Origin of the sequence: Candidatus Hepatobacter penaei (assembly GCF_000742475.1) — a bacterium.
Lineage (GTDB): Bacteria > Pseudomonadota > Alphaproteobacteria > Holosporales > Hepatobacteraceae > Hepatobacter > Hepatobacter penaei.
Window position 1 is genome coordinate 1 of sequence record NZ_JQAJ01000005.1, and the last position, 52814, is coordinate 52814.

Consider the following 52814-nt stretch of genomic DNA (forward strand, 5'->3'; position numbering starts at 1 on the left):
CTAAGAACCTGTTTTTAGATACATCTTCCCCTTCCTGCCGCTGAATCTACCATGGGCTCTTAGAAAAACCTGAGCCATAGGACCACATCTTTCCTTCTCATTCTGAGCACTGTGAAAGGCAATTGAGGGATATGTGGATAACTCGGTGGACAATGCAATCCCATCTAGTCCCATTGACTCCCATAAAATCCCATGATAGTCTTAGAAACATAGGGTCACTTTTGTTTTGAGTTTGTGTGGATGGATAAAAACGACAGGAAACAAACGGTGGAAAAAACGCTTGATACCTTCCCGGCAGAAAAGGCGGCCCCCCAGGCACCGGCGCCTCAAGATGTCATTCAAGACACACACAGCAGCGTGAGCCTTGTGCCAGAAGACGAACCCTTTTGGAAACAGTTTTTGAAAGGACGCATGAAGTGAGCGGCCTCTTTCTGTCCTTAACTGACACCTCCCTTACTTCCTCCCCTTTGTCCTTATTACTTTTCTTGCGCATTCATCACGTCTTTCTTTTGGAGCAAAGGGGTGGCTTATGAGCTTGTTCCTATCCACGTTTGTGAACAAGATTGATAAAAAGGGCCGCGTGAGTGTGCCGGCCCCTTTCCGCACTCTGCTAAGCCGCAGTGAAACACGAGGGTTTGTGGCCTTTCGATCCCTGGTGCATACCGCTATTGAGGGATTTGCCTCAGAAAAGATGGAGGACCTAGCAACGCGCGTGGATGCTTTTCAGCTTTTTTCTGAAGAGCAAACGGATCTCACCGCCAGCATTTTTGCTGATGCCCATGTGCTCACCTTTGACAGCGAGGGGCGCGTGATGCTGACAGAAGCCTTGAGAAGCCACGCAGAGATTGACACAGAGGTGGCCTTTGTGGGGCGCGGTCCCACGTTTCAAATGTGGAATCCCAAACGTTTTGATACCTATCAACAACAGGCGCGAGAGCGCCTTAAGGTGTCCAGACCCACCCTCTCTCCCTCATCAAAAGTGGGGGCTGCATGACACACGCCCACACCCCTGTCATGAAAAAAGAAGTGATGGAAAAATTATCACCGCTAAGCGGGATGTTTCTCGATGCGACCTTCGGCCGGGGGGGCTATACTCAAGGTATTCTTGAGAGTAAACACGCAACCGTCGTTGCCTTAGATCGCGATCAAACGGCCATTGACTATGGACGCACCCATTTTCATCAAGCCCTCGAAACCGGTCGTCTTTGCCTGCACCATGCACGCTTTAGCACCCTCTCCACCTATGTGCACCACGAAAGCCTCGATGGCGCTGTGTTTGATTTGGGGTTGTCCTCTCCCCAGGTGGATGAGGCGAAGCGCGGGTTTTCCTTTAGCAAACAGGGCCCGCTTGACATGGATATGGGCCTTAGCCAAAAAAAGGCATCCGATCTGCTCAACACGGGTTCAGAAAAAGAGATTGCGCGCATTCTCTTTCAGTTTGGCGAAGAACGCCGATCACGCCAGATTGCCCGCAAGATTGTTGATAAAAGACGCACCCACCCTTTTCAACACACACAAGATGTGACTTCCCTTTTTGAAGGTGTTCCTCACAAACCAGGCACCATACACCCCGCTACCCGCACGTTTCAAGCCTTGCGCCTGTGGGTGAACGAAGAGCTTGAAGAATTGACCGCTGCCCTGACCCACATAACCCATGCCCTCCGGCCGGGTGGACGTTTTGTGTGCGTATCGTTTCACTCTCTTGAAGATCGCCTTGTGAAACAGTTTTTAAAACCCCTCCAGCCTACACAACCTTCACGGCATGTGCCTCAAAGCCTCGAAAGGCCGGTCAGCCCCTTTCGTGTCCCGCCCCGCCAACCTCAACGACCTCAGCCCGAAGAAATAGCCCACAACCCACGGGCACGATCGGCCAAACTGCGGTGGGCAATTCGGGAGATGAGATCATGACAAAAAAAATGATCTTCGGCATCGGCAACCTTCTGCTTACCGGGCTATTGGTGATGTACTTCAAATATTATGTGGCCAGCCTACGCCACCATGTAAGCCAACAACAAGCCCATCTCACCGAACTTCAGGGCCGCATGCAGCTCCTTTCTCTTGAATGGGCGCACCTGAATGCCCCTGAGCGCCTCGACCACCTTTCCAAACAATTTCTAAAGTTTTCTGCCATAACGCCTGAACAAATGAAAGGGGCTTTCTAGCTGAGAAAGGAGTGAATGTGAGGAGTATATCGAGACCAGAACTTGATTGCCACAGCCGCACCTATGGTATGTTGTGGGTGTTTTCGTGCCTTTTTGTGTTAGCCGGTGTGCGTTTGTGCCTGTTGACCAGCAAAAACACATGGTTTTCCGACCACAGCATGCCGCACACACCCCCAGCCCTGGCTTCGTTTTTTGACCGGAACGGGGTACTCATTGCTGGCAGCCTTCAAACCTATTCCATTTATGCCAATCCTCAAAAAACGCCTCATAAGGCAGAGGTTGTTAAAAAAATGACAGCGTGTTTCCCCGACCTTGACGGAAATCAACTCACAAAACGCCTCATATCAAACAAGGGGTTTGTGTGGATCAAACGGCACATCACCCCAGCGCAAAAAGCAGCCTTTCTCAAAATGGGGTTGCCGGGGCTTTTTCTTCAGAAGGATGTAAAACGCATCTATCCACAAAAGAACCTTTTTTCTCATATTGTGGGCATCACAGATATCGATGGACGAGGCCTGTCAGGTCTTGAAAAAACATTTTCTATGCACAGCCAAGATGTGTATACCTCTCTTGACAGCCGCGTTCAATATGCGATGAAAGCCGGGCTGGCTCAAGCGATTCAGCATTTTCAGGCCGAGGCAGGCAATGCGATTTTGCTGGATATCAAAAATGGTGAAATCTTGGGCATGGTGTCGCTTCCGGATTTTGACCCTAACAAACCGCAACAAGCCACACCCCAACAGTTTTTTAATCGCAACACCATGGGCGTGTATGAATTTGGGTCTGTGTTTAAAATACACAACGTCGCCATGGCTCTTGAGCATAAGTCCACATATCTTCACACCCTTTATGATGCGTCCACGCCGCTGCGCATGGGCAGGTTTGCGATTCGCGATTTCAGGGGCAAGGGCGGCAAACTCACGCTCCAAGAAGCCTTTCTTCGTTCCTCCAATATTGCGAATGCTAAGATTGCTCTTCATGCGGGGATTCAACAACAAAAACGTTTTTTTGAGAAAATGTCTTTTTTTCAACGTCTCCCCCTGGAGCTTCCTGAAGTGGCACACCCCATGGTGCCCGCGGTGTGGAGAGAGTCAACATTGGCCACAGCCTCTTATGGATATGGCATATCGATCACCCCGCTTCACTTGGTAAAAAGTGTGGCCTCCATTGTCTCTGGCTTTCACTGTGTCCCTACGCTAAGGAAGGTGGACACACCCCTCTCGCGCCCACGCGTTATCAAACCCAGAACTGTGCAGTTTATGCGCACAGCGCTAAGAGAATCTGTGCATCAAGGTCATGCTAAAAAAACCCATGTCCAAGGCTATGCCCTTGGCGCTAAAACAGGCACCGCCAACTTGTTGAGTGCCACCGGCCAATACCGAAAAGGAGAAAATCTTGTATCGTGTGTGGGCGCTTTTCCCATTCATAACCCGCGCTATGTTTTGCTTGTCACCCTCGAACACCCCAAGCCCTCGGCAGAAACCTACGGCTATACCACCGCTGGCTGGACAGCGGCCCCTGCCTTTAAGAACATCTTCCTTTCCCTCACGACAATCTTGGGCTTTTCACCCCATGCTTAGAATAAATAATTGACAAGAAGGCGAAGGTGGAGATGAATAGACAAAGGTAGAGGATTGAAAAGAATAGAATTGACCTCATGACGACGCTGACCACAGAACTACTCTTCCGCACCTTGCGTCCTTCTTGTTTTTTCAAAGGACAAACGACCAACTTCCACGGCATTACTGACCACTCATCACAAGCGGGTCCGGGCATTGTTTTTTTTGCTCTTCCCAGCAAACAACGAGGGCCAGAGGGGTTTATTGACCTGGCACTTCACAAAGGGGTCACCGCCATCGTGGCCCCCGAAGCGGTGGTGATAAAAAAACAAACCATTTTTTCTCACATCACCTTTTTTGGCGTGAAGGACATTCGTCTGGCGTTGGCTGAAACAGCCCACCTTCTCTTCCCTAAAACCCCTGATTTTATGGCAGGCATTACCGGCACCAATGGGAAGACGTCTATTGCCAATTTCACCCACCAACTCTGGCAGAGTTTAGGGAAAAAATCCATCAGCTTGGGCACCCTGGGTCTTAAGGGTATGGACTATTTCCCCCTATCACCTACGCACACAACCCCTGAACCTTTAGACCTTTATCCACTTCTTGATGAAGCCGCAGGACACGGGATCACGCACTGCGCCCTTGAGGCCTCAAGCCATGGCATTCATCAACGCAGACTGGATGGGATCAAATTTAACGTCGGTGTGTTCAGCAACTTTTCTCAAGATCACCTGGATTATCACCTCAATCTGAGAACCTATTGGCTGGCCAAGGTGCGACTTTTTAAAGAGCTCATTGCCCACCAAGGAACAGCGATCTCTAACGTTGACCTCCCCCACGCTTATGACCTGGCCGAGGCTTGTCGAAAAAACAGCCTGACTCACTGGACCTATGGCATTGATGATGGAGACGTGAAGGTGAACAAAATCACCTGCCTGCCTGAGGGACAAAAAGTTGAAGCCACCTTTTTAGGCCAACCCCTCACGTTCTCGTTCCCCCTTATTGGCCGCTTTCAGTTGGAAAATCTGATTGCCTCTTTGCTCATTGTGCATGCCTCGGGCGTCCCTCTGAAAGAGCTGATCCCCCACACCCCCAACATCACACCTGTGGAGGGAAGGCTTGAGTATGTGGGAACCACGCCTTCAGGTGGATCTATTTATATTGACTATGCCCACACCCCAGGGGCTTTGGAGACGGCACTGAAAGATTTGCGTGCCCATACAAAAAAATCTCTTTTTGTGGTGTTTGGATGCGGCGGGGACAGAGATCAAAGCAAACGCAGCCAGATGGGCCACATTGCTCATACCCTGGCAGATCAGGTGATCATCACAGATGACAACCCTCGACAAGAAAACCCTGATCATATAAGAAATGACATCTTAAAAGGGGCCCCCGATGCTCACAGCATCCCAGGGCGCGATGAAGCCATTTCTGTGGCCATAGATAAACTGAAGGAAGGCGATGTCTTGGTGATTGCAGGCAAGGGACATGAGCGGTTTCAGGTGGTGGGCACACGTTCTCTTCCCTTTAATGACAAGCATGCGGCCTTAAGGAAACTGAAACAGCTTAAAGCCTCTTAACCCTATGAACGCAGCAACCTTGTCCCCCCAAAACCCCTCATCTCAACCTCTTTTTACCTGGTCGGCGTTAGCCTCTCTCTTATCCACCCACGTCCCTGAAGGCTTGGCACCATGCATGGGGTTTTCGATTGATACGCGCACATTGCAGCCCAACGACCTGTTTATTGCCATCAAGGGACCTCATTTTGATGGTCATGATTTTCTTGATGACGCCTTTGCAAAAGGCGCCTGTGCCGCTCTGGTGGCCTCATCATGGCCTCACCATCACCCCCAAGGCCTTGTGGTCCATAATCCCCTCACCGCCCTTGAACACATCGCCCACGCGGCACGCCAGCGGGCCACGGACACTACCTTTATTGGCATTACCGGCAGCGTGGGGAAAACCAGCACGAAAGAAGGGTTAGCCTGGGTCTTAAAAGATCGCGGCGTGTTTGCTTCACGCAAAAGCTTCAACAACCACATCGGCGTCCCCCTTACGCTGGCCAATCTGCCGCCACACACCCCGCAAGCTGTATTTGAGTTGGGCATGAGCCATGCAGGGGAAATACGCGCCTTAGGCACTCTCGTCAAACCCCATGTGGGCCTTATCACCGCCATTGGCCCCAGTCACCTTGAACATTTTTCTTCCCTTCAGGGCATTGCGCTGGCAAAGGCTGAGCTTTTGGAAACACTCATCCCACCCGGCATCGCCGTGCTGAATCGGGATGACGACTTTTTTCCGTTGTTAGAAAATATCTGTCACCAGCAAGGTGTGGGCACCCTTATCACCTTTGGTGAGCATGCCCAGGCTGATGTGCGTCTTCATGAATGGCATGCGCAAAAGAACGGCACGTCATTTTCCTGCCTCTATTTTGGCCACCCCCATCATGGCCAGATCCCCCACACAGGCAAACACTGGGTTATGGGCGCCTTGTCTATTTTGGCTGTCACCCATGCCTTGGGTCTCGACCCAAACGAGGTCCTCGCCCATCTCATGACATGGCCGTGTTATCAAGGTCGCGGTCAAACCCACACGATCACTTTCCACGGCAAAACCATCACGGTTATTGACGATACATATAATGCCAACCCCCTGTCTATGAAGGCCGCACTTGAAGCCTTGGCCTTAAGGCCCAAACCCTCAGGACGGCGCGTGATTGTGTTGGCTGATATGAAAGAGTTGGGAGACACAGCGCCCTTAGCGCACAAAAACTTAAGCCCCCTCATTCAGGCGTGCAGCGTGGATGTGGTGATGACGGTTGGCCCTTTGATGGTGTACCTGCATCGCGCCTTGCCGCCCACCCTTGAAACGCATCATGTTTCTGATTGGATTCAGGCGTGGCCTTTGTTAACATCTTTGTTAACACATGGTGACATGATTCTGCTCAAAGGGTCACGATCCATGGAATTGGACAAAGTTGTGGATCGTTTGCTTTCTGCGGCGGCTGGGCCAACGTGACATTGATTGTGGATTTTGATCATGCTTTATGCTCTGTTTAATGCGCTTGCTACCCACCAAGGCATCTCCCTGTTTGGGTATATCACCTTTCGCACGATTCTTGCATTTTTGACCTCTTTTGTGGTCAGTTTTTTGCTCGGACCTGTGGTGATTCGCATGCTCAAAACCTATCAAACGCGGGGGCAACCCATTCGATCTGATGGACCGCAAACACATATTACTCAAAAAAAAGGCACCCCCACCATGGGCGGCCTCTTGATTCTCTTAGGGTTTTCTTCTGCAGCCCTTCTGTGGGGCAATTGGAGCAATCCGCCTACATGGTGGTTGTTTTTTGTAACGCTGGCCTTTGGCCTATCGGGGCTTATTGATGACGCTCTTAAACTTGCTCACTTTAATCACTATGGCCTTAAACCCCTCCATAAAACTCTGGTACAGGTGGCTTTTTCGCTTGTGGCTGTGGGATGGTTGTGGATGATTTTTCCTGCGCACCTAAAAGACACACTGCACTTCCCCTTCTTTAAGGATGCCCTGTGGCATTTGTCTTTCTTATTTCCTGTATTTTCCATGCTGGTGCTGATTGGCAGCGCCAATGCTGTGAACCTCACAGACGGGCTTGATGGGCTTGCCACGGGGCCTGTGGTGATATGTACCACGGTGCTGTCTATTATTGTTTATTGCGTGGGGCATAAAGAGTTTGCGTCCTATCTGCACATTCCTTATGTGCCTGGTGTGGGCGAAGCGGCTGTGTTGGGCGGCGCTCTCATTGGCGCGTGCTTAGGCTTTTTGTGGTATAACGCCCCCCCGGCCATGATTTTCATGGGGGATACCGGCTCCATGGCCATGGGCGGTTTTTTAGGGGGGCTTGCGCTCTTAGCCAAGCATGAGCTGATTTATGCCTTCATTGGGGGCATTTTTGTGCTTGAAACCCTGTCGGTGATTGTGCAGGTACTCTATTTTAAACACACGCGCAAACGCATTTTTCTGATGGCGCCCATTCACCATCACTTTGAAGCCAAGGGGTGGTCCGAGTCATCTGTGGTCTTTCGTTTTTGGATTATTTCTATTATCCTCGGCGTTTTGGGTCTTGCCACGCTGAAGTTGCGTTAATCTTTTCCCATGGCTATGCACACGCTATCTCCTGCCAAGCCTGACCCCCTTGATTTTTTGAAAGATCAACGGGTGCTGGTGGTGGGCATGGGGCTTTCAGGGCTGGCCACAGCCAAAGTCATACAAAAAAGTGGCGCCCACGTCACCGTGACAGATGATCGTCACACAAGCGGTGAAGGGTTTGCCTATCAGCCGCCCGATCAGATTGACCCGAAGGGTTTTGATCTTATCCTCTTAAGCCCCGGCATTGCCCACAAAGGCCCCCACCCTCATCCATTGGTGGTAAAAGCGCTCAAAGCTGGTACCCCGCTGTCATCTGATGTGGATCTTTTTTTTCAAACACACCCCCCCGTCACCACCATTGGCATTTCAGGCACCAATGGTAAATCAAGCACCACCTCGCTGATTCACTGTGCTCTTTCTGCCTTGGGGCAACACAGTGTGATGGCCGGCAACATTGGCGTGCCCATTTTGACGGTCCTGCCCCTTGAAGGCAAAGATGTATGTGTAATTGAGCTGTCTTCCTATCAGCTGGAAACTGTACCCCATCTTTCGCTTGATCTGGCGATTTTATTGGCCATCACGCCCGACCACCTGGCGCGGCACGGCACCCTTGAAGCTTATGCGGCACAAAAACGCACCCTCTTCAACATCGGGTCTGCAGAAGGCCGATGCCTTTATGATGCTCATGACCCATGGCAAGCCCCCTTTGTGCGTGACGCCCCTCACCCACATCGTTTTATCCCCTATGCCCATGGCACACCCTTGAAGGCAGGGTTTTTTCTCATCAAAGACACCCTTCATGACACCTATCACACCCCACATACCACAGTGAAAGCCTCCTTTCCACACATGGCGGAAGCCACGCTTCTCACCTCTTTTGCGGCACTCAGGTTATTGGGGCATGATGCTCATGCCATCATCAAGGCCATAAAGACCTGGCCTGGCCTGGCCCATCGTTATGAGCGCGTTATCCCCTCTCAACACCCTGCCGCAAACATCACCTTCATTAATGATAGCAAGGCCACAAACGTGGAGGCAGCGGCGTTTGCCCTCAAAAAAAGCCAAGGCCAACCTGTGTTTTGGATTGTGGGTGGGCGCCTTAAAGATCAGGCAGATCTGACTCCGTGGATCCCTTACTTACCCTTCGTGACAGAGGCCTTTCCCATGGGCGAGTCAGCGGCGACTGTGGCCCAGTTTCTTGCCGATCACCATGTCCACCACATCCCCTGTTCGACCCTTGCCGCCGCTTATCAAGAGGCCGTGGCTGCCGCTGCCCGGTGGGTCCAAAGCAATCCCGGCAAACAGGTGCCCTTGGTTCTTCTCTCTCCAGGGGGTGCCAGTTTTGATGCTTTCCCCCATTTTGAAGCGCGCGGCGATCACTTCAAAGCCCTGATCCAAAGTGACAAGACGATAAAAACGCTTTAGACTTGCGTCTGGAGCTATGATACAGAAAGGCCGCGCCCTTGCTTGATTTTTCTTCTGCACGCACCAACCGCACGTTTTGGGGAGAATGGTTATGGACCATCGATCTGGCCACACTCTTTACCGTGTGCTTGTTGATGGGGCTTGGCATTCTTTTTATGATGGCGGCAAGCCCGAGCATTGCCTCACACTATGGGTATGAAACGTTTTTCTATCTCAAAAAACACGTGATCTTTGTGTTGGTGGGATTTGTAACGCTGCTTGTGAGCTCACATCTTTCGGTACACCATATGCGTCGCCTGGCCTTTGTGGGGTTTGGCCTGATGCTCTGTTTATTGTGGATGACCCTTTTTTGGGGAACACCCGTCAAAGGAGCCAAGCGCTGGATCAAGGTGGCGGGGTTTCCGTGTCAGCCTTCCGAATTTTTGCGACCATGCCTGTTGGTCGTCACCGCATGGCTGCTGAGTGAGGGCAAACGGTTAGCCGGCCAATTTTCAGGCATGGCCTGGGCGTTTGCCTGCCTCTTCATCAGTTTAGCCCCGCTGACTCTCCAACCTGACATTGGCATGACGTGTGTGCTTTTGGGCTCTTTTCTAACGCAAGTTTTTCTTGCGGGCCTTGCGTGGCGTTTCTTGTTTTTAGGGGCGGGCGTGTTTGCCCTGTCTGGTGTGGGGCTTTTCTTTCTCTTTCCCCATGTGCGCCACAGGATTGAGATTTTTCTTGGTCACAATAAAGGCGACCCTTTTGGGGATCAATTTCAAATCATCAAATCCATCCAATCCTTTCAGTCAGGCGGTTTATGGGGCATTGGGCCAGGAGAAGGACGCATTAAAGGGCATCTTCCTGACGCGCACACAGACTTTATTTTTTCTGTCACAGGTGAAGAATTTGGAGGGCTTTTTTGCCTTGCGCTTATGGTGCTTTATGGGTTTTTGATTCTCAGACACCTTTATTGGACCCTGTCTCAACACAGCTTATTTGTGATCTTAGGCGTTGCAGGTCTTATTACGAATCTGGGGCTTCAAGCCTGTGTGCACTTCTTGTCCACCTTAGGGGTCATTCCCACCAAGGGGGTGCCCTTGCCTTTTATGAGTTATGGGGGGTCATCGATGATGGGTGCTGCCATCACCATAGGCTTTTTGTTGGTTTTTACGAGAAAACGACTTTTTTCTTAAAGGCTTGAGACCGTCATGTTTTCAATCAACAGCGAAGGCGCGTTGAGCGAGCCACGCATCTCAAGATCATTGGCCGGCGTCAGGGAGGCAAACATGTCTTGCAAACGCCCCACAATGGTTACCTGATCCACAGGATAGGCCACCTCACCGCCCTCAATCCAAAGACCCGAGGCTCCCACGCTATAATCCCCGGTCAACAGATTGACCCCGCCCCCGCTTTCCATAATCTCGGTGACCAGCAGGCCGTTGTGCATCTCTTGCATCAGGGCTTGAGGCGACTTGTCTCCCGCCAGCACATTGACATGGTGCGCCGCAATGCCGGGCGGCCCACCGGCAGGCCAGGTGGCATGAGCCGTTGACGGCAAGTCCAACTTATGGGCAAAGCGCATATTCAAAAGCCAGGTCTCAAGCACGCCGTCTTGCACCAGTGGTGTTTTATGGGTGGGCAAGCCTTCCCCATCAAAAAGGCATGCACCAAAACCATAGGGCACATGAGGGTCGTCGACAATATGCACGCCTTTGGCAAAAACTTGCGTGCCACGGGCTTTTTGAAGGAAACTCATCCCCTCACACACCTTGCCGCCATGGATCGCCGCCAGCAAATGCCGCACAAGCATCGGGGCAATCTTATTCTCAAAAAGTACAGGATAATGGCCTGTCACCGCGCGCTTTGGGTTTTGTTTGCGCAACACGCGATGAGCTGCTTTGTTGGCCACGGCGGTTTCATCTTCAAGGTCATCAAGATTCATGGCAGCTGCGCCATACCCATCCACCTGCCGTGCACCCTCAGCGCCCGCCAACAACGCCACACTTACCCCATAGGTTGACGCACGATGCTGGCCATAAAAACCACCCCCTGTCACTAGAGTGGTCACGCTGTGGCCGTATCCGGCACTAGCGCCATCAGATCCATTGATACCGTCATGATCCAGAGCCGCACGCTCTAATGTTTCTGCGCGGCGTACAAGCTCATCCATCTCTAAGGTTCGCGTATCCACAGGCAGGGTATGGTTGCCTTGAAACCACATATCCGGAGATGAGCGCACAAGAAACCTATCCTCCGGCACAGAAGCAGCCATAGAAAACGCACGCGTCAAGAGGGCCTCAACATCATCCAGGCGGCTGGTGGTCACCACAGCCGATTTTTGCCCCACAATCACCCGTATAGATATATGCTCGTCTGAGGAAAACGTGGCGTCTTCAAGCACACCCAAACGCACCTTGGCTTCGGCATCTGTTTCGACCCGATGCACCAGGTCACAATCTGAAGCCCCTTTGGCACGTATTTTCTGCGCCAGGGACGTGAGCCTATCTTTAATATCCATACCGGCACTTTAAAGCCTTGTGCCCCTGTGCACAACCCCTGTCAGCACCCTCATGATACACAACCTATCCAAAGACAAAACGCAACCCAAAGCCCTGTCCACGGATTGGCAAAAAAAACACGCAAGCAACTTTGTGGCTCACGAATATCCAGATTCCATTGCTGCCACCCAAGATGCCCAGCCGCAAGCCCAAGGCCCAAAAAATAGGGCCATCCCCACTGTTCAGACCACCCAAGGGCCACCAAACATACCATCATCCCCACAAGGCAACACACAAAAAAGATGCCGGGATGATCTCCCCACAAAAGAGAGGTGGATTTCACCCCCACCTTGCTGTCATCAACGCGATCTTGATAGCCATACACCGTGTCATAATAAAGCGTCCACAAGATACCCGCCCCATAAAGCAAAAAAGGAGCAAAGGTCACAGATCGAAAATCCGGGTTCACCTGAAACCAGGCCACCCAAATGCCACTTGAAAAAAGAAACCCTAAATAAAGCTGGGGCCAGTATGTAACGCGTTTGAGCCACGGATAGGGAAGCACCAAAAGGGCTGCAAGAAGCCCCCCATAAATGGCCGCCATGCTCAGCTGCACAAGCACCCACAAAGCCAGCACCAGCATCACGCCTGAGGCGCACCCAAGCGCCACCAAAGAAACATCTTTTTGGGCCAGCGGCCTTTGCTGGGTTCGGGTAACATGACAGTCTATGTCTTGATCCACCCAATCATTGTAGGCACACCCCACACTCCGCGTCAGAAACGCCCCCCATAAAAAAAGAAGAAGATCCTGCCACCGTGGTTGTCCACCGCTTGCCACAATCAGCCCCCACAAGCACGGGAGATACAAAAGCATCACACCGCGAGGACGCATAAGGCGAAAAACATCTCCCAATCGCCATAAAGAGTGCTGATTCACGAACATAGGGTCCTTAACGTTAAGAGGCGGTCAGCAAATCATCCACCGTTCTTGCCTTGGCCACCATTGCGCGACGCGTCTTCAAGAAACGCACCGAGCGCATCTGCTTTTTGGGACGACGGCGCTTCGGTTTCACAGGCTTGCCCAACGAAGCTGATTGCAGGAAAGGCCCCTGCTGCCAGTTCGGCATGCGCTTAAGACTCTTTTGATTGAGGTTGGCATGGCGAAACCCCATTTCAAGAAGCGAGACCATCCGCTGATCACGCCACTTTGCGGTTTTGCCGCCAATGACCACGGCCATCAACCTTTTTTGTTTGCGTTTGGCGGAGGTCACCAGATTAAAACCGGCTTTTCTGATATAGCCCGTCTTCAAACCATCCACGCCATGCACGTTGCCCACAAGCTTGTTATGGCTTTTGTGGATCTTGCCACGGAAGGAAAATTTTCTGCGCTTAAAATAGGCATACTCTTTGGGAAAGTGTTTAACCAAAAAAATGCCTAGGCGCGCCATGTCATGCGCTGTGGTCATCTGCTTGGGGTGAAACAAGCCTGTGGCATTATGAAACGACGTACGCTTTAATCCTAAAGACCAAGCTCTGGCCGTCATCAGGCGCGCAAACCTTCTTTCTGATCCACCCACAGCCTCAGCCAGGGCAACAGCAATATCATTGGCAGACCGACACACCAGCGACAAAATGGCTTTTTCCACCGTAATCCAATCTCCCGGTTTTAACCCCAAACTTGAGGGTTCTTGCTGGGCCGCCCACCTGGAGATAGGAATTTTTTGATTCAAGCGCAACTGGCCCCGATGCAACGCATCAAACACCAAATAAAGGGTCATCATCTTGGTGAGCGACGCGGGATAGATCCGTTCTTGCGAGCTGATTTGATGAAGCACACGACCTGTTTGCACATCCACCACAATAGAGGCATATCGAGGGTTGGCGGCATAGGCCGGCCCCAATAACTGCCACATGACGCATAGGCAAACACAAAAATACCGCATCTTCATGACGATCATTTTCCAAGAATGATTGCTTATTCTAGACATCAAAAATCTACAGATCTGTTAACAAGGATGAACGCATACCGACACCCCCTTGTTTGTGTGCTTCTTTTTCTATAGTGTGAATGTTTCGAGAATACAAGAATCATTGTTAAAAAATTAACGATCAGCTTTATGGACTCTTTAAAAAATTTTTTGCCTTTTCTGTCCTCCATGCAGGGCAACGCCAGCCTTTGTTACACAGGAGAAGAAGCCGTCGCTTTGCTGAACACGCTTTATGAAGAAGGCAAGCAAATGTCGGAAGACATGATCCGCGACCTTCAAAAAGGCATTCCTTGCAACGGCAACATTCCCTGTTATCCTTATATTGCCTTTGCCGTAGCACCTAAGGAACTTAACATTGATGCCACCAGAGCCTATGGCATAGCATCAGAGCCAGGTGTGTATGGAACCACAGTCACAAGGCCAGATATTTTTGGTGCTTACTATCAAGAACAAATTAATCTTCTGATCCGCCACCACAAGGCACCCGTCCTTGTGGGAAAAAGCACATGGCCTATCCCACTTCCTTTTTTTCATGAGGCCTCTCTTTCTACGCTTGACCCCGCCACACTGTGGGACATGGCCAATAATGTCCCCTTGCCTGACCTGTCTAAAGTCGACGACAGCATTGCCAACGGCACCTATACCCTTGCTGACAAAAATGTGCCACGACCTCTGGCCCTTTTCACCGCAGAGCGTGTGGATTATTCGCTGCACCGCCTTTATCATTATTGCGGCACAGCACCTGAGCATTTCCAACATTTCATTCTTCTCACCAACTATCAGCGCTATATTGACCACTTTGTAAACCACGCCCTTGAAACACTCGAGAGCGACAGTGACTATACAGCCCTGGTGGAGCCCGGTGATATTATCAGCCGCAACCGCCAAGAGTTTGAAGCCAAACACAAAAACCGACCTCAACACTTGCCACAAATGCCCGCTTATCACCTCAAACGCAAAGACGGAAGTGGCACCACCTTTGTGAATATTGGCGTGGGACCCACCAATGCCAAAAACATCACCGACCATCTTGCCGTGTTAAGACCCCATTGCTGGATCATGTTGGGGCATTGTGCTGGCTTTCGGCGTTCACAACACTTGGGTGATTACGTCCTCGCCCACGGCTATGTCCGGGATGACCACGTTCTTGACCGAGACGTGCCGCTCTGGACACCCATCCCCCCCATCGCGGAAGTTCAGATGGCGCTGCAAGAGGCTGTGGTCAATGTGACAGGCCTTAAAGGCGCTGACATCAAAACGCGCATGCGCACGGGCACCGTGGTCAGTTGTGATGACCGGAATTGGGAAATCAGTGCGAAGGAAACCTTTGCCCGCTATAATCGCACACGAGCCATTGCGCTCGACCTTGAGTCAGCAAGCCTGGCCACCAACGGGTTTCGTTTTCGTGTACCCTACGGAACACTCTTGTGTGTGTCGGATAAACCTCTTCATGGAGAGCTTAAACTCAAAAATATGGCTACGCAGTTTTATAAAGATCGCGTGCATCAACACATGGAAGTGGGGCTTGAAACCATTCGCCTACTCCGCAGCCGTGGATCTGAGATTTTGCACTCACGAAAATTGCGAGGCTTTGATGAGCCACCCTTTAGATGATCCATCTATCAACACTGACGTGCCCTTTCATGCTCGATCAACACACGGATGCATGCCACACAGCTGAAGAAAATAATAAAAAAATGTTTAAAAAACAATATTTTCTTTTTTGATGAGGAGGTTTGTTAAGAACACACCCTTACGATCATACACAGTGTGTTATTTTACACTCACGAAACATTGTTAAGATATGATATGGGTCATGTGGGCGACGATTGTTAAGCCTGATGTTTGTAGTGTGTCTTTGGTGATATGATGGTAAAGATGTTGCGCTTTTTTCGTTTTTCTTTTTTGTGGGCAGGGTTGTTCTGCCTGCCTTTGTGCGCTGCTGAAGTGGCTCCCTTCTTCAACTATGAAGGGCAGAGTGTGATGATCACCGCGGCCCGAGGCATCAACCGCCAAATTTTATCCCTCTTCACGCAAAGCACATTTCCTGGCACATCCTCAAGCACCCTGTTTGCAGGAAGTTATCTCCTGCCCGGCACGGTATGGTCGTTTCCTTTGCGCCATCGTTTTGAGGTAGGCTATCAAGGCAACCGTCATGACGATTATCAAAGCTATACGCATGCCGTTGCGGGGTGGATGCCAGAAGCACTGGTTAACCTCAACCCTGCTTACATCTCTTTTGGCGCAGGCCCCTACCTGAAATCACGCGCCACACCTGTCAGCGGCGGTCGCTTTGCGGTGGTGGCGAACCTGGCCTTTGGGGTGACGTTTCACGCCGTCAATGTGGAGATGTTCTTAAGGCATCATTCCAATGCCTATACAGCTTCACCCAATCACGGCAATGATTTTTTTGGCATTGCCTTATCCTATAATTTCAGCCTGCACAGCCGCAGTTAAGGGCCGCTGGGCCTTACCCTTCTCTCAGAAACCTTGCCTCCAAAAAAATGTGCTCGTGAAAGATATTATAGAAAATTGCCTCTTTTTATTTTAAAAATTGTGTATTCGTGATTAGAATACTCTTATTCATTCACGTTATCCTTTTGTATGCGGGCACGCTTTTTTGTTATTGGCACGTTGTTGTCATTACCCCCCACCTATGTCTGGGCCGATTCTGCTCATGAAGCCTTTTTTGCGAACCACTCTCAGGCGGTCATGATCACAGGCGGCGCACCCGTCAACCGCCGGGCCTTTGATCTGTTTCTGAAAAACGCTCCCACCGAAAACCAACAGCACACCCTCTATGCCGCAGGTTATTATTTTCCTGGCACATTATGGGTATGGCCCATCCGTAATCGCCTAGAAATCAACTATCTCAACCATATCCACGAACGCTATCGCCATTTTGTGGTGGGGTGGGTGCCTGAGCTGCTTTTCAATCTTAAGCCGTGCTATATCGCCTTGGGGGCTGGCCCTGAAATCAAAAGCCGGCCCACACCCGTCAATGGGGGATATTTTTTCGTTGTGGCCAACCTGGCTTTGGGTGTGACGTTTGATCCTGTCACCATTGAAGTGGCGTTGAAGCACTTTTCTAATTTCTACACCTCTGTGCCCAACGACGGCATTGATTTTGTCACCCTCAGCGTTGGGTTTTCATTCTAGGGCCTTTTGGATGATGAAGTGCCCTTAAAGCCCCGTGCCACCACATACATTTCTGACGACTCTTTCCGACTCGATGCTGGCTTCACACAGTGCACATGAGAAAAACACTGTTTAAGTGCCTTAAGATACGCCGGATCGCCCCCGCCTTGAAAAATTTTGGCCACAAAATGTCCCTTGGGGGATAGCACCTTTTGTGCAAAATCCAGCGCCGCTTCGCTTAACGCCATAATGCGCAGGTGATCTGTGGATTTATGCCCTGTGGTGGAAGGCGCCATATCACTCAGTACCACATCTGCCCGACCGCCATAGGGGGCAAGGGCTTGCTCCAGCCACACTAACGCTTCATCTGACAAAAAATCGCCTTGAAAGAACAATGCACCGTCAAGAGGGGTCATCTCGCATAGATCAAGCCCCATCACCACGCCTTGCCGTTGCCCATCGTGAGATGGATCTTGAGAACGCCCGCACTTGTCTGATGCCGCAAGGGCGGGCGCAACATCTTGATCTGATCCACCTGACCCTTGGGTCCTGCCTTCTTTTGTCATAGCCTCGGCGGCTTGGGTTTTCCTCTTGCCGATTGTGGCGGCATCTGTTTTGAGGGGGCGGGGTCGGCCTTTCTTCTCAGCGCGGGACGGCTCTGCTAGACGCGATAGCGCCACTTCGCTCCAGCTGCCCGGTGCGCAGCCCAAATCAACCACCACCTGGCCTGGAACCAACAGCTTATACTTGTCATCCATCTCCATCAGCTTGTACGCCGCGCGTGAGCGAAAGCCCTCACGGGCCGCCCGTTTCACATAAGGGTCTTTGAACTGCCTCCTCAGCCATTGTTGAGAAGACATGGATAATGTCTTACTTTTATGAAAACGCATACCCTGCCCCCATGGATATTGACCTTCTATAACGCACCCCCTTATGATCATCCAAAACGCCCCCAGGTGCAACAATATCATGCCCCCTGCCTTTTCTGACCTTGCCAAAAAACGCGGGCCCAAAAAAACCTCCCCTCCACACAAGAGAAAGCGCAGGCCATCAGAAAAACAAGCTCCCCGCCGCCTACAAGGTCCCGGGTTAGACACAGCTAAGCAAGGCCTGTGGTTGTGGGGCTGGCATACCGTCTGTGCGGCCCTTGCCAACCCACAGCGAGGCAAGCTGGCGCTTTATGTGACAGAAAAGAGAAAAGCCATGCTTATCGACCAAGGTTTTTCTCTTGAGGCTCTGTGCCCTCACCATGTTGTGACGGCAGACACCCTTGATCAACGACTGCCTGGCGAGGCCCTCCATCAAGGCATTGCCCTTCAGGCACAGCCCCTGACCTATCCCTTATTCAAATCATGGCTTCATGATGAAGGGCGCGGCACACTGCTGGCGCTTGACCAGATCTGTGATCCCCAAAACATTGGCGCGCTCGCCCGTAGCACATGCGCACTCGGCGGAAGCGGCCTTATCTTGCCACAACAAGGCGCGCCTGCCCTGGATGGCGCCTTGGCCAAAGCTGCAGCGGGTGCCCTCGAGCATGTACCTGTTTTTTTGGTCACCAACCTTTCCCAATCTCTGCTCGATGCGAAAGAAGCCGGTTTTTGGGTGTCGGCCATTTCAGAAGATGGCCAGAGCCCCGAAGCCTGGACGCCATCAATAAACCATATTCTTGTGCTGGGCGCCGAAGGGAAGGGCCTGAGGCCCTTGGTAAAACAACGCTGTGACCAAAGTGTTTGTTTGCCCACAGCGCCTTCTTTTTCAACCCTCAACGTTTCGGTGGCCGGGGCGTTGGCCCTTTATATGGTCAAAGCGAAACAATCAGGATAGACTGTGCCTATCTATGAGGCACCTTCGGGCACATAGGTGGTCGGTGCCGCCCTTACGTGAAAGGAATGTGAGATGAGCCAAGAAGGTGGCCTTGAGGCCCCCACACGTCACCCCCTGCCCCTGGATGATCCATCGTTTTATGACGAAAAAGCGTTTGAGACTGAGCTGCGGCGCGTGGCAGATGTGTGTCATGGGTGCCGGCGGTGCTTTAACCTGTGCGCCACCTTTCCCAAGCTGTTTGATGCCATTGACGCCTCCAAAACCGGGGAGGTGGATGGCCTGACCCGTGAAGATTTTGAACCCGCCATCGATGCCTGCACCTTGTGCGATATGTGCTTTTTGGTGAAATGCCCCTATGTGCCGCCCCATCCGTTGAATGTGGACTTTCCGCATCTGATGCTACGCGCGCGGGCCATTGCTGCCAAAAAAAAAGGCGTGCCGTTTGTGCAGAACCAACTCACCCAAACAGACCGCAACGGCTGCGTAGGGTGCAAAATCCCATCCGTGGCCAACTGGGCGAGCAAAACTTGCAACACCCTCACTCGCCCCCTGCTGGAAAAAGCGGCAGGCATTGATAAACGGGCCGAGCTGCCTGCCTTTAACCGACGGGCTTTTTCTCAAACACCGCCACCCTATCCCCTCAATGACAAAGCACCGGCCTTGGGTGAGAAGGTGGTGCTTTACAGCACGTGTTTTGTCAATTATCACAATGACGCCATCGGCCAAGCGGCCATGGCTGTCTTGGCCCACAACGGCATTACCCCTGAGGTGGTGTATCCTGAATGCTGCGGCATGCCGCGCTTTGAAATGGGGCTGACCGCTGAGGTGGCCAACAAAGCCTTGCGCATAAGCCAGACGCTGATGCCTTTTGTGGACAAAGGCTATACCGTGGTCTCACTGGTGCCCTCGTGCACGCTGATGATCCGCAATGAATGGCCTTTGATGCACCCAAGCAACCCAGATATTGCGCGCCTGGCTCAACGCACCTTGGACATCACAGCCTATCTTGTGACCTTGGCCAAAACCAAAGGCTTGCCCCCGCTCACCACACCCTTGCAAGACGGTATTTTTCTCCACATCCCGTGCCACAGCCGCGCTCAAAACATGGGCAACAAAGCGGAAGAATTGCTGGCCATGCTGCCCCACACCCCGCTCACCACCATGGCTAAATGTTCAGGTCACGGCGGATCTTGGGGCATGATGAAAGCGCATTTTGAAGACGCCATGCACGTGGGGCGCCCCGTGATGCGCGCCATCCGCAAAAATGCTGCCTCCATTGTTGCCTCTGAGTGCCCCCTGGCGGCGACACATTTGAAGCAAGGGGCGTGCCCAGAATCGTGTTCAGGGTCATGCATGTCACAAGCGTCCCGACCCAAGGACACTTCATCCAAGACAGCCTCACCTAACACAGAACTGACTGCTGAGAAACAGTTTGTCCACCCCATCCAGGTGATGGCGCATGCCTGGGGCCTGATCGACCTGGCGATGAAGGAAGCCTGAGGCTTGATCGGCGCGCGTGCCCTTGGGGACCACCCTCTCTTCACAGCCTCTTTAATTGTCCCTTTCAACACACGCTTCAATGTGCCTCTCTAGATGTCAGGGTCTGAGGCCCCTCGCCCGCCCCACCTTAAGAGGCATCTTTAGATGTACCTTCAGCCTCTTCAGGCGCACCTTCATGCTGAGATTCAGGCGCTTTTTCCTTCTCTTTCCCTGTGTTTGGCGCATCTTCAGCCGATTCTTTGAAGGGGCGCGCAGATGCCTCAAGAGAAAGCGCCACCAGTGCCCCGTTGACCACAGACAGCTCTGGCGTTTGTGCAATCCGTTCCATGTGTGCATCCCAACACGCGCGCATATGCTTTGCCAGCAACCCATACATCCTGCATTGATAGGATGTAAGATTTATTTTTTATTTGTTAACGTTAACAGGCGCACATCCAGGGGGCCAAAGATAATGCTTCCCTCACCCTTGCCAAGAGGGGCTCCTCCATAGGGCTCATAAAGAGAAAAGTGTGCTGTAACCTCTATAACCTCCTGAGGTTCAGTCTGTGGTGGGTTGAGTGTGCATATAAGCCTTTCAGACCTACACTCACGGCCATGTTTTAAGTGACCATAAGCAACCCCATCATCACCACAAAACGGACCCTTCAGGTTGACACATGCCCATGTATTCCCTTCCGGCACATTGAAATAAAAACTTCTTAACAGAAGCGCGTGTTGAAAACGATGAGAAGAAAAACTTAGGTGATAAAGGACAGTGCAAGTAAGCTCCAGTGAGACTCTCTCATGGATCATCCCTTTTGCAAGCAAATGATCCAACACCTTGGCCCACGCTTCAAGCGCAAAGCCGCCTGGCAAAAGAGGTGAATGGTTGGGAACACATTTTTCTGGCGCTCCTTTTGTCACAGGGGCCGTCACCCCTTCTTTCAAAGAGACAGGCAAAGGGGCAGCGTTCCAGATCTCACACACCTGGGGCAGTAAGGCCTGGATGCGCGCCTCTTGACGGTCATTGGGGAAACACAGTTTTGTTAAAGAGTCTACATAGGCACGGACACGCTCTTTTGTTCCAGGCCTCTCTCTTTGTATGGAAGAATAGAATCTTTTGACGCTGCTTCTGTCTGCGATCTTGGTATTGAGGCCCTCTTTCTCTCTTGCAAGTTCCCGCACAAAGGACGCAAAATAATTGTGCAACCTTATAAAGGCATCTTCTGATTCCTTACAATCAAAATGAAGAATACGATCACCAAGCTTTTCAAGGAAACCGAGCATCACTTGCCTGTGCGTTGTGAGAATATGTGCCCTATCAAGAACGGCCCCTCTTACCAAGTCTGCATCCTGAGCCAGGAACGTCAGCAAAGCCAACCTTTCATCGGAGGTGATCTCACGCTCCTCACGCAACAGGTCTCGCATACAGCCGATGTCATGACCCAGAAAAGCCCGCAAAGCCAGCCTTTGAAGGGAGGGAAGAACCTCCCCCACTGTAGGAACCGTGGCTTGCACAGAGCCTGATATCTTGCCCAACAAAGCCTGAACCTTGGGGGATGTGGTTTTAAAATGGTCCTCAAAAGCTTGCCTGTATGTCAATCTTTGCGCAACCAAAGCATCCTGTGCACCAGCGTCATCTGGGGGTGAAGAAGGAACCTTGACGGCCTCAGGTCGATAGCAAGAAAACCATGGCAACACAATCTTTGTGTCAGGGCGCACAGTGATAGAAGACTTTCCGTCAAACCTATCTTGAGGCGCACGAAGGGGCGCTGTCATGAACATACACACCCCCCCAAAAATGCCCACCATCATCCACACTTGCCTCATCACAAAACCATACCTTCTGGTGAATCTCACCCCTACCAAACACAAAAAATGACACAATGTCAAAAATCAAATTTAACCTGTTGGGCGACCCTGACATGCCCGTCCCTTTTGATTGCACAAATGGTTGCGTGCTTTTTCTCTCAAGCATTTATCCATGATCCCACGGCCCGATCTCTTTACGCCAAGGTAGCCTCTAGCTCCCTTGGATGCGCAGTGGCCATGTTTATATCATCCCACAGAGCTTCGAGCTTTGTAGACAATGAGTCTGGGTCATCCGCAAAGCCTGTAAGCGTTTCTGTGTTTGCATCAGTATTCGTGCTTAAATCGGCATCCGTTAAATCGCTGTCTGTGTTTAAGGTAAGGCTGAAACGCTTCATTCTTTCACAAAATGACTCCTCTTCAGCAGGCATACAAAAGGAGGGCGACACAGCTTGGTATTGGTCTTGGGAAAATGTGATTTTGTACTCATCACAAGAGATCCCCTCAACCTGACCGTCAGCACCAACCGCCAGTGCCAAAGAAGCGCCCCATGCACATATGCCCCAAAAAGGCCATCAATAATCTCAAATAAAACGTTTCCATAAAAACAATATCCTTTACAAAGTCTGCCCATCGTAACAAAAAATGACGAATTGTCAAAAAATAACCCTTCGTCTCTTGGGCCTCTGCCTCTTAAGAAAAGGCGTTTCACAGGCAAAAAGCCTGTTACCAACAAAGAACCTTTTTTTAAAAAATACCTTTCAGCACATGGTCACGCCTCCCTCAAAAACAGCCTGTCTATAGAGAAAAACTATCTCTGGAATCACCACACTACTTTTTGCAGCGTAACCATCGCTGCCACTTACATGAACCCGTGAAACGCTTGGATGAACTGGCGTGATCAACGCCTGGCTTTTAAACAGAGGGTGTGATGCGGTTCTTCAAGACAGGCCAGAGATCATCATCTCAAAAGACATCCGTGAAACAGCGGACCCAACGAAAAGCACGCGCAACCACAGCCCTTGCAGCAAGAGGGGCACCTGAGAACAAGCACCCCCAAGATCAGCGCTTGACATCACATATCAGCTGGATTCATCAATCCTGTGCAACACCTTCAGGGCACACGCATTTTTTTTCAAGAAAACCTTTCTTGAACAATGCTGTTAATGACGGCCAACGAACTATATTCCCCATAGGCCTCATCTTTTGTCAAAAGGCCCTCTTTAACCATCAGGTCTATATGCTCGTTAATAGCGCTTTTTTGTTTTTCTACGCGCACTTCACGCTTCTTTGCCTCTTCCCGCAAAGCTTCCACTTCCCTATCAACAACCTTTATTGCTTCTCTGATTTCTCGTGCTTCAGGGTTGTTGGGATATCTCTCTTCAGAAACATTAAAATCGTCCCAAGGGTGGTTTCCTTGCTCAAATTGCTTTCGGACAAAAGCCCACCTTTTAGCTAAAGTGTCTTTCCCATGGTTAGCAATCTTGTCTTTTATGCGCTCGACCGCTTTCCTGGCTTCAGCAAGATCTGCAAACTTTTTATGAAAGGAGTTGCGTATAATGTCAGCCTGGGTTGTAACCTCATGTGCTTCCCTTAAAGCGGGCACGGCGGCCCCTTCGGTGACTGGCTCTGAAACGCTTTCCTCAGAAGCGAGGGGGCGGGGATCATCCTGCACCGAAGAACCAACGAGCCATACATCCTCATGATCCGAAGGCCCGAGCCTTTCTGATGATAAAGAAGGCCGGGGGTTGGGAGAGACATCGTCTTGATCCATCGCGGTCAGTGACCCAAAACCCATGAAGGAAAAGCCGGTTAACACCACGCCCATAAAAGAAAAACGGTACATCATAGAAAGAACCAAAGATAAAGCCAAGCCTATGTCTATTTTAAGCAAAAAATGACTCATTGTCAAATAAGTTCTTGTTTTTCCTGTGTTTCTTCCCCCTTCCTCTTCTATCCACTAAAGGGTTTCTGGACTTCTTTTTTATCTTCAATTATTACCTCGTCGATTTTCACGTCTTCTGGTTTTCACGTTTTCTGGTTTTCGCGTCCTCGGCATTGGCTATAGCATAAGACCGGTGAAAAAGCTGCTTTCCCTTTGTGGGCAGATTGCCTTGGGGCGTTTTTTGCATTAAGATGGACCTATGGTGAAGACGGCTATTTCTCCTCAGGATATTCTTTTACCCCCGGCGTTTGCCCCGGTGCGCGAGGCCATGCGGGCGCGCGTGAAAGAGATAAAAACCCACAGGCGGGTGGGCGTGGGCCCTTATGCCACGTTTTATTTTGAATGCTATGACACCTTGGTGTGGCAGATTCAGGAAATGCTGCGCATCGAACACGGCGGCGCGGATCAGGTGCAAGACGAAATTGACGCCTATGCCCCCCTGTTGCCCCAAGGGTCAGATTGGACGGCCACCTTGATGTTTGAGATTCCTGATGCCGCCCACCGGCGCGCGCTTCTCAGTGCCTTGGGTCATGTGGAAGACACCATCACCCTTCGCGTGGGCGACCACCTTGTGTCTGCTGTGCCTACCGATCATGATATTCGCACCACGTCTGAGGGCAAAACCTCGGCCATTCATTTTCTGCGTTTTGTGTTTGAACCACCCATCAAGGCGCTTTTGCTTACCCACGCCCCTTCTGTGGTGTTGGCGATTAATCACAAAAACTATAACCATCACGTGACACTTGAGACTTCGGTTATCAAGGCCCTTCTGTCTGACTTAACCCCTTAATCTCCTGCCAGGGTTCACCCCCTTACGGATTGCCTCCCTGGGTATGTTTCCCTTGGTGTGTCTGCGTTTTTTTACCCTTTTTTCATCCCCTTCCCCCTACAACCATTGTGAACACACAAAGAAGGTGAGCCCCATCTCACACGACACGTTTACCCTCAACGGCACACCGGTTTGCCTTAAAGGTCTGTCTTATCTGAAGGCGCATCCTCAGCTCACCCGAACACAACGTCTGATGGCGCTCAACATGTTTCATCATGGGGCCCAAACAGATGACAGCGTGTTACCCACCCCTGGAGAGGTGTGGTCTTTTTTTCCAGATCAAGCACTGGCGCAAGCATCATGCCTCCCGTTTTGTTTGGCTGAAAAAAAAGCGCCCCCCAAAGCCAGCACCACAAAAAAAGCTGCAGAGACTGGTGCCCCCAAAGCTTCGTCACACGCATCAGCCAACCTCGGACAACCTTCTGCTCAAAAGCCGCCCCCTTATGTGCCGTTTTCTTTGTGTCGCACCCCTCACATACCGCTTTACGCCCTTTATGAACACAAGCACCCCGCTTCGTGGGGACACGAATTTAACAGTTATCTTGAGGAAGGCGAAAAGCTTGGCAACCTGATGAAGGTGCACAACCCTTTTGACATGCCGCCCCTCAGTCATGAACCGTCGTCTGAGAGCTTTTTCCACACACTCATTGGCACCAGTGATGCGGTATCTATGTGGGGCGCTGTGGGCCTTTTGGCCTTGAGATGTTCAGTGACTGAGCTGAAAGCCGCCCTGTCAGGCACGCCGCTGTTGCTCAGGCGACCCTCAATCTTAGGGGTGCGCATTGAAGGCAACATGCCCTCTTATGCAGGTGCGCGTGACATTGTGCACAAGCTGATGGATCTTTTGTCTGATCTATACCTGCCACACAAAATCATTGAATTTTTTGGCCCCAATCTTCACACCCTTTCTCTCGAAATGCGCCAAGAGATCAGCGCGCTGGCCAGGTGGATGGATGCTGAAGCCGTGTTGTGGCCCATCAGCGAAGATACCTTACGCACCATCCAAGACAAACCGACCTTCAAGGCCTTGGCCGAAGAAACCGGTTTGTGGGAAGAAGCCGCCCAGACAACAGACGATTGGGCCTATGATGAGCGCCTTACCTTGTCTTTGTCCACCATCAATCCAGGCTATGCACCGGTGCTGGCATCCCGGCCTGCGTTGATGACCAACACCCAAACGTGGCAACCGCCTTACACACCCCCCACAGCAGGGTTTCCTTCCTCTTCTCTGCCTATCACCCAAGCGTCTGTTGTGCTGCCGTCTCATATCAAGATCGCTCATGACTCGATTCTGGCCCTCAGCTTATTGCTTGAAAAAATGGCAGCCAAAGAGCTTGTCTTTAAGGCCACCACCACGCTTTTTGTACACCCTGACTATCAAGAAGATTCTCCTTTGATGCAAAGGATAAAAAAAGATGTGCTCGCGCTGGATGGCAGTATTGAATTCAGCACGCTCCCCTTTGGCACACACGTGGTCACCACCGATGGGTCGCTCTTGTGGACATCTGAGATGTTTGCGTGCCTCTTTTCTGTCTTAGGCACCACCTATGACGACAGCGTGCCTGACCTTTCACCAAACGTCACGATCAAAGATGTGTGGCCTGAGGAGCTGGATATACAAAAACAGAGCGAGCAATTCCCAGCCTCCACGCCTGATGACGTGGTGATGCCCAAAACAAGATCCCGCCCTTTTTGGTGTGAGATGCCCACACGTCATAGCCTGGCCACCACGATCCAAAAGGCCCATCCCTTGCCTATTTTTCGCAACCATGATCTTACGTTCTCTTTGCTTGCCCGGGGGCCTATGGGTGAGAAAGAGCCTGAACCGTTTGAGGCCTATCGTAACCACCCCTATTATCTGAAAAAAGCGATTCAAAAAGCCACCAAGAAATATGTGCCCAAAATCAGCGAGTCTTTCCTTGAAGGCGATGTGCCCCTGGTTATTTTTGGTGGCCATGCCTATGGACGCGCCGGAGATTGGGCGTGGTTGGATTGTGGGCTTTCTTTGCTCAATGTCCGGGCCGTGGTTGCCCATAGTTTTGACCCCACGATTCACAGAGCCCTTTTGCATGCAGGCATCTTGCCTCTTCATTGGATGCCTCCGGCAGAAGGCAAAGATATTGTTCTTGACGGCAGCGAGCACATCACCATCACAGGTGTCCATACTGCGCATCAAGATAACCACACCGTGATGATGACGGTTCAAAAACGAGACACAACCCTTTTCGTGCCCCTCATGTTGCATCACATCCTTGGCTCTATGTTGCCGGACCACAAAAAAGAAGAAAAAGCCAGTTGACAGCACAAATATTGTCACAGGTTCTTGACAGAAGGTGAGCCAACGCCTTAGTATCCCCAGTATGACGCGGGGTAGAGCAGTCTGGTAGCTCGTCAGGCTCATAACCTGAAGGTCGTAGGTTCAAATCCTGCCCCCGCACCCGTTTTTGGCTTGCGTTATCTGCCTTCCTTTCCCTGCTCTCATCTTTTTCTGCCTGTCCTGCACGCACGATCAGGGTGCGCCCTGTGGTCACAGACCTATTTTCTCCAACGCATCGCTTTTTTGTTGGGAATGTGCACGCTTCTTTCCTCAGCAGGGTTTTTTATGTTTTTTTAAGGCAAAAAATTCACGCATTCTTCAAAAAATAGGGGCACACTAGAATTGTCTATATTAAACAAGGAAGCTGGCCATGATTGGGGTATTCGTGATCTTTTTTCTAGGTTTTATCAGCCAAGCCGAGGGAGTAATGTCTCATTCAGCCCAAACAAAACGCATGGCGTGTGTGCTGGTCAAACACAGTACACAAATCATGAACCAGGGGGAAAAAGTACTTCAGCTGTCCCCAGCCATGAAAAAAAAGGCCAAAACCCTGGCGCGCAAGATTCTTGACGAGCAAAAGTCTTTGCACAAGGTCGTGAAAGAAGCCTTGCATCATTCACCTGAAGATATCTATGTCTTGCGCCTCTTGTGCGCGCAAAAAAACACCTTCACAAAACCGCGCATCAAACCCGTCACCCCTCAAGAAACCTGGATGCCCCAAGAGCGCCAAAAAGGACGTGGGCGCCGCCCATAACACGCCGCGCCTCTCAGAAAGGCTACCGACAACATCAGAAAACGAAGAAGAAGCCCCCAAGCTGCGCCTGAGGTTTTCTTACGCCTTTGAAAACGCGGCCAACACACCACGAAGGTTACTCAGAAATATCTAAGCCGCGCCTGATGCTTTCTTGGCCCTATTTTCTTCCTTGAAATGCTCAAAAGCCTCTTCCCATGTGCCACGTGTGGCGGCCTTTGAATATTCGGTCGCCCTATTTTCAAAAAAGTTGGTAAACTCAATCGCACTGGTCATTTCTTCCATCCAGGGCAACGGATCTTCCTGAATATCATAAAGTGGATCAGCGCCGAGCTGCCCTAACCGGCGATTAGCAATATAGCGGATATAGCGCTTTGTGTCCTCAGCGGTCAAGCCTTCAATGGGCCCCATTTCAAAGGCAAGATCAATGAAGACGTCTTCAAGGCTGACCACCTTATCGCACACCATGTGAATTTTCTTGTGCAAGGCATCGGTCCACAAAAAGGGGTGCTCGGCAATCAACGTGCGAAATAGATGGGTCATGGAATGGATATGAAGGGTTTCATCCCGAATCGACCAAGACACAATCTGCCCCATGCCCTTCATTTTGTTAAAGCGTGGAAAGTTCATCAGCATCACAAACGACGCAAACAGCTGAATGCCCTCACCAAACCCTGAAAACATGGCCAAGCTCATGGCAATATCTTGCAAAGATTCGCCACCAAACTCTTGCATATAATCCCACTTGTCACTCATAGCTTTATATTTGAGGAATGCTTGATATTCAATTTCAGGGATACCCAACGTTTCCAGCAAATAGGCATACCCTTGAATATGAATGGTCTCAATATTAGAAAACGCTGACATCATCATGCGAATTTCCACGGGATGGAAAATCCGCCCATAATATTGCATATAGCAATTGTTGACCCCAATATCCATTTGCGTGAAAAAACGAAAAATCTGGGTCAGCAGGTTTTTCTCTGAGGGCAACAGGTTTTTGTTCCAATCCTTCACATCATCGGCCATAGGCACCTCATCGGGAAGCCAGTGAAGGCGCTGTTGTGTTTGCCAGGCCTCAAAGGCCCACGGGTAACGAAAAGGTTTATAAATGGGGTTAGGTTTAAACAGAGGAGACACCATCTCCACCGGGCATTCTGAAGGAATATCATCCGCAGACAGCCCCTTTATGCGCGCTTCGTCAGCGCCGTCCCGGTCGTGGTTAAGAGATTGATTCATGGCGTTTTCTCCCCTCAAAAAGTCTCTCTCACTTTAAAACGATGCCACAAGAATCGCCACCTTTTCTTGCAAACTTTTTTTAACCCACTGAAATACAGGCAGAGAAAACAACAAGGGCACCCTGCTCTCCCTATCTGTCGCACAACACACTGTTTTTACACGCATATTTGCCAAAAAAAACAACCCCATGCTTTTTTTGAATACACGTTAAGAGAAGGCAGCAGACGCGTGCTTTGTGGAGGCCGGAGTCGGAATCGAACCGACATACAAGGATTTGCAGTCCTCTGCATCACCACTCTGCCATCCGGCCCCTTGTGCATGCACCCTGTCATTGTGAGCAAGGGGGGCAGCTGCGTCAAGAGATCTTATAGTTGAATGGCCATCAAGCCATCTTTTCAACCTCTTCATGCGACTCCTTGATACCCCTCTCTTGCAAGAAGACATGGAAAATCTTGGCCACGTGGGATCATTCATCGTACCATCGTTTCAATGATCCACACCTGACGGCTGACGTTTGCGCTATTCTGTTCTTCCCGCTACCTTAGGTCTTCACACGGCGTTTACCTATCAATCTGACACGCCCCTGGTTAAAGGGCAGGTGGTGCGCGTGCCACTGGGGAAGCGGTCTCTTTGGGGGCTGGTGACGCACGAAACCCCCCCGCCGTTGCCATCCCATAAAGCCCTCAAATCCATCACGGGCATTTCTCCTTTGGTGTTATCACCCACCATGTGTGCGTTTTTAGAAAAAGTGGCAGCCTATACGTTGTCTCCCCCCAGCTCCATCCTGAACATGGCCTTGCCCTCTAAAGAGGTTCTTGACACGTATGGAGAAGAAAAACCCACACCCCCTACGCCAGATCCAGAAAGGGTCACAGAAACCATCACCCTAACCTCAGCTCAAACGCTGGCTTTTGAGAAACTTCAGCAAGCCTATGACGCACAACTTAAACCGGTACTTTTCCAAGGCGTCACAGGGTCGGGGAAAACAGAAATTTACCTCCAGTGGCTGCAAACGTGTATTGAGAAGGGGGGACAAGCGTTGGTATTGTTGCCTGAAATTGCCCTAACCCCCCAATGGCAAGACAAATGCTATCGGCGGTTTGGGTTTATGCCCACACTGTGGCACTCATCACGCACCCCCACACAGCGGCGCCAAGCTTTTACAGACATCATCACAGGGCGCGCCCGCATTGTGGTGGGCACACGCTCTGCGCTCTTTTTACCCTATCCTGCGCTCAAAGCCATGGTGGTGGATGAAGAGCACGATCTCACCTTTAAGCAAGAAACGGCGCCGCTCTATCATGGACGAGACATGGCCGTGCTGCGCGCGCACTTAGAGGCTGTTCCCGTGTTGCTTACCAGTGCCACGCCTTCTCTTGAAAGCCTTCACAACGCCCAACAGGGTAAATACCATCACGTGCAACTGACGGCGCGGTTCGAAAGTGAGATGCCTCACTTTCACGTTCTGCGCAAACCCCGTCAACACATATTGGCGCCAGAGATTTGTGATAAACTGTTGGAAACCCTGCATCAAGGGGGGCAAAGCCTTCTTTTTCTCAACAGGCGAGGCTATACCCCTTTTGTCTTTTGTCAAACATGTCACACAGCCCTTGACTGCCCTTCCTGCGCTGTGGGCGTGACATATCACAAAAAAACAGATGCCCTGATGTGTCACGTGTGTGGGTTAAGATCACAGAAAATATGCAGCCATTGCGGCGAAGAAACCAAACTCACCTTTTCGGGCCTCGGCGTGGAAAAGCTTGAAGAAGCTTTACGCGACCTTCTCCCCAAAGCGCGCATCGCCATTATGAGCAGCGACGGCATGACGCCCAACAAAATGAAAAAGATGATTGCCGACCTTGAAAACCACGCTGTGGACATTGTGGTGGGCACACAGATGGTAGCCAAAGGCCACCATTTTCCCAACCTAGCTTTTGTGGGGATTTTAGACATTGATGGGGCCCTTCATCACTTTGACTTTCGATCTCATGAGCACCTGGTGCAGCTGCTCACACAGGTAGGCGGCAGAGCCGGTCGGGGAGATTTTGCCGGCGATGTGTGGATTCAAACGCGAGAGCCCGACCACCCCATGATTCAATCGCTGCTGCACAAAGACCCTGACGCGTTGAGCGCGCACCTTCTTCACACACGTCAACAGCAGCACCTACCCCCTTTTGGGAAAATGGCCGCCGTGATTATTTCAGGCCCCCATGAAAAACAAACAAGAGATTATGCGCACAGTCTCGCCACCCACATCGACGAAGCCAAGGCGTTCGCCCGTCAACAGCGACCCCACGCCCTTGAGGTCTTAGGGCCGATCCCTGCCCCCATCCCCTTTGCCCACAAACGATTCCGCTGGCGATTTTTGGTGAGAGACCCGCAAGGCCCTCTTCAACCCTTTTTAAGGCGATGGCTGGGTTACACACACCCACCCTTTTCAATCCGATGCCAAATTGATATAGATCCTTATGACTTTATGTAACCCCAAGAGCTGCCTATGACCCACGTAGTGACCGATGCCTGCATTAACTGCAAATATACAGAGTGCGTTGTGGTCTGTCCTGTGAATTGTTTTAAGGAAGGGCCCAACATGCTGGTGATTGATCCCGATGTGTGCATTGACTGCGGAGTGTGTGTGCCGGAATGTCCCGCCAAGGCCATCAAACCCGACACTGAGACAGGATGCGCAAAATGGGTGACCTTAAACCGCGAACTTGCCAAAACATGGCCCACCATTCAAGATCCTAAAGCCCCACCGCCTGATGCTGATTTATGGAAACAGCGTACCGACAAACTTCAATATTTGCACAAAAAACCTCCTTCCTCACATAAAAAACATTAATAAAACAGCACCATAGCCAAAAGCTATTCGCTTAGGCCTATAAAATACGCAATTTTATTAAAAGAGAATTAATCCTCTATCAGGGATATTATGCGATATGCGTCTTGCCTTGCGTGGCTCATGCTTATGCCATGTTCATGTCTTTGTGGTCCCAAAAAACGTGTCGATCTTGACGCTTCACCACCGTTATCAGTGACGCCCCCCTCATCTTACAAAGCAGACAGCCCTTTGATTGACGAAGAGGACATAGAAGACATTTTATCCAAAGCCATGGAGAATTTGGGGCTTCATCCTTCTGAAAGCACAGACCATCAGTTTACGCTCTTAGAAGAAGATCAAGACACAGAGCCTCACAAGCCCACAGAGTCTTTTACAAAAGAAAGCACAGAAGATAATTGCGAGCCAGGCAGGCCCACCAAAAAAGCACGCCGGGACGTAGACTCAGCCTTGTGTCCCTCATGAATCCCTAACCTTGACCGTTTGTTGCAAGGTCTAGAGGAGCCTTGCGCTCTCTCTTTCATGACACATAAGCACAAAACTATGCTCACTTATAGGAAGGTTAGAGAACCAGATGTGATTATACTTCGCCCACAATGTGGACACGGTAGTGTGATGTGGCTTCAGCGTCAGAGAGCACCGCAATATCAGGCCGTGTTTTTTCAGACAGACTGCGCACATAGGGGCGCAACGTTGCCGCCACCAACAAAGGAGGCACCATGCCGGCCACGCGGGCCTCAGGTTTATCATACGCTTCGTTTAACTCTTCAAAAAAGACCTTCATACGACTAGGAGCCATAGTGAATGTGCGTTTCCCGTCTTCCCCGGAAAGAGCTTGCTGAAACTCTTGACTCCACGCACTTCCCAAAGACAGTGCCCATAGTTGACCGTCCTTCAGAAAGGGAGAGGCGATTTGGCGCGCCAGACTCATCCGCACACGTTCCCCAATGGCATCAGGCTCTTTGGTATAAGAGAGTGATTCAGAAATCGCCTCAATAATGGTTCCCAAATCACGAATGGACACTTGCTCTTTTAAGAGATTTTTGAGAATGCGTCCCACAGAGGCCGCCGAAATTTGCATGGGGACCATATCGCCATACATTTTTTGATAAGGTTTACGCAAACTATCGATACTTTGCTGCTGAAGAGAAAACGAAAACAAATCGGCCAGATGTTTTTTGATGGTCTCTGTGATGTGCGTCATCAGCAGGGCTTTAGCATCCGCCACCACATAGCCTTTTTCTTTAGCCTGCTTCAGCTCAGACGCATGAATCCATATGCCCGGAATCCCCAGCACGGGCTCTTTTCCAGCCTCACCAGGTATTTTTTCTAAACTGCCATCAGGATCCAGCGCAATCACCTTGTCAGGAAAAATGGTGCCCGCGGCAGCTTTCACCTCCTTGACCTTGAACTGATAGCCATAGGTTTCAAGGGCCAGGTTATCTACAATGCGCACCGTAGGGACGATCACGCCAAAATCGCGGGCCAGGTTTTCGCGCACGCGGCGAATACGCTTGACTAAATCTTCAGGGTCTTTGATGAGCGGCACAAGGCCTACACCCAGCTCCAGCTTCAGCTCATCCATAGACAGCATCTCTTCCGGCTTTTTTTCTTCCTCCGGCTCTGAGCCTTGGGTGGGTGACGCAAGGGTTTCAGCTTGAGGTCGGGCTTCTTTTTTCCCCAACCGCATCGCCAGTCCGCCCGCCACACCTGCCATCAGCAAAAAAGGGAAAAAAGGCATGCCGGGCAACGCAGCAAAAATGGCAATCAGCACCCCACTCATCCCCAGCGCCACGGGATAGGCGCTGATCTGCCCTTTAAAGGCTTGATCAGCTGTGCCTTTTGACGATGTTTTGGAAATGAGCATACCCGCCGCCACCGAGATAATCAGCGCCGGCACCTGGCTCACCAACCCATCACCCACCGTCAACAGAGCATAGGTCTGGGAAGCCCGATAAAAGGTCATCCCTTGCTGAAAAACGCCCACAATAATGCCGCCAAAAAGATTAATGGCTGTGATAAAAATGCCGGCAATGGCATCGCCACGCACAAACTTAGCGGCGCCGTCCATGGCGCCATAGAAATTGATTTCTTCTTGAATGTGCGCACGCCGCACCTTGGCTTCAGCCTGATCAATCGCCCCTGAAGATAAATCAGCATCCACAGACATCTGTTTGCCTGGTAAAGCATCTAGGCTAAAGCGCGCCACCACTTCGGCAATACGGCCTGAACCTTTTGTGATCACCACAAAATTGATGACTACCAAAATGGCGAACACAATGAGGCCAATAAAAAAATTGCCGCCCATAATAAAAGAGCCAAAGGCCTGAATAATATCGCCGGCCGCCGTTGTGCCTTGATAGCCATCAGAGAGAATCAAACGCGTAGAGGCCACATTCAGCGATAGCCGCAGCATGGTGGACACCAAGAGAACCGTGGGAAACACGCTAAAATCAAGCGGCTTTTCAAGAAACAAAACCGTCATCAACACCGTCACCGAAAAAGCCAGAGAAATGGCCAAGGAAAAATCAAGGATCGATCTGTGGAGAGGAAGGATCAACACAATCAAAATCCCCACCAAGGCAAGAGAAAACAGAATTTCTCCTCGGCGCAATACTTGAGGCACATCCCCCATCTTTTCCATGAAGAACGTGGGCATAACACTCATGGAGACGGGCCCACCTTGTCATTCACCTCTTTTAAATCCGCTTCATAGGCATGAAGCTTGAGCTGAAGCGCGCGCAGGGATAGCCCTAAAAGTTTGGCAGCACGCGTGCTGTCTTGATCACACTGCGTCAAGGTGGACAATACCAACTCTTTTTCAACATTCGCAAGCGTTTCCCCCACCAAGGGGCGCACGTTCAGGGAAACCTCAGGATCCGACGAGGTGTTTGGATTAGAAAGACCAAGGTGATGTGGGTGAATAACACCCGTATCTGACATTAACACAGCGCGATGGGTAACGTTTTCCAGCTCACGCACATTGCCCGGCCAATCATATTGATGCACAACCGCCAGCGTATCTGGCGATAAGGTGGGATGAGGTGAGACGCCGTTAAGGTCGGCATATTTTTTCATAAAATGACGCATAAGCATCTCAAGGTCGCCGGGACGCTTGCGTAAAGGTGGCAGAACCATCTGGATCACACTGAGGCGATAATAAAGGTCTTCGCGAAATTGCCCCTCATGAATGGCTTGCCTCATATCTCGGTTGCTGGTGGCAATCAGCCTGAAATCTAAGGAAACTGGGTGCGTGCCCCCCACGCGGTCAATTTCTTTTTCTTGGATCGCTCGTAACAGCTTGGCCTGGAGGCGTGGGTGCATTTCACTGATTTCGTCCAGCAACAATGTGCCGCCGTTAGCAGCCTCAAACTTACCAATGCGCCGCGCCACCGCACCCGTAAAGGCCCCTTTTTCATGACCAAAAAGCTCTGATTCTAACAATGCTTCAGGAATGGCCGCACAATTGACCGATAAGAAAATATTCTTTTTGCGCTTGCTGTGCTCATGAATATAGCGCGCCATCATTTCTTTCCCCGTGCCTGACTCCCCTGTAATCAGCACGCTCGCATCACTGCCAGACACTTTATGGGCCACATCCATGGTCTTTTGCATTAAAGGGTCTACAAACAACAGTGCCGTTTGTCCCTGATGAAACGAATCGAGAATATCAGCAATCATGTTTGGATCAGGTGGGAAGGGCACAAATTCTTTTGCACCGCCTTGGATGGCTTTTTGCACTTTTTCTTTGTCAATCATCCCCAGCCCGCACGCCACAATATAGGGGGAAAACCGCTCTTTACTAAGCTGCGCAGAAAAAGCGGCCACATCTTCACTGACATCAATCAAAATCATGCCCGCGTGATGACCTTTGCGCATCACATCCAGCGCTTGATCTGTCGTTTCAGTGTGGCTGATTTTGTGGCCCCGTTGGATCAGAATGTTGGACGCCTCTGTCAAAAATCCACCAAGCTCGCCAATCACCAAAACAGACATCTGTTAGAGAGATTCTTTGATGAGTTCTGTCACCGTCACCCCAAGCTTACCGCCCACCAGCACCAGCTCACCGCGGGCAATCAAACGATCATTCACACAAATATCGACGGGTTCATCCACATTTTTATTGAGCTGAATGACAGACCCCCGCCCCAACTGCAAAAGATGATCAATGGACATCCGTGCTGCCCCCAATACAGTGGTAATTTTGATAGGCACGCCATAAAGGGCATCTGCAAATTCTTCTGGCGTCGCGCTTTCATTTTTAGCGGCTTTAGGGGCTTTGCCCTCTTTGAACTGAATGTCTTCGATGGCTTCTTCGGGAGAGGGGCTCTGTTCTTCTGCCCCCTCTTGCGTGCCGGGATTCTCTTTTTCCTCATCACTCATGTACACTGACATTCTCCTGGTTATTGCACGGTAGCCATATCATCTAAAAGGGCATACACCTCACGGCCAAGACGCTCTTGCAGGCACTCAAAACCTGATTCATTCCAACAGAGACGGCAATCCCCAGGCCCAAGCTCCTCATCAATATTGACCTCAACATTTACGCCCGCCAAACTTCGTAACCGAGACTCTATAAACCCTGCCATGCTTTTATGAACAAAAACTTTAACCTTATCCCCCGCAAGCTTTTTGATCACGGGCAATATTTTTTCCTCTAAATCAGAGGCCACCAACGTCTGATTGGCCGAAAGGTGAGGAAAAGCCTTTTTTAAGATAGATTTCACAAAAAAGACAGAAAGTTTGAGAACTTCGCTATTTTGGGCCTCATAAACGCTCACAAGATCTTTCACTTTCGTCTCAATGTGGGAAAGCACCTGCAAAACATCGTTTTCTCTTTTGTTGGCTTGGCTTTCGATGCCTTTCTGAAACCCCTCTTGAAACCCTTCTTGAAATTTATCTTGTAGAGATTTTTCCCTTTGTTCTTCCACCAAACCATCACGCACTACGGGAACGTTGGTGTCTTGAGACTTACCTTCATCAAACGAACGCTCAAATATATATTTACGAATTGTCATACCCTCACCTTACGCAATCATGGCATCATCCGAGCCTGCATCAGCGATCACAATATCGCCATCTTTCTGCATTTGTTTCACCACACTAATAATAGACCGCTGTGCTTTCTCCATATCTGAAACACGTACGGCGCCGAGCCCATCAATATCTTCTTGCAAGAATTTAGCAGCACGTTCTGACATGTTGCTGAAGAAATGTTCCCGCACTTTCATAGGCACTTTTTTAAGGCTCAAGGCAAGCTCACTCTTATCCACAGCAGAAATCACCTTTTGGATATCTGCACTATCAATGCGCAGCATATCTTCAAAGGTAAACATCAAGGCGCGCACGCGGGCTGCTGATTCGGGGATCTGCTTTTCTAAGAATTCCATCACGCGATCGCCCGTGACTTGGTCAAAGGCATTCAAGATTTCTGCCACCACGCGATGGGGATCAAAGGCATTGGTGCCGCCTTTCTTAAATTCTTCCATAAATTCAGATTTGATGAAGGCTTGGATCTCAGACAAAACTGCCACCTTCACCGGTGTGGCCTTTAAGATGCGCACAATGACATCCATGGAGGTGTCTTCATCAAACATTTTAAGAATATGGGCTGCCCGGGCTGAGGTGAGACGGGCCAAAATCACCGACGCCGTTTGTATGTCTTCTTTTTTAAGAAAGTTGGCCAACATGTTTTCATTGACCGTAGACAGCTGCTCCCAAATTCCTTCTTCATCACTTTCCACACCATCCAGCACCTGCTTCATGCGATCTTTGCCAAACATAGATTCAAGCAGTTTTTTGGTGCCCGAAAAATTGCCCGACACCATGCTGCCCTCGTGCATCAAGTGCAAAAAATCGGTGAGCACATTCTTCACAACCGTGGGATCTAATATGCCCAAATTAGACATCGCTGGCGTCAACGTCCACAACTCGCGATTTTCCATTTGACCAAAGACGGCCTTTTGCGCGTCACCATATAAGCTGAGCATCAGCGCTGCGGCTTTGTCCTTATTGAAGCGTAAATTATTGTTGATAATCCGTGATACCATAACGTCGCTACCCCTTCATCCACAGGCGCACAATCGAAGCGGCGCGCTCAGGTTTTTCAAGAGCCAGTTTGTTAACAAGCGCTCTCAGCTCATCTTCAGGCATTTTTTCCCAACCTTTAAGTTGTTTATTATCTTCAACCTCTGGGCCTTCAGCAACCTCCCCATCCTCAAGGGATGCACCCTCAGCCCCTGCCATGGCCACCTGTAACCCCTCAGCCCCTTCGGCCGTGGCGGGTTTGAGATAGGGGCGAATACCAAAGAAAAAAAGCACCAGCGCAAAGAAGCCCAGAAGAGCAATTTCTGCCAGACGCATAAGGTTTTCTTCAGAAAGGGATGGCAACCAGCTAGATGACCCCATGCTTTCTTCTTCGGGGCGGTGGAACCTCAGATTCTCCACATCCACCACGTCACCACGGTCTTGCCGATAGCCCACCACGGCCTGAATCAAACGTTTGTATTTTTCCATCTCTTCAGGGGCGCGATCTGCATACACCTCTTCACCCTGTTCATTCTTGGTATAGGTACCATCAATGACCACGGCCACAGACAAANNCTTGACACCCCCCAACCCCCGCACAGCCGTGCGCACGGTTTTTGAAATCTCATAGTTGGTGGTTTCTTCGGTTTTGTTAGATTCAGATGTTGATCCTTTCCCCGACGCGCCCGGTGCCTGTTGCACGTTGGGCATTTCTTGCTGCACGCCCGTGGCGGGTTCTTGCGCATTATTAGATTGATTGCTGTCATTCACGCTTTGTTGTGAGCGCACCACCTGACCGTCCGGATTAAAGGTCTCTGATTGCTCTGTGATGCTATCATAATCAAGATCAGCACTGACCTCCGCGCGCACGCTCCCGACCCCCAAGGATTGCTCAAGGAGAGATTCAATCATGCGGCCAAGGCGCGTTTCATAAACCACCCGTCTTTCTTCTGCTTCGCGAGACACATCGCGCGCATTTTTCTCAGAGTCAGAGGCCAGCAACACACCACGATCATCCAAAATCGATACACCCTCCACCTGAAGCTCGGGCACAGCAGAGGACACAAGATAGCGAATAGCTTGCACCTGTCCTTCAGAAAGGGTGGACAAGGATCGCATGCGCAACACCACCGCCGCAGAGGGTTTGCGTTTTTCCTTGGAAAAAATCTTACGCTCAGGCATCACAATATGCACACGCGCCTGCGCCACACTCTGAATGGTTTGAATGGTGCGTGACAACTCTCCCTCAAGAGCGCGCACCAGGTTCACATTTTGCACAAAACTTGTGGTGCCCAAAGCGTCTGATTTATCGAAAATCTCATACCCCATGGTGCTGCCAGCAGAAACACCCATCTCCGCCAGCGACATGCGCGCCCGCAACAATTGCGAGGAGGGCACATAAATCTCCCCCCGCTTCATTTCAAAGCTAATGTTGTGAGATTGAAGGCCATCCAAGATTTTGCCACTCTCTTGCGGGTCCATATCGCGATAGAGAAGAGACATCTCGGATTGACCAAAGCGCATAAAGATAAAGACGATCAGCCCTAAAAACCCAAGGGCAGACCCTGAAAAAAAGAGCAGCCTTCCAGCGCCCATATCTTTGAGTCTTGTGAGCAGCTTTTCAAAATCCATGGGTTTTCTTATATGACACGCGCGTCAGCACACATTTAAAACAGATTTTTCATGGATTTTATGAGAAAATGTCTTAACAAAAAGACAATGGCTGGGCTTTTTCACAAGGCAGCGTGTGCGGTGCGTTTTTTTGTGGGGAAAAAAGTGTCTCTTGTGTTTCACGCTGTTTTTTCTTAAAGTGAGCTGAGGTTTGTATGGGAAGAAACAGCGTGGATCGTTCTTATATTCAAACCCTCAAAAACCGTCTCGTGCTGTCTGACATTATTGGCCCTTTTGTGCAACTCAAAAAAAAGGGGCAAGAGTTTTGGGGCTGCTGCCCATTTCACCATGAAAAAACACCTTCTTTTAAGGTGAATAACGAACGGGGTGCCTATCACTGTTTTGGATGTGGCGCGCGCGGTGATGCCCTCACGTTTTTGCAAGAAAAAAGCGGCCTTTCCTTTCAAGAGGCCCTTGAAGGCTTATCTCGCAAAGCTGGCATGACCTTGCCTGAAGCGCGTCAGGAACCGGCTGCCCATGCGTCTCTTTTTACCACCCTCAAAGAGGCTGACCGCTTTTTTCAAAACACACTTCACGCTCCAGAAGGGTTAGCGGCCCGTCACTACCTTGAAAAGCGTGGCGTTTCTCATGAGGCTATTCAGCGTTTTGGCCTTGGCGTGACCCCTTCGCAGCCCCAAGCTTTTCTTGACACTTTTCGCAAAAAAGCCATCCCAGATCTTATCACAAGCGGCCTGGCCAACCAGAAAGAAACACGTCTTGCGCCCCACTTTCATAAGCGCCTCATGTTTCCCTTAAGAGACACACAAGGCCGACCCTTGGGGTTTGGGGGACGCACGTTGGGAGGCAGCCGGATCAAATATATTAACTCTCCTGAAACCCCGGTGTTTTCGAAGCAAACGTATCTTTATGGCTTGTATGAGGCACGCACCCATCCCCCCCTCAAAAACAAACCCGTTGTGTTTGTAGAAGGCTATTTGGATGTCATCGCCCTTCAATCTCACCACATCGCCCGCGCAGTGGCCCCTTTGGGCACAGAGTTAAGCCACCACCAACTGGACATGGCTTGGAAAAGTAGCCCCCATATTATCTTGTGTTTTGACGGTGACGAAGCAGGCAGGCGAGCGTCTTTAAAGGCGGCTGAAAAAGCCTTGTCTCACATCACAGACACGCGCACACTGAGCATTGCTTGGTTGGAAGAAGGCGAAGATCCGCAAAGCCTAATCCAGAAAAACCAAACCCAGGTCCTCAATGCCGCCCTTGAAGGCAGCCAACCGCTGTGTGATGCCCTTTTTGATGTATTGCGCGCGCGCTATGACATGCACACACCCGAAGGGCAAGCCCAGCTGCAAAAACATTACAAAACCTGGACCGAAAGCATTAGCTCACCTGACTTACGTGCTGGCTATCGGCGCGCCTTTTCCCAAAAATTTTGGGATCATGTCAAGGGAAAGCGCAATGCTGGCCCCCACAACCTAAGACGCCCTGCCATCAATGCCAGCAAAACCCGCACCTTGCAGGAAAAAATTATCATTGCCACGTTGATTCACCACCCCCATCTTTTGATTGATCACCTTGAACCCTTTGCATGCATCCCTTTTTCACCTGCCCTGGCCCCTCTTCAGCAAGGTTTATTGACGTGGGCGTGCGAGCCTCATCACGATGTGACAACAGCCTCTCTCAAACAAAGCCTACACCAACAAACCTTAACGGCTGACCTGCGCAGGCTTGAAGAAACACCAGGTCTTGCCGACGCCGCCCCTTTTTCGACGCCCACATCCCCAAAGGATCAAACCGAGAAAGGACTGCTTGATCTCTTTGCACATTTCGGCAAGAATAAGCATTTGAAGGAAGATATCTCAAAGGCGGAGGCTTGCTTTGCACAGAATATGCATGAGGGTGCCTGGCAGCGTTTGCGTAAACTACGCGATATCTATCACAAGAAACCTTACGTCATGCAATGAGGGTATGTTATGAATGATTCTGTTTCCCCCACACTTTCTGAATCAGAGGCCGAAGGCTCGGGGGTTTTAGAGGCCATCACAGCCCTTGCGAAAAAGAAAGGTGCTGTCACCCACGAAGATATTGCCGCCTTGCTTTCAGAGGCTCAACTCAAAACAGACCCTATTGAATCTATTCTGGCTTACCTTTCTGAAAAAGGCATTGACGTTGTCGACGATGATGAGCTGGAAGAAAAAAATAACCTTGAGGGACTGGTTGCTTCCGACACACGAGAAGAAACCCCTGAGGAAGACCGCAATCTTCCGCGCACAGATGATCCTGTGCGTCTTTACCTGCGTGAAATGGGCAACATCTGCCTCCTCTCTCGGGAGGAAGAAATTGAAATTGCTAAACGCATTGAAAATGGTCAAGAGCGGGTGTTAGGCGCCATTTGCCGCAGCCCTCTGGCTTCTGACCTCTTCACCATGTGGCGCACACAGATCAAAGAAGAAGAAATGCCGCTGCGTGAGCTGATTGACCTGGAGGGCATGAACACCCAGGAACAACGGGAAGAGCAAGAGCAAAATCCATCCGAAGAGGACATGGATGGTGATCTTGACGATGACGACAAGGAAGAAGACGAGCCCGCAGAAACACTCTCTCTCGACGAGTTGGAAGAAAAATTTCGTGAAGACATTTTGAAAAAAATGGCCCTTGTGTGCAAAAAGCTCAAGAAACTAACCTCCCCCAAAGTGGACCCTAAGGAAAAAGATGAGCTCCAGCATGACCTGGTCATCTTGATTAAGGAACTCAAGCTTTCCAACAAAAAAAGCAATATGCTGACACAACAGTTTGACGGCATTTACCACAACCTTGTCTCACTGGATAGGCAGGCGCTTCAATTGGCATTAAGCCACAACGTTGAGCGGGAAGCCTTTTTGGCTCACTATTTAGCTCACGGATTAGAAACTCTTCCCAAAGATCCTGCCTGGAAAAAGGTGGCTGCTGACCCCAAAATGAAACCTCTACTTGCTGAATTTTCAGAGATTGCGAAAAAAGTGCAAACCTCTCTCCAGGATTTTCGCGATATTATCTCCACCATGCACAAGGGCAAAAAAGAAACAGATGAAGCCAAAAAAGAAATGGTGGAAGCCAATTTACGGCTTGTGATCTCCATTGCCAAAAAATACACAAACCGCGGCCTTCAGTTCCTTGACCTCATTCAAGAAGGCAACATTGGCCTCATGAAGGCTGTGGATAAGTTTGAATACCAACGCGGCTACAAATTTTCCACCTATGCCACATGGTGGATTCGTCAGGCCATTACGCGATCCATTGCTGACCAGGCACGCACGATTCGGATCCCTGTACATATGATTGAAACCATCAATCGTCTTGTACGCATGTCGCGCCAGATTCTGCATGAGACAGGCCGTGAACCCATGCCTGAAGAGCTTTCTGAAAAACTGGATTTGCCCCTTGAAAAGGTGAAAAAAGTGCTCAAAATCGCCAAAGAACCCATCAGCCTTGAAACGCCCGTGGGTGACGAGGATGACAGCTCACTGGGTGACTTTATTGAGGACAAGAGCTTGCTTTCTCCCATTGATTCGGCCGTGCAAAGCAATCTCAAAGACACCACCACCCGCATTCTTTCCACCCTCACAGCGCGTGAAGAGCGCGTCATCCGTATGCGTTTTGGCATTGGCACCAACGAGCATACCCTTGAGGAAGTGGGGCGCAGCTTTAATGTGACGCGTGAGCGAGTGCGCCAAATTGAAGCCAAGGCGCTCCGCAAACTTCAACACCCCAGTCGTTCAAGAAAATTTCGCAGCTTTCTCGACACATAATAGCCTGTGGCCGCACGATGCCGTGGCTTATTCAGGCAAAGAGAGAGTCACGTTATAAGTAAGGTGCGTTCGGCAAGAGCGCCTTTGTTGACTCACCTTTTTTCCCTGCTCAATAAAGAAATGGCCCTATAGTATATGAGGCTGGTTCACGGGAGCACTTTTGTTCACGCACCCCCTTTCTCCCTGACTAACAAAGAACCGAGCACACTGTAGCCAAGAACACAAACCATTTTATTCGCCTTATCCCTCTCTTTTTTGCCTCTCTTCATTCTCTCACAACCTCCGGCGCCCAGCGGGGGATATTGTCTCTGCTTCTCTTACGCACGCGCACAGACGTAAAACATATGAAAAAGGTATAGACTTTTTGTGCCCCCGACCCTCGCAGCATCTATGCCTATTTTTTATATATTCTACACAAAAAATAATAAAATTATTGCATTTTTTATATAAAAAGTATAAATTAAAAGAAAAAAGCAGGAGAAGAGGTGATGATCCGTTTTTTGTACGTATTAGGTCTATGTGTCCTTGTTAAGGGGCTTACAGCCCTGCCTTCCCTACATGAGATTCCCAAAGCATGGGAAGATCAAGCCACTTTTGAGGGAGTGCCCCCCTCACCTTCCTCTTATCCACCTCCACACAGGGCCAAAAAAATACTTTCTGCCCACATTGACTCTGCCTGTAAACATGAGGTCAAGCTTGGACATTCTTTAACATCAACCACACATCAGCAGGATTCTTCATGGCTGCCTCTGATCAAAAAAACGCTGGTGGCACCTTTAAATGGCATGCACACTGTAGCCACGTATATCGCATCTCCCACCAAGTTATTGTCATTGTTTATTTTTAGCTCCTTTTTGTCGCATGGACTCGGCCACAAACCTTCCAGAGCTAAGAGTCCAGGCACCCAGTTTCTTACGTTCCGTTATGATAACATGGTATCCCTTTCCTGTGAGGACATAGATGATAAACCTTGGTGTGATTATAACATCGGTTTTTCGCGCACTGACGATGTTGACATCTTGTTACGCACGCTCACGACGCGTGATATTGAGCGATCTATGAATTTTTGCAAAAGCCACGGCTGTGCTGACATGGAACTGGATACTTATAAAGGTGGGCCTTCCATCTTGCACTGCAGCTGTTGTGACTCTCATCACGATGTGCTGTCTGTGCTTTTGCCTGAAACCTCCTCTTCCCAAACACTCTCTCTTATTTAAAGGTCATACAATGGTTCGTTATCACACACTTTTTATATCTTTATTGGTTTTCCTCATCTTAGGCTTTTTCATAACGCCCCAGGTGCGCGCCACACATGATAACACCAACTCTGTGCAAAGGCAGGTTGAATGCACGCACAAAGCCTCTACCTATGTTTCCTCCCTGGCCTCTTTCTTAACGTCTCCGCTAGACATTGCTCATCATATGGCCATATCCCTGATCCAATCACCTGGTAAAATGCTTTGCATGGCAGGAGCGATCTTAAACACATATATCGCAGGTGCCCTTGCTGAGGATCCCAACCCAGAGCCACACCTGCACATTGGACATGGACGTATCATCCCTCATCAAAGCGCCTTCGCAGAACGTGATGCGTATACCTTTAAACGATTTGGAAATCATGCCGTGGTTCAAACAGACTGTGGACCCCTGACAGAGCCGCTTACTGCATGCCATCAAACCATCTGGGATGGTAAAGAGGGGGGTGAGAGCGTTCTCTTTGAGGGACCATTGATCACAGAGAACAAGGCCTTTCAAGAGGCCATGTCTGTGTGCGAGCAAAGTGACTATGACGGCCTCACCCTTTTACAATTTCCCCCTGACGATGCAAATGACGCCTTGCTTTTTTGCCACGACGCTCAAGGAAACAAAGCGCCTATGGTCACATCTTATGAAAAGGAGGAGCTCTAAGCGCACCCCCCCTTCATCAACGGAAGACGTGAGAAAGGAACGTTCAGAGCCAAAGCCGAGACACTTCAAATGAAGTATTTAATCGCTTTTTTGCCCGACTTTTTATCTTGTGTCGTTACTTTCTGCTCCTCTTCTGGCGAGGAGGAGGAGAGAGAAGAAGCCTGTTTTTCTATATCTTCTTTTTCCACATAGCCCATGGTGTCTTTATTTTTCTCGTGCTCTTGTTGAGGTGCGTCTGGGTAAAACAAAAGACTGATGCGTCGCTGCTCTTCTTTCGTGATTTCGTGGTTGGGTATTTTTTGCGACGCTTTACCCACCACCGACCGGATAACAAGCTCAGGCACTCTCTGTTCTAAAAAACGACGGGTGGTATTGGCGCGATCTGAGGAAAGCTCCCAGTTCGTATAAGCGCGATCATGATAGGGCCGACTATCTGTGTGCCCCACGATGGTGGTTTTTCCTGAGAACCGTGCCAATGTTTCGGCCACAGATTGCACCACGCGGCGGGCCCGAGGAAGCAGATGCTTACTACCAACGGCAAACATCGAGTCTGGATGTGTGTCTAAAAAGTCAATGCGTATATATTTTTTCTCACGGGTAATACGCACCTGTTTTCCCAACTCACCTTCTTTGGATAATCCTTCTGAAATAGCATGGGCCATGTGCTGCATGGCTTTTTCCTGTTCTTTTTGAAGCGCTAGGGGAAGCCCGCCTGCTTTGTCACCACTCACGTCGTCTTCAGGCACATAACGACCCAACACCTCAGATTCATTTTTTTCCACAGCCCCCATGGGCGGCACAACGGTAAACTCTGCCGCCATTTCAGAAAGAGGTCCATCCACCGTGATGGTCGACCCCCCTAAGATGCCACCAATGCCTACATCACTTTCGTCCACACCTGAGGCATTAAAAAAGCGTGAAACATCGGGTTTGGTGTCTGTTTTTAAAATGGTTGTCAGCCACATCACCAAGAAAAAGCACATAAGTGCTGTCATAAAGTCAGCAAGGGCAATCTTCCACGCCGTGCTGTGGGCGTCGTGATCCCCCTTCTTGATCTTCTTGACAATAATGGGTTGCTGATTTTTCGATGAAGGTGCCATGAAAACTTAGACCGAAACGCCGTCCACAGCTTGCTCAACCTCATAAAAGGTCGGCCTGTTTTCGTGATAAATGGTTTTACGGGCAAACTCTACAGACACCGAAGGGGGATATCCATGCATATGTGCCAGTATGCCCGATTTGATGGCTTCAAAATACTTCAAATCTGTTTGACCAATAGCCTTGATGCCCGCCCCAATGGGACCCACAAAACCATAAGAGAGCAAAATACCCGCAAATGTCCCCACAAGAGCCGTCGCAATCAGATTACCAATAATTTCAGGCGGTTGAGAAATGGCGCCCATGGTGTGAATCACGCCCAACACAGCTGCCACAATCCCTAAAGCAGGCAAACCGTCTGCAATGTTTTGAAACACGCCGGGAATATGCATCGTCTGTTCGTGCAAGGTTTCAAGCTCTTCATCCAGAACGGCCTCCACCTCTGTGGGGCTTTCTGTCCCCATGGTGAGCATGCGCAAATAATCACACAAAAAGGTGAGTGCGTGGTCATCCTTAACAAATTCTGAAAAGCCACTAAAAATAGGGCTGTCTTTGGGATTTTCAATGTGCTTTTCAATTTCGAGAATGCCTTTGGTGCGAATCGTTTTAAACACAGTGAACAAAACAGTTAAGAGCTCGGTATAAGAGGCCTTGCTATATTTAGGTCCCTTGAAAAGTCGACCGAGGGCGCCGGGAATTTCTTTCAAATTGCCCATTGTACACGATGTCACCAATGCGCCGGCGGCTGAACCAAAGATGATCAAAAGCTCTGCAGGCTGCCAAAGCCCATGAATATGTCCTCCAGAAATAGCATAACCACCCAGCACACAGCCAGCCACAATCAAGATGCCAATCATCCAAAGCATAAGGGCCTAAGACAGTAAGATGAGTCACGCATAGAAGAGCAAAAAATGTGCCAATGCGCCCCCTATCTATCAAAAAATTCAGGCATATCCATACCCATCTGCCCCGCCCCTGACACTTCTCTTTTTGTGGGAAAAATATGCAGAAAAACCCCTGCACCAAACAGGCCGTTGTGTTTTACGAAAGTTTTGTAATAATAGCACATCTGGCTTTATCACAGGGGCATGTGTTTTGAGCAAATCCTCGCCTTCCTTACACGATCTAGAGACGCTCACACTCAAGGTTTCCGAGCTGCTTGAGAAAAAGCGGCATCGCAGCATTTTGCCCCTGATCAAAAACCTGCACCCCAGCGATGTGGCCAAAATTATTCAATATCTCCCGCCCCATGAGCGCCACCTTTTTGTGCAGAAATTCTGGACACACATAGAGGGTGGTGAAGTTCTAACCTATCTTGATGATAATGTGCGCGAGCACTTAACAGACATGTTAGGCCACAAAGAGTTGGCCAGCGCCGTCAAAGATCTGGAGAGTGATGATGCTTTTTCTGTTCTTGAGGACCTGTCTGACAACCAAAAAAGAGCAGTACTCGCCTCCATCAGCCCTCTTGAACGACAACGCTTTGAAGCGCTCCAACATTTCCCCAAGGATTCAGCCGCGCGCTTGATGCAGCAAGAAATGATTGCGGTCTCGCCTGAGTGGACCGTGAAGGAAGTGTTGCAGTATATCGCCTCTAACAAAACCTTGCCACGCACGTTTTATGATATTCATCTGGTGAAAGACGATTGGACGTTGGTGGGCTGCGTGTCTCTTGCCGATGTGATGCGTGCCAACGTCAACAAAAAAATAGCAGATCTGATCAGTGGCGACCTTTATACCATTTCGGCCCTTGAAGACCAGGAACAAATTGCGCTTCACTTTAAAAACTATTCCCTCATTTCAGCACCCGTGGTGAATGACAAAGGCATTTTGATGGGCGTTATCACAGCCGATGATGTGTTGACCGTGGTGGATCGCGAAGCTGAGGAAGACATCATGCACCTTGGCGGCATTGGCGCTTCCGACTTTTATGCGCCGATTATTCCCACCACCCTGGCCCGCTTTCAGTGGTTGCTTATCACCTTTTTTAACACACTTCTTGCTTCGGCTGTGATTTCTCAATTTCAGATGGTGCTGGAAAAAAAAGTGGCCTTGGCTGTGTTGATGCCCATTGTGGCAGCCATGGGGGGCAATGCCGGCATGCAGGTGGTGACGGTGGTGGTGCGCGCGCTTGCAACCCATGAACTGAGCGTCTTTAACATGAGCCGCACCTTGGCCAAATCATTTGTGGTGTCTTTTTTGAATGGCGTTATCTTTGCGCTGTTCCTCTCGCTGGTGGCCGTGGTGTGGTTTGCAGATATGTCGCTGGGCGTTGTGTTAGGAGCGGCGATGCTGTTGAATATGTTATGGGCAGGCGTGGCAGGCACACTCCTGCCTGTGATGACTCACCGCATGGGCCTTGACCCGGCGTTAAGTGCAGGCCCCATCTTGACCACGACAACAGATGTTTTAGGATTTTCTATATTTCTGGGTCTGGCGCGCCACTTTCTTTTTTAATGGCTGCTTGTTTTCTGTATTGAGCCTACACGGTTCCCCCCTCTTCTGTCGTTATTCTTGGGGCTCATTTGTAAAAAAAGGGGATTTGTGTTAACCTACCGTTAGACTTATGTGCCAAGACCCTTTTTATGATCCTTAAACAGTTGCCCTTTCAGCTTTTGGTAACCATTGTTTTTACAGCTCTTTTTGGCCCCCTGCTACCACAGGGCGTGCTCAATGTCCTCTATACGATCGGTATGATCTTTAAAGATGTCCTCATGGCTTTTATCCCTCTCGTGGTATGGGGATACCTGATGTCGTCCATGGTGTCTTTTGATAAAAAGAGCCTTGTGTTTGCGCTCAATCTTGTGGTCCTTACCGTCATCTCAAGCCTTATGACAGCCTTGGTGGCCTATGGCTTTTCCATTTCGTGCCTTCCCTTTTTAGGTCTTGATATTCTTATCAAGCAACCTGAATCCATCGCTTCTTCAGGTTCTATTCAGGCGCTCTGGACATTGCCGTTCGCTTCACCGCTTACGCCCAGCATAGCCATTGTCTTGGCCTTGGTGCTTGGATGCCTGTCGGTCTTTGGTGACTTTCCGCGTCTTAAGGGCTTTGCTTTTGGGCTGAGAGATCACGCTACTCGCATCTTGAAAACCTATTTTATTCCCCTGCTTCCCCTGTATGTAATGTCGGTGTTGCTCAAAATTCAATCAGAGGGTTCACTTGAATTCTTATTCAAGGAATATGGCAAGATCTTTACCGCTCTTTATGCCTTGCTGTTCCTGATGTTGGGAATGATGACCTTTGTGGTGGGTGGTAAAACGTGGAGGGGCCTCAAAAATACCATCGCTCTTTTCTTAAAGCCTGGTATGACTGCACTCACCACGATGTCAGGGGTGGCCGCGATGCCTTTCATGGTGGATAGTATTTCGAAAAAGACGCAAAATAGCCGCTATGCAGAGTTTAGTATTCCGTTGATGACCAATATCCACACCTTAGGTGATGGGTTTGTCATCACCACCACAGCCATTGCCATTCTTTACATGACGGGCAGCCCGATGCCTACCCTGGCCCAAGGGTTGGTGTTTGTGGGGTGTTATACCCTGGCCAGGTTTTTCAATGCCTGTGTGCCGGGTGGCGGCATTCTTGTCATGACCCCTTTTGTTGAAAAATACCTAGGTCTTGGTCCAGCATGGGTAGGGCTGCTAACAACGCTTTATGTGCTTCAAGATCCTTTGATTACATTTATTAACACCCTGGGCAACGGGTTGCTCAGCTTGTTTGTCTACCCTTTGTTTGAAAAACGCCTCACCGGTGCAGAGGAAGAAAAGCGCAGCCTGGCCTAAGAGAGCCTACCACGCCAACGCGTCCATCACATAGGTGGGCTGGAAGGAAAAGTCCCGTAAAAACGAGGCCACATAGGGCAATGACGTTTGAGGAAAATGCTCTTGATGGACGCCTGTTGTCAAAATCAACACACTGGAAAGCCCCGATGATGTCGCACCTTCGATGTCTGTCCACATGGAATCGCCCACAGCCACCACCTTATCTTTTGGAGCGCCTAACATCTCAAGCGCCATCTCATAAAAAGCTTTATAGGGCTTGCCGTACCATAACACGCGCCCGCCCATAGTTTCATACATGCGCCCCAGCGTGCCGGCACACAATGCCTTTTCTCCCTCAAGCATGACATACGGGTCAGGGTTGGCGCACACAACAGGCCGGGTTAATTGAAGCGCTTTCGCAAAAAATGTCTCATAGTCCTGTGGGTAAGACCATGCTTTATCAGGCCCAGTCAGCAGAATAAAGTCAGCCTCCTGTAAAGAAGGCACGCACGCATACCCTTCTTTATCCAGGAGCCGGGCGTGCACACCCAAATGATAAAAACACGTGCCCAGCGGGAAAGAATCATCACTTTCTAACGATGACTTCACATGGATGCCTGAGGATAACACGGATTGATAAAGGGAAGGATCAATCCCTATCTTCGCTAACGAAGAGGCAATATCTGGCACCAAACGTGGCGCATTAGAAAAAAGTGTCACGTGTTTTTTATGTTGTTGAAGGGCCTTCAAGCAGCGAAGCGCTTGAGGGAATACAGGGCCACCATTGTGCAACACACCATAAATATCTAGCAAGACATGGGTAAAACCACGGTCAATGACGTGAAGGCCTGAGATGGATGGGGGGCTGTTATTCATGTTCTGTGCCATATACGCTCAATCCTTGCTTCCCAGAGACGTCAGGGCAACACGGGGGTACACACTTAGGTTCCCATATTTAGCCTAAAAAGACATTAATAAACAGGCAGTTTCGTGCGCCCCTTGGGCCGTTTTCATATTCTCACACATCCTGGCTCCCCGGGCCGGACTCGAACCAGCGACATGGTGGTTAACAGCCACCCGCTCTACCAACTGAGCTACCGGGGATCATGGTTTGTTATAGCAGATATCCCCCAAATCACTCAAGCATAAAGGCGGCTTTTTATCATACCCTACACGGATTATAAGAAAATATGTCTCGCTTTTATGCCCATTGTGCGGATATCTTTTACTCCCCTTCCCCCTCTCGTGAACCATCAACGGGAGGCAGATGCCTTGAGCTGCTGGTAAAGACGATATGTTTTGTCGTGACAGGTGTGGATATTAAAGTGACTCACCATGTGTGCCCGCGCTTTTTGACCCATGGCCACTCGTTTTTGGAGCGATAGGGCCAAAGCCTTGACCAGAACTTGCGCAAAAGCTTGTCGGCACGCCTCTTCAGAGGTTCCTTTTGTCACCAAAAAACCAGACTTCCCGTCTTGAATCAACTCGCATAGGGCCCCATCCGCAAACCCCACCACAGGCGTGCCCATAGCGCTGGCCTCTGCAGCCACAAGGCCAAACCCCTCAGGTTTGCGTGTGGGCACAAGCACCCAAGACGCTGCGCGATAAAAAGGTTTCATATCCTCCGCATAGGGCAATAATGATACATGGTTGTCCAGGCCATAAGCTTGTATATGTTTGCGCAAAGATCGTGTATAAGGCGTGTCTTTTTGCAAGCCCACACACACAAGCTTGAGCGAAGGATGCTCCTTCACAAGATCCTTCAAAACTGACAACACAAGGTGCTGCCCCTTGACGGGTGAAAAACGGCCGGGCAACAGCAACACAGTGTCTTTAAGCCCCCACGTCAACAACGCGCGAGCCTTGGCCATGGAAAGCGAGGATGGCGCATCGTCTACATCCACCCCGCGCTCAATCACAGAGATGGCCTCGCCGCCCACACCATAGGTTTTGCTTATGTGCTCATAAATAAACGCGGAAATAGCAATGGTGTGCGTGGCACGCAGCATAATGCGGTTATAATATTTTTTAAAAAGACCTGAAACGCCATAGGCGCCATGAAATGTGCTTATCCACGGAATGTTTAGATGCCGCGCTGCCCACAGACATGACCACGCCGGCGCCCGCGAATGCACATGCATGATATCTATGCCTTGACTTTGACACAATGCTGCTAAACGACCTGCATTGGCCCAAAGATGCCACGGGGCTTTTCGCCGCAACGGTAATGTGTGATGATCAATTTTGTGAGCGGCCAAAGCATCCACAAGGCGGCCCCCTGAAGATGCCACTTCAGGCACGATATCACGTTGTTTTTTGAGAAACGTCACAAGACGCAGGGTGTCTTCTTCAGCGCCACCACCATCAAAGGCCGGCAAAACGTGCAAAACCTTCATGCCTCCCCTTTTCTGCACACCTGTCATCATATCCTGGAGCGGGTGATGGGGATCGAACCCACGTAACCAGCTTGGAAGGCTGGGGCTCTACCATTGAGCTACACCCGCAAAACGCACCCTCTCACCCTAGCACACCTCACAGCAACAGGACCAGGGAAAATCACATACCAACGGCATATGAGCGCTTATCGTGAATGTCCATCATAAATGTCCACACCGTCTTCTTTATGCGCCATTGACAATGTGTCATGGGAGGCTAAAGATGGGTTGAGCCTTGGGGGGAGGTTTTTGA

The 52814-nt window shown here is 50.2% G+C and carries 46 protein-coding genes, 4 tRNA genes and 1 pseudogene; 28 read left to right on the plus strand and 23 right to left on the minus strand.

All coding sequences use genetic code 11. The annotated features are described in order from the left end of the window. The first annotated feature begins 240 nt into the window (after nucleotides 1-240). The 10 genes from IG82_RS0106235 (at nucleotide 241) to IG82_RS0106280 (ending at nucleotide 10449) form a co-directional block, all read left to right on the plus strand. Nucleotides 241-420 (plus strand): hypothetical protein, encoded by a 180-nt coding sequence (locus IG82_RS0106235; protein WP_031934664.1) that lies wholly within the window; start codon nucleotides 241-243, stop codon nucleotides 418-420. 109 nt (nucleotides 421-529) lie between these two features. After that, the gene (gene mraZ, locus IG82_RS0106240) at nucleotides 530-994 is read left to right on the plus strand and encodes a division/cell wall cluster transcriptional repressor MraZ (protein ID WP_031934665.1); all 465 of its coding nucleotides are present in this window, start codon (nucleotides 530-532) and stop codon (nucleotides 992-994) included. Then, nucleotides 991-1908 carry a 16S rRNA (cytosine(1402)-N(4))-methyltransferase RsmH gene (gene rsmH / locus IG82_RS0106245; RefSeq protein WP_052545777.1) on the plus strand — a complete coding sequence of 306 codons (918 nt, stop codon included), beginning with the start codon at nucleotides 991-993 and terminating at the stop codon, nucleotides 1906-1908. The genes mraZ and rsmH overlap by 4 nt, the downstream gene beginning before the upstream one ends. Then, complete coding sequence (locus IG82_RS0106250; protein WP_031934667.1) at nucleotides 1905-2162, plus strand: exodeoxyribonuclease VII large subunit; 258 nt, start codon at nucleotides 1905-1907, stop codon at nucleotides 2160-2162. The genes rsmH and IG82_RS0106250 overlap by 4 nt, the downstream gene beginning before the upstream one ends. A 17-nt stretch (nucleotides 2163-2179) precedes the next feature. Continuing rightward, entirely contained in the window at nucleotides 2180-3742 is a 1563-nt protein-coding gene (locus tag IG82_RS0106255) for a peptidoglycan D,D-transpeptidase FtsI family protein (RefSeq protein ID WP_156095433.1), read from the plus strand. 77 nt (nucleotides 3743-3819) lie between these two features. Beyond that, complete coding sequence (locus IG82_RS0106260; protein ID WP_082192107.1) at nucleotides 3820-5304, plus strand: UDP-N-acetylmuramoyl-L-alanyl-D-glutamate--2,6-diaminopimelate ligase; 1485 nt, start codon at nucleotides 3820-3822, stop codon at nucleotides 5302-5304. A 4-nt stretch (nucleotides 5305-5308) separates the two neighbouring features. After that, complete coding sequence (locus IG82_RS0106265; protein ID WP_052545780.1) at nucleotides 5309-6742, plus strand: UDP-N-acetylmuramoyl-tripeptide--D-alanyl-D-alanine ligase; 1434 nt, start codon at nucleotides 5309-5311, stop codon at nucleotides 6740-6742. 21 nt (nucleotides 6743-6763) lie between these two features. Then, nucleotides 6764-7849, plus strand: coding sequence for a phospho-N-acetylmuramoyl-pentapeptide-transferase (gene mraY / locus IG82_RS0106270; RefSeq protein WP_052545794.1), 1086 nt, complete (start codon nucleotides 6764-6766; stop codon nucleotides 7847-7849). A gap of 15 nt (nucleotides 7850-7864) precedes the next feature. Further along, nucleotides 7865-9277: a UDP-N-acetylmuramoyl-L-alanine--D-glutamate ligase gene (gene murD, locus IG82_RS0106275; protein ID WP_172642917.1), complete on the plus strand. Its 1413-nt coding sequence runs from the start codon at nucleotides 7865-7867 to the stop codon at nucleotides 9275-9277. Between the two features lie 38 nt (nucleotides 9278-9315). Further along, nucleotides 9316-10449, plus strand: a complete 1134-nt coding sequence (locus tag IG82_RS0106280) for an FtsW/RodA/SpoVE family cell cycle protein (protein ID WP_031934673.1) — start codon at nucleotides 9316-9318, stop codon at nucleotides 10447-10449. Here IG82_RS0106280 and IG82_RS0106285 read toward each other — a convergent pair. The 3 genes from IG82_RS0106285 to IG82_RS0106295 all read right to left on the minus strand — a co-directional run bounded on the left by IG82_RS0106285 (nucleotide 10446) and on the right by IG82_RS0106295 (nucleotide 13667). Continuing rightward, a complete protein-coding gene (locus tag IG82_RS0106285) occupies nucleotides 10446-11774 on the minus strand; it encodes a TldD/PmbA family protein (RefSeq protein ID WP_052545781.1) in 1329 nt (442 codons plus the stop codon). The two genes, IG82_RS0106280 and IG82_RS0106285, sit on opposite strands and share 4 nt — an antisense overlap. A 50-nt stretch (nucleotides 11775-11824) precedes the next feature. Further along, nucleotides 11825-12646, minus strand: coding sequence for a 4-hydroxybenzoate octaprenyltransferase (locus IG82_RS0106290; RefSeq protein WP_172642918.1), 822 nt, complete (start codon nucleotides 12644-12646; stop codon nucleotides 11825-11827). A gap of 64 nt (nucleotides 12647-12710) precedes the next feature. Continuing rightward, nucleotides 12711-13667, minus strand: a complete 957-nt coding sequence (locus IG82_RS0106295; RefSeq protein ID WP_052545783.1) for a D-alanyl-D-alanine carboxypeptidase family protein — start codon at nucleotides 13665-13667, stop codon at nucleotides 12711-12713. 243 nt (nucleotides 13668-13910) lie between these two features. Here IG82_RS0106295 and IG82_RS0106300 point away from each other — a divergent pair, with 243 nt between their 5' ends. From IG82_RS0106300 to IG82_RS0106315, 3 genes are all read left to right on the plus strand, one after another. Beyond that, on the plus strand, nucleotides 13911-15356 hold the full coding sequence (locus IG82_RS0106300) for an AMP nucleosidase (RefSeq protein WP_156095442.1): 1446 nt from the start codon (nucleotides 13911-13913) through the stop codon (nucleotides 15354-15356). A 264-nt stretch (nucleotides 15357-15620) separates the two neighbouring features. Next, nucleotides 15621-16199, plus strand: coding sequence for an acyloxyacyl hydrolase (locus tag IG82_RS0106310; RefSeq protein ID WP_172642919.1), 579 nt, complete (start codon nucleotides 15621-15623; stop codon nucleotides 16197-16199). Between the two features lie 147 nt (nucleotides 16200-16346). Continuing rightward, nucleotides 16347-16901: an acyloxyacyl hydrolase gene (locus IG82_RS0106315; protein WP_031934679.1), complete on the plus strand. Its 555-nt coding sequence runs from the start codon at nucleotides 16347-16349 to the stop codon at nucleotides 16899-16901. Here the strand turns inward: IG82_RS0106315 and IG82_RS06750 are convergent. Next, nucleotides 16898-17770 (minus strand): RlmE family RNA methyltransferase, encoded by an 873-nt coding sequence (locus IG82_RS06750; protein ID WP_172642920.1) that lies wholly within the window; start codon nucleotides 17768-17770, stop codon nucleotides 16898-16900. The genes IG82_RS0106315 and IG82_RS06750 overlap by 4 nt on opposite strands. A 79-nt stretch (nucleotides 17771-17849) precedes the next feature. On the opposite strand from IG82_RS06750, the gene IG82_RS0106325 reads away from it, so the two are divergent. Then, nucleotides 17850-18704, plus strand: coding sequence for a TrmH family RNA methyltransferase (locus IG82_RS0106325; RefSeq protein ID WP_052545786.1), 855 nt, complete (start codon nucleotides 17850-17852; stop codon nucleotides 18702-18704). A 72-nt stretch (nucleotides 18705-18776) separates the two neighbouring features. Beyond that, a complete protein-coding gene (locus tag IG82_RS0106330) occupies nucleotides 18777-20204 on the plus strand; it encodes a (Fe-S)-binding protein (RefSeq protein ID WP_052545787.1) in 1428 nt (475 codons plus the stop codon). Nucleotides 20205-20331: 127 nt separating this feature from the next. On the opposite strand, the gene IG82_RS0106335 is transcribed toward IG82_RS0106330, so the two are convergent. From IG82_RS0106335 to IG82_RS0106370, 4 genes are all read right to left on the minus strand, one after another. Continuing rightward, nucleotides 20332-20556: a hypothetical protein gene (locus IG82_RS0106335; RefSeq protein ID WP_172642921.1), complete on the minus strand. Its 225-nt coding sequence runs from the start codon at nucleotides 20554-20556 to the stop codon at nucleotides 20332-20334. Nucleotides 20557-20603: 47 nt separating this feature from the next. Continuing rightward, nucleotides 20604-22016: a hypothetical protein gene (locus tag IG82_RS0106340; protein WP_156095435.1), complete on the minus strand. Its 1413-nt coding sequence runs from the start codon at nucleotides 22014-22016 to the stop codon at nucleotides 20604-20606. 173 nt (nucleotides 22017-22189) lie between these two features. Next, complete coding sequence (locus tag IG82_RS07190) at nucleotides 22190-22531, minus strand: hypothetical protein (RefSeq protein ID WP_156095436.1); 342 nt, start codon at nucleotides 22529-22531, stop codon at nucleotides 22190-22192. A gap of 596 nt (nucleotides 22532-23127) precedes the next feature. After that, nucleotides 23128-23898, minus strand: a complete 771-nt coding sequence (locus IG82_RS0106370) for a hypothetical protein (RefSeq protein ID WP_156095437.1) — start codon at nucleotides 23896-23898, stop codon at nucleotides 23128-23130. A gap of 238 nt (nucleotides 23899-24136) precedes the next feature. Between IG82_RS0106370 and IG82_RS0106385 the strand changes: the two genes are divergently transcribed. The 4 genes from IG82_RS0106385 to IG82_RS0106405 all read left to right on the plus strand — a co-directional run bounded on the left by IG82_RS0106385 (nucleotide 24137) and on the right by IG82_RS0106405 (nucleotide 27837). Next, nucleotides 24137-24727, plus strand: coding sequence for a DUF3501 family protein (locus tag IG82_RS0106385; RefSeq protein ID WP_031934690.1), 591 nt, complete (start codon nucleotides 24137-24139; stop codon nucleotides 24725-24727). Between the two features lie 124 nt (nucleotides 24728-24851). Beyond that, complete coding sequence (locus tag IG82_RS0106390; protein WP_172642922.1) at nucleotides 24852-27065, plus strand: aconitase family protein; 2214 nt, start codon at nucleotides 24852-24854, stop codon at nucleotides 27063-27065. Nucleotides 27066-27130: 65 nt separating this feature from the next. After that, a tRNA-Met gene (locus IG82_RS0106395) sits at nucleotides 27131-27204 on the plus strand. A gap of 249 nt (nucleotides 27205-27453) precedes the next feature. Beyond that, on the plus strand, nucleotides 27454-27837 hold the full coding sequence (locus IG82_RS0106405) for a hypothetical protein (RefSeq protein ID WP_156095438.1): 384 nt from the start codon (nucleotides 27454-27456) through the stop codon (nucleotides 27835-27837). A 129-nt stretch (nucleotides 27838-27966) separates the two neighbouring features. On the opposite strand, the gene IG82_RS0106410 is transcribed toward IG82_RS0106405, so the two are convergent. Together IG82_RS0106410 and IG82_RS0106420 are read right to left on the minus strand one after the other, a co-directional pair. Then, nucleotides 27967-28977 (minus strand): ribonucleotide-diphosphate reductase subunit beta, encoded by a 1011-nt coding sequence (locus IG82_RS0106410; protein WP_052545795.1) that lies wholly within the window; start codon nucleotides 28975-28977, stop codon nucleotides 27967-27969. A 332-nt stretch (nucleotides 28978-29309) separates the two neighbouring features. Beyond that, nucleotides 29310-29383: transfer RNA gene (locus IG82_RS0106420), tRNA-Cys, on the minus strand. 204 nt (nucleotides 29384-29587) lie between these two features. Between IG82_RS0106420 and priA the strand changes: the two genes are divergently transcribed. The 3 genes from priA to IG82_RS0106435 all read left to right on the plus strand — a co-directional run bounded on the left by priA (nucleotide 29588) and on the right by IG82_RS0106435 (nucleotide 32377). Then, the gene (gene priA, locus IG82_RS0106425) at nucleotides 29588-31555 is read left to right on the plus strand and encodes a replication restart helicase PriA (protein ID WP_052545788.1); all 1968 of its coding nucleotides are present in this window, start codon (nucleotides 29588-29590) and stop codon (nucleotides 31553-31555) included. A 15-nt stretch (nucleotides 31556-31570) separates the two neighbouring features. Continuing rightward, the gene (fdxA, locus tag IG82_RS0106430) at nucleotides 31571-31915 is read left to right on the plus strand and encodes a ferredoxin FdxA (protein WP_031934696.1); all 345 of its coding nucleotides are present in this window, start codon (nucleotides 31571-31573) and stop codon (nucleotides 31913-31915) included. Between the two features lie 228 nt (nucleotides 31916-32143). After that, nucleotides 32144-32377, plus strand: a complete 234-nt coding sequence (locus tag IG82_RS0106435) for a hypothetical protein (protein ID WP_156095439.1) — start codon at nucleotides 32144-32146, stop codon at nucleotides 32375-32377. A gap of 115 nt (nucleotides 32378-32492) precedes the next feature. Here IG82_RS0106435 and flhA read toward each other — a convergent pair whose 3' ends face one another. The 7 genes and pseudogenes from flhA to fliF form a co-directional block, all read right to left on the minus strand. Continuing rightward, nucleotides 32493-34571 (minus strand): flagellar biosynthesis protein FlhA, encoded by a 2079-nt coding sequence (gene flhA / locus IG82_RS0106440; protein ID WP_216476181.1) that lies wholly within the window; start codon nucleotides 34569-34571, stop codon nucleotides 32493-32495. A gap of 5 nt (nucleotides 34572-34576) precedes the next feature. Beyond that, on the minus strand, nucleotides 34577-35908 hold the full coding sequence (locus tag IG82_RS0106445; RefSeq protein ID WP_031934699.1) for a sigma-54 interaction domain-containing protein: 1332 nt from the start codon (nucleotides 35906-35908) through the stop codon (nucleotides 34577-34579). 3 nt (nucleotides 35909-35911) lie between these two features. Then, nucleotides 35912-36307, minus strand: coding sequence for a flagellar motor switch protein FliN (gene fliN / locus IG82_RS0106450; protein WP_052545790.1), 396 nt, complete (start codon nucleotides 36305-36307; stop codon nucleotides 35912-35914). An 8-nt stretch (nucleotides 36308-36315) separates the two neighbouring features. Next, the gene (locus IG82_RS0106455) at nucleotides 36316-36930 is read right to left on the minus strand and encodes a FliH/SctL family protein (RefSeq protein WP_031934701.1); all 615 of its coding nucleotides are present in this window, start codon (nucleotides 36928-36930) and stop codon (nucleotides 36316-36318) included. A gap of 9 nt (nucleotides 36931-36939) precedes the next feature. Next, complete coding sequence (locus tag IG82_RS0106460; RefSeq protein ID WP_031934702.1) at nucleotides 36940-37962, minus strand: flagellar motor switch protein FliG; 1023 nt, start codon at nucleotides 37960-37962, stop codon at nucleotides 36940-36942. A 7-nt stretch (nucleotides 37963-37969) separates the two neighbouring features. After that, the coding region (locus IG82_RS07425) for a flagellar M-ring protein FliF C-terminal domain-containing protein (protein WP_408605319.1) at nucleotides 37970-38513 on the minus strand (544 nt) is incomplete at its 5' end. 2 nt (nucleotides 38514-38515) lie between these two features. Next, nucleotides 38516-39571 (minus strand): annotated as a pseudogene (fliF, locus tag IG82_RS07430) (flagellar basal-body MS-ring/collar protein FliF); the annotation flags it as partial. Nucleotides 39572-39780: 209 nt separating this feature from the next. Here fliF and dnaG point away from each other — a divergent pair. From dnaG to IG82_RS0106490, 4 genes are all read left to right on the plus strand, one after another. Further along, the gene (dnaG, locus tag IG82_RS0106475) at nucleotides 39781-41532 is read left to right on the plus strand and encodes a DNA primase (RefSeq protein WP_172642923.1); all 1752 of its coding nucleotides are present in this window, start codon (nucleotides 39781-39783) and stop codon (nucleotides 41530-41532) included. Between the two features lie 9 nt (nucleotides 41533-41541). Further along, nucleotides 41542-43356 carry an RNA polymerase sigma factor RpoD gene (gene rpoD, locus IG82_RS0106480; protein WP_052545792.1) on the plus strand — a complete coding sequence of 605 codons (1815 nt, stop codon included), beginning with the start codon at nucleotides 41542-41544 and terminating at the stop codon, nucleotides 43354-43356. Between the two features lie 488 nt (nucleotides 43357-43844). Further along, nucleotides 43845-44573 carry a hypothetical protein gene (locus tag IG82_RS0106485; RefSeq protein ID WP_156095440.1) on the plus strand — a complete coding sequence of 243 codons (729 nt, stop codon included), beginning with the start codon at nucleotides 43845-43847 and terminating at the stop codon, nucleotides 44571-44573. Nucleotides 44574-44655: 82 nt separating this feature from the next. Further along, nucleotides 44656-45264 (plus strand): hypothetical protein, encoded by a 609-nt coding sequence (locus tag IG82_RS0106490; protein WP_156095441.1) that lies wholly within the window; start codon nucleotides 44656-44658, stop codon nucleotides 45262-45264. Nucleotides 45265-45329: 65 nt separating this feature from the next. On the opposite strand, the gene IG82_RS0106495 is transcribed toward IG82_RS0106490, so the two are convergent. Both IG82_RS0106495 and motA read right to left on the minus strand, forming a co-directional pair. Then, nucleotides 45330-46364, minus strand: a complete 1035-nt coding sequence (locus IG82_RS0106495) for a flagellar motor protein MotB (RefSeq protein ID WP_031934707.1) — start codon at nucleotides 46362-46364, stop codon at nucleotides 45330-45332. A gap of 6 nt (nucleotides 46365-46370) precedes the next feature. Next, nucleotides 46371-47228 (minus strand): flagellar motor stator protein MotA, encoded by an 858-nt coding sequence (gene motA / locus IG82_RS0106500; protein WP_031934708.1) that lies wholly within the window; start codon nucleotides 47226-47228, stop codon nucleotides 46371-46373. A gap of 229 nt (nucleotides 47229-47457) precedes the next feature. On the opposite strand from motA, the gene mgtE reads away from it, so the two are divergent. Continuing rightward, a complete protein-coding gene (gene mgtE, locus IG82_RS0106505; protein WP_031934709.1) occupies nucleotides 47458-48819 on the plus strand; it encodes a magnesium transporter in 1362 nt (453 codons plus the stop codon). A 128-nt stretch (nucleotides 48820-48947) separates the two neighbouring features. After that, nucleotides 48948-50147: a cation:dicarboxylate symporter family transporter gene (locus tag IG82_RS0106510; protein ID WP_031934710.1), complete on the plus strand. Its 1200-nt coding sequence runs from the start codon at nucleotides 48948-48950 to the stop codon at nucleotides 50145-50147. Nucleotides 50148-50153: 6 nt separating this feature from the next. Here the strand turns inward: IG82_RS0106510 and IG82_RS0106515 are convergent, their stop codons facing one another. The 4 genes from IG82_RS0106515 to IG82_RS0106530 all read right to left on the minus strand — a co-directional run bounded on the left by IG82_RS0106515 (nucleotide 50154) and on the right by IG82_RS0106530 (nucleotide 52630). Further along, nucleotides 50154-51002: a TIGR01459 family HAD-type hydrolase gene (locus tag IG82_RS0106515; protein WP_172642924.1), complete on the minus strand. Its 849-nt coding sequence runs from the start codon at nucleotides 51000-51002 to the stop codon at nucleotides 50154-50156. Between the two features lie 152 nt (nucleotides 51003-51154). Further along, nucleotides 51155-51230, minus strand: a tRNA-Asn gene (locus IG82_RS0106520). A gap of 149 nt (nucleotides 51231-51379) precedes the next feature. Continuing rightward, nucleotides 51380-52522: a glycosyltransferase family 4 protein gene (locus IG82_RS07120; protein WP_172642925.1), complete on the minus strand. Its 1143-nt coding sequence runs from the start codon at nucleotides 52520-52522 to the stop codon at nucleotides 51380-51382. A gap of 34 nt (nucleotides 52523-52556) precedes the next feature. Then, a tRNA-Gly gene (locus IG82_RS0106530) sits at nucleotides 52557-52630 on the minus strand. Nucleotides 52631-52814: the final 184 nt, after the last annotated feature.

Excerpts from the sequence above, each read along its gene's own strand:
- IG82_RS0106235 (WP_031934664.1), top strand. The coding sequence starts at position 241 with ATGGATAAAAACGACAGGAAACAAACGGTGGAAAAAACGCTTGATACC.
- mraZ (WP_031934665.1), top strand. The coding sequence starts at position 530 with ATGAGCTTGTTCCTATCCACGTTTGTGAACAAGATTGATAAAAAGGGC.
- rsmH (WP_052545777.1), top strand. The coding sequence starts at position 991 with ATGACACACGCCCACACCCCTGTCATGAAAAAAGAAGTGATGGAAAAA.
- IG82_RS0106250 (WP_031934667.1), top strand. The coding sequence starts at position 1,905 with ATGACAAAAAAAATGATCTTCGGCATCGGCAACCTTCTGCTTACCGGG.
- IG82_RS0106260 (WP_082192107.1), top strand. The coding sequence starts at position 3,820 with ATGACGACGCTGACCACAGAACTACTCTTCCGCACCTTGCGTCCTTCT.
- IG82_RS0106265 (WP_052545780.1), top strand. The coding sequence starts at position 5,309 with ATGAACGCAGCAACCTTGTCCCCCCAAAACCCCTCATCTCAACCTCTT.
- mraY (WP_052545794.1), top strand. The coding sequence starts at position 6,764 with ATGCTTTATGCTCTGTTTAATGCGCTTGCTACCCACCAAGGCATCTCC.
- murD (WP_172642917.1), top strand. The coding sequence starts at position 7,865 with ATGCACACGCTATCTCCTGCCAAGCCTGACCCCCTTGATTTTTTGAAA.
- IG82_RS0106285 (WP_052545781.1), bottom strand. The coding sequence starts at position 11,774 with ATGGATATTAAAGATAGGCTCACGTCCCTGGCGCAGAAAATACGTGCC.
- IG82_RS0106290 (WP_172642918.1), bottom strand. The coding sequence starts at position 12,646 with ATGCGTCCTCGCGGTGTGATGCTTTTGTATCTCCCGTGCTTGTGGGGG.
- IG82_RS0106295 (WP_052545783.1), bottom strand. The coding sequence starts at position 13,667 with ATGTGGCAGTTATTGGGGCCGGCCTATGCCGCCAACCCTCGATATGCC.
- IG82_RS0106300 (WP_156095442.1), top strand. The coding sequence starts at position 13,911 with ATGCAGGGCAACGCCAGCCTTTGTTACACAGGAGAAGAAGCCGTCGCT.
- IG82_RS0106310 (WP_172642919.1), top strand. The coding sequence starts at position 15,621 with ATGTTGCGCTTTTTTCGTTTTTCTTTTTTGTGGGCAGGGTTGTTCTGC.
- IG82_RS0106315 (WP_031934679.1), top strand. The coding sequence starts at position 16,347 with ATGCGGGCACGCTTTTTTGTTATTGGCACGTTGTTGTCATTACCCCCC.
- IG82_RS06750 (WP_172642920.1), bottom strand. The coding sequence starts at position 17,770 with ATGCGTTTTCATAAAAGTAAGACATTATCCATGTCTTCTCAACAATGG.
- IG82_RS0106325 (WP_052545786.1), top strand. The coding sequence starts at position 17,850 with ATGCCCCCTGCCTTTTCTGACCTTGCCAAAAAACGCGGGCCCAAAAAA.
- IG82_RS0106330 (WP_052545787.1), top strand. The coding sequence starts at position 18,777 with ATGAGCCAAGAAGGTGGCCTTGAGGCCCCCACACGTCACCCCCTGCCC.
- IG82_RS0106335 (WP_172642921.1), bottom strand. The coding sequence starts at position 20,556 with ATGCGCGCGTGTTGGGATGCACACATGGAACGGATTGCACAAACGCCA.
- IG82_RS0106370 (WP_156095437.1), bottom strand. The coding sequence starts at position 23,898 with ATGAGTCATTTTTTGCTTAAAATAGACATAGGCTTGGCTTTATCTTTG.
- IG82_RS0106385 (WP_031934690.1), top strand. The coding sequence starts at position 24,137 with ATGGTGAAGACGGCTATTTCTCCTCAGGATATTCTTTTACCCCCGGCG.
- IG82_RS0106405 (WP_156095438.1), top strand. The coding sequence starts at position 27,454 with ATGATTGGGGTATTCGTGATCTTTTTTCTAGGTTTTATCAGCCAAGCC.
- IG82_RS0106410 (WP_052545795.1), bottom strand. The coding sequence starts at position 28,977 with ATGGTGTCTCCTCTGTTTAAACCTAACCCCATTTATAAACCTTTTCGT.
- fdxA (WP_031934696.1), top strand. The coding sequence starts at position 31,571 with ATGACCCACGTAGTGACCGATGCCTGCATTAACTGCAAATATACAGAG.
- flhA (WP_216476181.1), bottom strand. The coding sequence starts at position 34,571 with ATGCCCACGTTCTTCATGGAAAAGATGGGGGATGTGCCTCAAGTATTG.
- IG82_RS0106445 (WP_031934699.1), bottom strand. The coding sequence starts at position 35,908 with ATGTCTGTTTTGGTGATTGGCGAGCTTGGTGGATTTTTGACAGAGGCG.
- fliN (WP_052545790.1), bottom strand. The coding sequence starts at position 36,307 with ATGTCAGTGTACATGAGTGATGAGGAAAAAGAGAATCCCGGCACGCAA.
- IG82_RS0106455 (WP_031934701.1), bottom strand. The coding sequence starts at position 36,930 with ATGACAATTCGTAAATATATATTTGAGCGTTCGTTTGATGAAGGTAAG.
- IG82_RS0106460 (WP_031934702.1), bottom strand. The coding sequence starts at position 37,962 with ATGGTATCACGGATTATCAACAATAATTTACGCTTCAATAAGGACAAA.
- rpoD (WP_052545792.1), top strand. The coding sequence starts at position 41,542 with ATGAATGATTCTGTTTCCCCCACACTTTCTGAATCAGAGGCCGAAGGC.
- IG82_RS0106485 (WP_156095440.1), top strand. The coding sequence starts at position 43,845 with ATGATCCGTTTTTTGTACGTATTAGGTCTATGTGTCCTTGTTAAGGGG.
- IG82_RS0106495 (WP_031934707.1), bottom strand. The coding sequence starts at position 46,364 with ATGGCACCTTCATCGAAAAATCAGCAACCCATTATTGTCAAGAAGATC.
- motA (WP_031934708.1), bottom strand. The coding sequence starts at position 47,228 with ATGCTTTGGATGATTGGCATCTTGATTGTGGCTGGCTGTGTGCTGGGT.
- IG82_RS0106510 (WP_031934710.1), top strand. The coding sequence starts at position 48,948 with ATGATCCTTAAACAGTTGCCCTTTCAGCTTTTGGTAACCATTGTTTTT.
- IG82_RS0106515 (WP_172642924.1), bottom strand. The coding sequence starts at position 51,002 with ATGAATAACAGCCCCCCATCCATCTCAGGCCTTCACGTCATTGACCGT.
- IG82_RS07120 (WP_172642925.1), bottom strand. The coding sequence starts at position 52,522 with ATGAAGGTTTTGCACGTTTTGCCGGCCTTTGATGGTGGTGGCGCTGAA.